Origin of the sequence: Paracoccus sp. (in: a-proteobacteria) (assembly GCF_047605025.1) — a bacterium.
Lineage (GTDB): Bacteria > Pseudomonadota > Alphaproteobacteria > Rhodobacterales > Rhodobacteraceae > Paracoccus.
Genome location: NZ_JASGGO010000012.1, coordinates 55,169 through 106,645, shown reverse-complemented (window position 1 = coordinate 106,645; position 51,477 = coordinate 55,169). Strand labels below are relative to the sequence as shown.

Annotated in this window: 47 protein-coding genes, 1 tRNA gene and 5 pseudogenes (1 of these 53 running past the window's edge); 16 read left to right on the top strand and 37 right to left on the bottom strand. The window is 65.8% G+C overall.

Annotation, left to right across the window (positions count from 1 at the left end):
- Nucleotides 1-53 precede the first annotated feature (53 nt).
- Nucleotides 54-305, bottom strand: a pseudogene (locus tag QM682_RS09110) (IS66 family transposase); the annotation flags it as partial.
- A gap of 205 nt (nucleotides 306-510) precedes the next feature.
- Here QM682_RS09110 and QM682_RS09105 point away from each other — a divergent pair.
- Both QM682_RS09105 and QM682_RS09100 read left to right on the top strand, forming a co-directional pair.
- Nucleotides 511-942 (top strand): annotated as a pseudogene (locus QM682_RS09105) (hypothetical protein); the annotation flags it as partial.
- 19 nt (nucleotides 943-961) lie between these two features.
- Nucleotides 962-1,236 (top strand): annotated as a pseudogene (locus tag QM682_RS09100) (transposase); the annotation flags it as partial.
- A gap of 477 nt (nucleotides 1,237-1,713) precedes the next feature.
- On the opposite strand, the gene ispG reads toward QM682_RS09100, so the two are convergent.
- The 3 genes from ispG to hemA form a co-directional block, all read right to left on the bottom strand.
- Nucleotides 1,714-2,838, bottom strand: coding sequence for a flavodoxin-dependent (E)-4-hydroxy-3-methylbut-2-enyl-diphosphate synthase (gene ispG / locus QM682_RS09095; protein WP_415128934.1), 1,125 nt, complete (start codon nucleotides 2,836-2,838; stop codon nucleotides 1,714-1,716).
- A gap of 98 nt (nucleotides 2,839-2,936) precedes the next feature.
- Nucleotides 2,937-4,169, bottom strand: coding sequence for a RodZ domain-containing protein (locus QM682_RS09090; protein ID WP_415128932.1), 1,233 nt, complete (start codon nucleotides 4,167-4,169; stop codon nucleotides 2,937-2,939).
- A 107-nt stretch (nucleotides 4,170-4,276) separates the two neighbouring features.
- Nucleotides 4,277-5,506, bottom strand: coding sequence for a 5-aminolevulinate synthase (hemA, locus tag QM682_RS09085; protein ID WP_415128942.1), 1,230 nt, complete (start codon nucleotides 5,504-5,506; stop codon nucleotides 4,277-4,279).
- 168 nt (nucleotides 5,507-5,674) lie between these two features.
- On the opposite strand from hemA, the gene QM682_RS09080 reads away from it, so the two are divergent.
- Nucleotides 5,675-7,060: a dipeptidase gene (locus QM682_RS09080; protein ID WP_415128931.1), complete on the top strand. Its 1,386-nt coding sequence runs from the start codon at nucleotides 5,675-5,677 to the stop codon at nucleotides 7,058-7,060.
- 65 nt (nucleotides 7,061-7,125) lie between these two features.
- Here the strand turns inward: QM682_RS09080 and QM682_RS09075 are convergent, their stop codons facing one another.
- The 22 genes and pseudogenes from QM682_RS09075 to gcvA form a co-directional block, all read right to left on the bottom strand.
- On the bottom strand, nucleotides 7,126-8,517 hold the full coding sequence (locus tag QM682_RS09075) for an FAD-binding oxidoreductase (protein WP_415128929.1): 1,392 nt from the start codon (nucleotides 8,515-8,517) through the stop codon (nucleotides 7,126-7,128).
- Between the two features lie 80 nt (nucleotides 8,518-8,597).
- Nucleotides 8,598-9,548: a glutathione synthase gene (gshB, locus tag QM682_RS09070; RefSeq protein ID WP_415128928.1), complete on the bottom strand. Its 951-nt coding sequence runs from the start codon at nucleotides 9,546-9,548 to the stop codon at nucleotides 8,598-8,600.
- Between the two features lie 492 nt (nucleotides 9,549-10,040).
- Nucleotides 10,041-11,273, bottom strand: a complete 1,233-nt coding sequence (trpB, locus tag QM682_RS09065) for a tryptophan synthase subunit beta (RefSeq protein ID WP_415128926.1) — start codon at nucleotides 11,271-11,273, stop codon at nucleotides 10,041-10,043.
- 162 nt (nucleotides 11,274-11,435) lie between these two features.
- A complete protein-coding gene (locus tag QM682_RS09060) occupies nucleotides 11,436-12,083 on the bottom strand; it encodes a phosphoribosylanthranilate isomerase (protein WP_415128924.1) in 648 nt (215 codons plus the stop codon).
- A gap of 3 nt (nucleotides 12,084-12,086) precedes the next feature.
- Nucleotides 12,087-12,476, bottom strand: coding sequence for a LapA family protein (locus QM682_RS09055; protein ID WP_415128922.1), 390 nt, complete (start codon nucleotides 12,474-12,476; stop codon nucleotides 12,087-12,089).
- Between the two features lie 33 nt (nucleotides 12,477-12,509).
- Nucleotides 12,510-12,797: an integration host factor subunit beta gene (ihfB, locus tag QM682_RS09050; RefSeq protein WP_415128920.1), complete on the bottom strand. Its 288-nt coding sequence runs from the start codon at nucleotides 12,795-12,797 to the stop codon at nucleotides 12,510-12,512.
- Nucleotides 12,798-13,012: 215 nt separating this feature from the next.
- Nucleotides 13,013-14,692 carry a 30S ribosomal protein S1 gene (gene rpsA / locus QM682_RS09045; protein ID WP_415128918.1) on the bottom strand — a complete coding sequence of 560 codons (1,680 nt, stop codon included), beginning with the start codon at nucleotides 14,690-14,692 and terminating at the stop codon, nucleotides 13,013-13,015.
- 206 nt (nucleotides 14,693-14,898) lie between these two features.
- The gene (locus QM682_RS09040; RefSeq protein ID WP_415128940.1) at nucleotides 14,899-15,915 is read right to left on the bottom strand and encodes a hypothetical protein; all 1,017 of its coding nucleotides are present in this window, start codon (nucleotides 15,913-15,915) and stop codon (nucleotides 14,899-14,901) included.
- An 82-nt stretch (nucleotides 15,916-15,997) separates the two neighbouring features.
- Nucleotides 15,998-17,041 carry an NAD(P)H-dependent flavin oxidoreductase gene (locus QM682_RS09035; RefSeq protein WP_415128916.1) on the bottom strand — a complete coding sequence of 348 codons (1,044 nt, stop codon included), beginning with the start codon at nucleotides 17,039-17,041 and terminating at the stop codon, nucleotides 15,998-16,000.
- Nucleotides 17,038-17,622 (bottom strand): (d)CMP kinase, encoded by a 585-nt coding sequence (locus QM682_RS09030; protein WP_415128914.1) that lies wholly within the window; start codon nucleotides 17,620-17,622, stop codon nucleotides 17,038-17,040. The genes QM682_RS09035 and QM682_RS09030 overlap by 4 nt, the downstream gene beginning before the upstream one ends.
- Nucleotides 17,623-17,767: 145 nt before the next feature.
- Nucleotides 17,768-18,679, bottom strand: coding sequence for a translation elongation factor Ts (tsf, locus tag QM682_RS09025; RefSeq protein WP_415128913.1), 912 nt, complete (start codon nucleotides 18,677-18,679; stop codon nucleotides 17,768-17,770).
- Nucleotides 18,680-18,782: 103 nt separating this feature from the next.
- Nucleotides 18,783-19,568 (bottom strand): 30S ribosomal protein S2, encoded by a 786-nt coding sequence (gene rpsB, locus QM682_RS09020; RefSeq protein ID WP_415128938.1) that lies wholly within the window; start codon nucleotides 19,566-19,568, stop codon nucleotides 18,783-18,785.
- A 276-nt stretch (nucleotides 19,569-19,844) separates the two neighbouring features.
- Nucleotides 19,845-19,982: pseudogene (locus tag QM682_RS09015) on the bottom strand (IS5/IS1182 family transposase); the annotation flags it as partial.
- Nucleotides 19,983-20,075: 93 nt separating this feature from the next.
- Nucleotides 20,076-21,809 (bottom strand): dihydroxyacetone kinase family protein, encoded by a 1,734-nt coding sequence (locus QM682_RS09010; RefSeq protein WP_415128911.1) that lies wholly within the window; start codon nucleotides 21,807-21,809, stop codon nucleotides 20,076-20,078.
- A 10-nt stretch (nucleotides 21,810-21,819) separates the two neighbouring features.
- The gene (locus QM682_RS09005; protein WP_415128909.1) at nucleotides 21,820-22,635 is read right to left on the bottom strand and encodes a sugar phosphate isomerase/epimerase family protein; all 816 of its coding nucleotides are present in this window, start codon (nucleotides 22,633-22,635) and stop codon (nucleotides 21,820-21,822) included.
- A 49-nt stretch (nucleotides 22,636-22,684) separates the two neighbouring features.
- Entirely contained in the window at nucleotides 22,685-23,443 is a 759-nt protein-coding gene (locus QM682_RS09000; RefSeq protein ID WP_415128907.1) for an SDR family NAD(P)-dependent oxidoreductase, read from the bottom strand.
- Nucleotides 23,444-23,479: 36 nt separating this feature from the next.
- On the bottom strand, nucleotides 23,480-24,526 hold the full coding sequence (locus QM682_RS08995) for a transketolase family protein (protein WP_415128905.1): 1,047 nt from the start codon (nucleotides 24,524-24,526) through the stop codon (nucleotides 23,480-23,482).
- Between the two features lie 10 nt (nucleotides 24,527-24,536).
- The gene (locus tag QM682_RS08990; RefSeq protein ID WP_415128903.1) at nucleotides 24,537-25,382 is read right to left on the bottom strand and encodes a transketolase; all 846 of its coding nucleotides are present in this window, start codon (nucleotides 25,380-25,382) and stop codon (nucleotides 24,537-24,539) included.
- A gap of 96 nt (nucleotides 25,383-25,478) precedes the next feature.
- Entirely contained in the window at nucleotides 25,479-26,738 is a 1,260-nt protein-coding gene (locus tag QM682_RS08985) for a TRAP transporter large permease (protein WP_415128901.1), read from the bottom strand.
- Entirely contained in the window at nucleotides 26,735-27,328 is a 594-nt protein-coding gene (locus QM682_RS08980) for a TRAP transporter small permease (RefSeq protein WP_415128899.1), read from the bottom strand. Before QM682_RS08980 ends, QM682_RS08985 begins: the two co-directional genes overlap by 4 nt.
- Before the next feature lie 3 nt (nucleotides 27,329-27,331).
- Complete coding sequence (locus QM682_RS08975; RefSeq protein WP_415128897.1) at nucleotides 27,332-28,339, bottom strand: TRAP transporter substrate-binding protein; 1,008 nt, start codon at nucleotides 28,337-28,339, stop codon at nucleotides 27,332-27,334.
- A 338-nt stretch (nucleotides 28,340-28,677) separates the two neighbouring features.
- Nucleotides 28,678-29,610: a transcriptional regulator GcvA gene (gene gcvA, locus QM682_RS08970; RefSeq protein WP_415128895.1), complete on the bottom strand. Its 933-nt coding sequence runs from the start codon at nucleotides 29,608-29,610 to the stop codon at nucleotides 28,678-28,680.
- A gap of 88 nt (nucleotides 29,611-29,698) precedes the next feature.
- Here gcvA and QM682_RS08965 point away from each other — a divergent pair, with 88 nt between their 5' ends.
- The 5 genes and pseudogenes from QM682_RS08965 to QM682_RS08945 form a co-directional block, all read left to right on the top strand.
- On the top strand, nucleotides 29,699-30,625 hold the full coding sequence (locus QM682_RS08965; RefSeq protein WP_415128893.1) for an NAD(P)-dependent oxidoreductase: 927 nt from the start codon (nucleotides 29,699-29,701) through the stop codon (nucleotides 30,623-30,625).
- A 93-nt stretch (nucleotides 30,626-30,718) separates the two neighbouring features.
- Nucleotides 30,719-31,420 (top strand): 7-cyano-7-deazaguanine synthase QueC, encoded by a 702-nt coding sequence (gene queC / locus QM682_RS08960; RefSeq protein ID WP_415128891.1) that lies wholly within the window; start codon nucleotides 30,719-30,721, stop codon nucleotides 31,418-31,420.
- The gene (queD, locus tag QM682_RS08955; RefSeq protein WP_415128889.1) at nucleotides 31,420-31,773 is read left to right on the top strand and encodes a 6-carboxytetrahydropterin synthase QueD; all 354 of its coding nucleotides are present in this window, start codon (nucleotides 31,420-31,422) and stop codon (nucleotides 31,771-31,773) included. Before queC ends, queD begins: the two co-directional genes overlap by 1 nt.
- Nucleotides 31,770-32,474 (top strand): 7-carboxy-7-deazaguanine synthase QueE, encoded by a 705-nt coding sequence (gene queE / locus QM682_RS08950; protein ID WP_415128887.1) that lies wholly within the window; start codon nucleotides 31,770-31,772, stop codon nucleotides 32,472-32,474. The genes queD and queE overlap by 4 nt, the downstream gene beginning before the upstream one ends.
- Nucleotides 32,475-32,673: 199 nt before the next feature.
- A pseudogene (locus QM682_RS08945) lies at nucleotides 32,674-32,787 on the top strand (transposase); the annotation flags it as partial.
- A gap of 81 nt (nucleotides 32,788-32,868) precedes the next feature.
- Here QM682_RS08945 and QM682_RS08940 read toward each other — a convergent pair.
- Complete coding sequence (locus QM682_RS08940) at nucleotides 32,869-33,138, bottom strand: ABC transporter permease subunit (RefSeq protein ID WP_415128885.1); 270 nt, start codon at nucleotides 33,136-33,138, stop codon at nucleotides 32,869-32,871.
- A gap of 416 nt (nucleotides 33,139-33,554) precedes the next feature.
- On the opposite strand from QM682_RS08940, the gene QM682_RS08935 reads away from it, so the two are divergent.
- The 6 genes from QM682_RS08935 to QM682_RS08910 all read left to right on the top strand — a co-directional run bounded on the left by QM682_RS08935 (nucleotide 33,555) and on the right by QM682_RS08910 (nucleotide 38,596).
- Entirely contained in the window at nucleotides 33,555-34,355 is an 801-nt protein-coding gene (locus QM682_RS08935) for a dimethylarginine dimethylaminohydrolase family protein (protein ID WP_415128883.1), read from the top strand.
- A gap of 31 nt (nucleotides 34,356-34,386) precedes the next feature.
- Nucleotides 34,387-35,181, top strand: a complete 795-nt coding sequence (locus QM682_RS08930) for a transporter substrate-binding domain-containing protein (RefSeq protein WP_415128881.1) — start codon at nucleotides 34,387-34,389, stop codon at nucleotides 35,179-35,181.
- A gap of 63 nt (nucleotides 35,182-35,244) precedes the next feature.
- On the top strand, nucleotides 35,245-35,955 hold the full coding sequence (locus QM682_RS08925; RefSeq protein WP_415128879.1) for an ABC transporter permease: 711 nt from the start codon (nucleotides 35,245-35,247) through the stop codon (nucleotides 35,953-35,955).
- Nucleotides 35,952-36,650, top strand: a complete 699-nt coding sequence (locus QM682_RS08920; protein ID WP_415128877.1) for an ABC transporter permease — start codon at nucleotides 35,952-35,954, stop codon at nucleotides 36,648-36,650. Before QM682_RS08925 ends, QM682_RS08920 begins: the two co-directional genes overlap by 4 nt.
- A gap of 27 nt (nucleotides 36,651-36,677) precedes the next feature.
- On the top strand, nucleotides 36,678-37,448 hold the full coding sequence (locus QM682_RS08915; RefSeq protein WP_415128875.1) for an ABC transporter ATP-binding protein: 771 nt from the start codon (nucleotides 36,678-36,680) through the stop codon (nucleotides 37,446-37,448).
- Complete coding sequence (locus tag QM682_RS08910) at nucleotides 37,448-38,596, top strand: M20 aminoacylase family protein (RefSeq protein WP_415128873.1); 1,149 nt, start codon at nucleotides 37,448-37,450, stop codon at nucleotides 38,594-38,596. The genes QM682_RS08915 and QM682_RS08910 overlap by 1 nt, the downstream gene beginning before the upstream one ends.
- 297 nt (nucleotides 38,597-38,893) lie before the next feature.
- On the opposite strand, the gene QM682_RS08905 is transcribed toward QM682_RS08910, so the two are convergent.
- From QM682_RS08905 to QM682_RS08890, 4 genes are all read right to left on the bottom strand, one after another.
- Entirely contained in the window at nucleotides 38,894-39,772 is an 879-nt protein-coding gene (locus tag QM682_RS08905) for a bestrophin family protein (RefSeq protein ID WP_415128871.1), read from the bottom strand.
- A 75-nt stretch (nucleotides 39,773-39,847) separates the two neighbouring features.
- A tRNA-Val gene (locus QM682_RS08900) sits at nucleotides 39,848-39,923 on the bottom strand.
- A 151-nt stretch (nucleotides 39,924-40,074) separates the two neighbouring features.
- Nucleotides 40,075-40,200 carry a hypothetical protein gene (locus QM682_RS08895; protein WP_415128869.1) on the bottom strand — a complete coding sequence of 42 codons (126 nt, stop codon included), beginning with the start codon at nucleotides 40,198-40,200 and terminating at the stop codon, nucleotides 40,075-40,077.
- The gene (locus QM682_RS08890) at nucleotides 40,197-41,063 is read right to left on the bottom strand and encodes an NAD(P)-dependent oxidoreductase (protein ID WP_415128868.1); all 867 of its coding nucleotides are present in this window, start codon (nucleotides 41,061-41,063) and stop codon (nucleotides 40,197-40,199) included. The genes QM682_RS08895 and QM682_RS08890 overlap by 4 nt, the downstream gene beginning before the upstream one ends.
- Before the next feature lie 124 nt (nucleotides 41,064-41,187).
- On the opposite strand from QM682_RS08890, the gene QM682_RS08885 reads away from it, so the two are divergent.
- Nucleotides 41,188-43,638, top strand: coding sequence for a penicillin acylase family protein (locus tag QM682_RS08885; protein WP_415128866.1), 2,451 nt, complete (start codon nucleotides 41,188-41,190; stop codon nucleotides 43,636-43,638).
- 61 nt (nucleotides 43,639-43,699) lie between these two features.
- Entirely contained in the window at nucleotides 43,700-44,641 is a 942-nt protein-coding gene (locus QM682_RS08880) for a nucleoside hydrolase (RefSeq protein WP_415128864.1), read from the top strand.
- A gap of 33 nt (nucleotides 44,642-44,674) precedes the next feature.
- On the opposite strand, the gene QM682_RS08875 is transcribed toward QM682_RS08880, so the two are convergent.
- The 6 genes from QM682_RS08875 to uppS all read right to left on the bottom strand — a co-directional run.
- The gene (locus QM682_RS08875; RefSeq protein ID WP_415128862.1) at nucleotides 44,675-45,289 is read right to left on the bottom strand and encodes an OmpH family outer membrane protein; all 615 of its coding nucleotides are present in this window, start codon (nucleotides 45,287-45,289) and stop codon (nucleotides 44,675-44,677) included.
- On the bottom strand, nucleotides 45,289-47,622 hold the full coding sequence (bamA, locus tag QM682_RS08870; protein ID WP_415128860.1) for an outer membrane protein assembly factor BamA: 2,334 nt from the start codon (nucleotides 47,620-47,622) through the stop codon (nucleotides 45,289-45,291). Before bamA ends, QM682_RS08875 begins: the two co-directional genes overlap by 1 nt.
- 101 nt (nucleotides 47,623-47,723) lie before the next feature.
- Nucleotides 47,724-49,049 carry an RIP metalloprotease RseP gene (rseP, locus tag QM682_RS08865; protein ID WP_415128936.1) on the bottom strand — a complete coding sequence of 442 codons (1,326 nt, stop codon included), beginning with the start codon at nucleotides 49,047-49,049 and terminating at the stop codon, nucleotides 47,724-47,726.
- Complete coding sequence (gene dxr, locus QM682_RS08860; protein ID WP_415128858.1) at nucleotides 49,049-50,221, bottom strand: 1-deoxy-D-xylulose-5-phosphate reductoisomerase; 1,173 nt, start codon at nucleotides 50,219-50,221, stop codon at nucleotides 49,049-49,051. Before dxr ends, rseP begins: the two co-directional genes overlap by 1 nt.
- A gap of 1 nt (nucleotide 50,222) precedes the next feature.
- Nucleotides 50,223-51,071, bottom strand: a complete 849-nt coding sequence (locus QM682_RS08855) for a phosphatidate cytidylyltransferase (protein ID WP_415128856.1) — start codon at nucleotides 51,069-51,071, stop codon at nucleotides 50,223-50,225.
- A protein-coding gene (gene uppS, locus QM682_RS08850) for a polyprenyl diphosphate synthase (RefSeq protein WP_415128854.1) crosses the window boundary here: on the bottom strand, nucleotides 51,068-51,477 show its 3' portion. It continues 325 nt past the right edge of the window; the window shows 410 of its 735 coding nt (coding positions 326-735); its start codon lies off the right edge, out of view; the stop codon is at nucleotides 51,068-51,070. The genes QM682_RS08855 and uppS overlap by 4 nt, the downstream gene beginning before the upstream one ends.

Genomic DNA, 51,477 nt, shown 5'->3' with positions numbered 1-51,477 from the left:
ACGGCGCAGAAATGACACCACGTCCTCGGACGCTAACCTGGGCCTCGGGGCGGCCGTGCCAGGCGGTTGTAGCCGGGATAGCCATCCAGCCGCAGAATGCCGTCAAAGCCCTGCAGGATACGCTCGGCATTCTCGCCCGCGCGGTCGGGGGCGTAGGCGAGGACCACGCCGGGTGGATCTGCCCCGCCCCATGACCGGTCATCGCGCGCCAGGGCCCGAAGGTAGCCCGTCTTGGTCCATCCCCCGCCAGGATCGAGCACGGGTGCGGTGGTCTCGTCCATGAACAGCTTGTCCGAACGCGTCAGGTGTGACCGAAAACGCCACGTTGTGGCAGGGTCACACCTTGCGGCGGGAAGCCCGGATCAGCCAGCCGACGCAAGCGGTTAGCTGAAATCCCGACACGCCAGAACAGCTCACGCAGTCGAAATGGGAAATCGCTTTCCACTTTGTCCTGAGCGCTTTCCGGGGACTGCGTGGATTTCGTCCTGACGGAAAGCGGGAGTAACCAAGATGGCCCGACCGCAGACTGCTGCTGCCCCGAAAAACCCGCCCGCGCCCTTGGCGCGTGACGATGACCCCCTTGCCGATGTCGTGACCTGGGACGAGGAATTGCCCGCCCTCGGCCTGCGCAACCGCTTCGGCAGGGAAAGCTGGATCGTCCAGGCCCGGATCGGCGGGCGCAGCACCCGGCGCACGCTCGGCGCGGCCTCGTCCCTGACGCGGAAGGCTGCCCGCCAGGCAGCGGCGGCCGTCCTCGATGGGCTGCGCGCTGAACCAGCCGGGGTTGCGGTCAGTTCCGAGACGACCGTGGTCGAATTCGCGGAACGGTGGCTGGCGGATTGTGCGGACCAATGGAAGCCCGCAACCTTGGTCGGGCATCGCCACGGCGTGACGGGCTACGTCCTGCCCTCTCTCGGTGAAAAGCCCATCGCGGCGTTGACAGCCGAAGATGTCGCGGGTTCCCGAGGCGATCACCGCCGCCTTCCCGACACCACGGTCCAGACCTGCATCGTTCACTTGATCCGGCATTTCATGAGTTTCTGCCGCTGGAAGGACCCCAAGGCGGTGGCCGCCCACCTGCGCCCTGTCGACCAGGCCCCGACCGCCGAGGAGGCCGCCACCAGGCTGATCTTCCTGGCTATCCGCAGTTTCGAGAAAGGCGGACGCGCCGTCCGGGAATGGGTTGTCGCCCGCAATCAGCTGGCCATAAGATTCGCCGCGCGCTTTGACGCCTGACCGTATCTGAACGCCGCATGGGCCCGGTCAGATACATAGCGTTTCAGACACTTCCCTTCTGAACCTCGGCAAGCTGCGGGCAAAGGGTGCCGATCTAGCGCATCTGGATATATGCGAACCTGATCGCCGCCTTCCTGATTGACGACATGGCCCGGCTCGCGCCGGACCGCTCCCCCTGAGGCGGTCATGACTGAAAGACGTGCCGCCGCCAGCCTGCGGCAACGCCTCTCGTCACTTTGACGCATCCACAAGAGGTTCGTCCACATATTGCGGGATGCGATCATCGGCGCCCTTCCAATCCATGGCTGCTGGGCAGGCTGCAATCTGCGGTCCATCGTCTTGATGAGCCCGCGAGGCAGAAAGTTCCGCAATGGCTCGGGGCTTGGGTGAGCAGATATGGGGATGGTCCCCTGTGGCGGTCTTGGCGGGGTATTTGGAAAACGAAGAGAGGCAAGGGGGTGTCCTGCCTCCGGCGGGTTACTCGGCGGCCTGGGCTTCGGCCGCCTGGAGATCGGCGGCGCGTTTCTCGACCAGTTCCACGATATGGTCGATCATCTGGTCGTTCGACATCTTGTGATCCTGCTTTCCGGCCATGTAGACCATGCCCGCGCCCGCGCCGCCGCCGGTGAAGCCGATATCGGTCATCAGCGCCTCGCCCGGACCGTTCACCACGCAGCCGATGATCGAGAGGCTCATCGGGGTCTTGATATGTTCGAGGCGTTTTTCCAGCGCCTCGACCGTCCTGATCACGTCGAAGCCCTGGCGGGCGCAGCTTGGGCAGGAGATGATCTGCACGCCTCGGGTGCGCAACCCCAGGGATTTCAGGATCTCGAACCCGACCTTGACCTCTTCGACCGGATCGGCCGACAGGCTGACGCGGATCGTGTCGCCGATGCCCATCCAAAGCAGATTGCCGAGGCCGATGGCGGATTTCACCGTGCCCGCGATCATCCCGCCCGCCTCGGTGATGCCAAGATGGATCGGCGCGTCGGTCGCATCGGCCAATTGCTGATAGGCGGCGGCGGCCAGGAACACGTCGCTGGCCTTCACGCTGATCTTGAACTCGTGGAAGTCGTTGTCTTGCAGGATCTTGATATGGTCGAGGCCGGATTCCACCATCGCGTCCGGGCAGGGCTCGCCGTATTTTTCCAGCAGGTGCTTTTCCAGGCTGCCGGCGTTCACACCGATGCGGATCGAGCAGCCATGGTCGCGCGCGGCCTTGATCACCTCGCGCACCCGGCTGGCATCGCCGATATTGCCGGGGTTGATGCGCAGGCAGGCGGCGCCGGCCTCGGCGGCCTCGATGGCGCGCTTGTAGTGGAAATGGATGTCGGCGACGATCGGCACCGGGCTTTCGCGGCAGATCTCGCGCAGGGCCCTGGTCGAGGCCTGGTCGGGGGTCGAGACGCGCACGATGTCGGCGCCCACGTCGGCCGCGCGGATCACCTGGTCCAGTGTCGCCCGCACATCCGAGGTGTCGGTATTCGTCATCGTCTGCACGCTGATCGGCGCGTCGCCCCCGACCGGGACCGCGCCGACCATGATCTGACGGGATTTGCGCCGGTCGATATTGCGCCAGGGACGGATCGGATTATGCGACATGGCACCTGCCTTTGCAGTGCGGAGAGGGTTGCGCCACAAATAGGCCCAAGCGCGCCCGTGGGCAAGCCATGGGCGCGGCGCGGGGCATGAAGCGTGATCTATTCCTGCGCCGGCTCGGCCCCCGGCATCGGGCCGGCCGAGGCCACCGCGATCATCCGCGCCAGTTCGGGATCCTTGGCCGGATCGGCATAGGAGTATTTGGCGGTCAACGCGTCGGGCGACAGTTCGACATTCTTGACCACCTTGGCCCCCGGCGCCGCGGGACCGTAGGCGCGGCCATCCACCGCGAAATAGACCGCGCCGGAATTGCCGGTACGCAGGATCGGCGGCGCTTCGAGCTTGGGCAGCGCGAAGCGTTCACCCGCATCCATGGTCTTTTCCAACAGCACGGTGCCATCGGCCGAGGTCACGCGCACCCAGGCCGGGCGAGCGGCCATGATCTCGACCTCGGGCGCGTCGGGGGCGACGGTGCGGACCGCGACCGACTGGGCCGGAAGCGCCGGCCCGGCCATCTCGGCGGCAATGCGCTGCGCCTGAAGCAGGACGACGGCCTGGGCCACGGCGGATTCGGGCTGCGCGGGAGCCGGGGCCAGGCCCGGATCGATGGCGGCGATGGGGCCGTCGCGGGCGGTCAGCACCGGCACCTCAAGCGCCTGAGGGCGATAGGTGCGGTCGATCCCCTCGGGCCGGGGCAGATTGACCTGCGCCGTCTCGACCGTCTCGGGCTCGGCCGCCTCTTGCACCGGGTCCAGCGCGACGACCATACCCGGCGCCTGATCGCCCGGCATCAGATTGACCTTCTGCACCTCTTGCAGGACCGACCAGCCGCCATAGCCCAGCCCGCAGGCCAGAAGCCCCATGACCAGGACCGCGCCGATGGCCCTGGGCTCCACCGAAGACCAGATGCTTTCGGGCTTGGGCAGGAAGATCGGATGCGGATTGGCCAACGCCTCGGCCGGGTCCGAGGGGCGGCGCTGGGGCTTCGGCCCCGCCGCCCCCGGCGCCATGCCATGGGCGGGCTGAAAGCCCGATTCCCGGCAGAAGCGGCGGAAGGTCCATTCCGGGTCCAGCCCCAGATAGCGCGCGTAAGAACGCACATAACCCGCGATGAAGCTGGGCGCGTCGAAGGCCGAGATGTCGCAATTCTCGATCGCGGCGACGTAGGAGGCGCGGATGCGCAATTCCCGCTGCACATCCAGAAGCGACTTGCCCAGCGTCGCCCGTTCGCCCCGCATCAGATCGCCCAGCCGGATATCCGGGTCGTCGAAGCCCGACGGCGCTGCCGTCTGCCCGTCATGCTGCGATGGGGGATTCCCCCTCAGCCCGATCATTGCGCCTGCCTCGTTTTCATGCTGCTTACCTCCGCGAATCGGAAGGGTCTCACAGATTCATTAAACCAAGGTTATCACGCGTGCGAGAGCTTATCACCCCCTGTCGACTAGGCGACATTCGCCGATCGGTTGAGCTTGCACATTGACCACAGCGCATCCATCGCCTTGACCAAAGCGTCTATTTCCCGCGGCTCGTGCACGGGCGAGGGCGTGAAACGCAGCCGTTCGGTTCCGCGCGGGACTGTGGGGAAATTGATCGGCTGCACATAGATGCCGAAATCGGCCAGCAGCATGTCGGAGAGCGCCTTGCAATGCTGGGGATTGCCGACATGGACCGGGACGATATGGCTGCCATGGTCCATGATCGGCATGCCCAGGCTGCGCAGCCGCAGCTTCAGGATGCGGGCATTCGACTGCTGCCGGTCGCGCAGCGCCTGCCCTTCGGCGGTCTTGAGGAACGAAATCGACGCCGCAGCCCCCGCCGCAACCGCAGGTGGCAGCGAGGTGGTGAAGATGAAGCCAGGCGCATAAGATCGGATCGCGTCCACCATCCGCGCCGAAGCGGCGATATAGCCGCCGAAAACGCCGAATGCCTTGCCCAGCGTGCCGTTGAAGATGTCGATGCGATGCATCAACCCGTCACGCTCGGCCACGCCGCCGCCGCGCGGGCCATACATGCCGACCGCATGCACCTCGTCGAGATAGGTCAGGGCGTTGAATTCACTGGCCAGATCGCAGATCTCCGCGATGGGTCCGAAATCGCCGTCCATGGAATAGATCGACTCGAAGGCGATCAGTTTGGGCACGGCGGGATCGTCGGCGGCCAGCAATTCGCGCAGATGCGCCACGTCGTTGTGGCGAAAGACGCGCTTCGGCCCAGCCTCGCGCCGGATCCCCTCGATCATCGAGGCGTGGTTCAGCGCGTCCGAATAGATGATCAGGCCGGGAAACAGTTTGCGCAGCGTCGAAAGCGTCGCGTCATTGGCGACATAGGCGCTGGAAAAGACCAGCGCGGCTTCCTTGCCATGCAGGTCGGCGATCCCGGCCTCCAGCTTCTTGTGATAGACGGTCGTGCCCGAGATGTTGCGCGTGCCGCCCGAGCCGGCGCCGGTGGCGTCCAACGCCTGATGCATGGCGCCAAGCACCGCCGGATTCTGACCCATGCCCAGATAGTCGTTGCCGCACCAGACGGTGATCTCGGCCTCGGAGCCGTCGGGGCGGGTCCAGACCGCCTTGGGATAAGCCCCCTTGCGCCGTTCGATGTCGATGAAGGTGCGATAGCGGCCTTCGTCATGCAGCTTTGCGATGGCCTGATCCAGGGTGGCGTCATAATCCATCATGATCCCTTGCCTTGCTTGAACTTGTTCGCTTGGGGGATCATGGTCCGATCCCGGAGTCATGCTTCAATAAGTGCAATCATGCGTGAAATACAGGACAAAATTGTCGCATAGCGGGCATGGAATCGCAATGCCGGGCACCGGAAACGCAATCAGGAAAGGCTGGAAATGGCGGATAACGCAAAAATCGAAGAGATAGTTTCAACGCTGGATCGCGACCTGCCCCAGGCGCTGGAACGGCTGATGGAATTCCTGCGCATCCCCTCGGTCTCGACCGACCCGGCGCATAAGGGCGACGTGCGCCGCGCCGCCGAATGGCTGGCCGAAGAGTTGCGCGGGCTGGGCTTCGACGCCTCGGTGCGCGACACGCCGGGCCATCCGATGGTGGTGGCGCATTCGCCGAAAGGCGACCGGCGCAAGCTGCTATTTTACGGACATTACGACGTGCAGCCCGTCGATCCGCTGGACCTGTGGGACCGCCCCCCCTTCGATCCCCTGATCGAGGACACGCCCGAAGGCCGCGTCATCCGTGCGCGCGGCTCTTCCGACGACAAGGGCCAGCTCATGACCTTTGTCGAGGCGTTCCGCGCCTGGAAATCCGTTCATGGCAGCCTGCCCAGCGATCTCGTGCTGCTTTTCGAGGGCGAGGAGGAGTCCGGCTCGCCCAGCCTGCAACCCTTCCTGCGCGCCAATGCGGACGAATTGCGCGCCGATCTGGCGATGATCTGCGACACGGGCCTGTATTCCGATGGTCGCCCCGCCATCACCACGCAGTTGCGCGGCCTTTACGGCGAAGAGATCACCGTCCGCGCCGCCGACCGCGATCTGCATTCGGGCAGTTTCGGCGGGCTTGCCGCGAACCCGATCCAGGTGCTGGTCAATGCGCTGGCGACGGTCAAGGACGACAGCGGCCGCATCACCCTGCCGGGCTTTTACGAGGGGGTCGAGGAACTCTCGAACGAGTTGCGCGCCGATTGGGAGGATCTGACCTTCGACACCGGCGATTTCCTGGCCCGCGTCGGGCTGAAGCATCCCATTGGCGAAAAGGGCCGCACGGGCCTGGAAATGGTCTGGAACCGCCCCACATTCGAGATCAACGGCATCAGCGGCGGCTATACCGGCGAGGGGTTCAAGACCGTCCTGCCCGCCGAGGCCCGCGCCAAGGTCAGCTTCCGCCTGACCGGCAAGCAGGATCCCGGCGCGATCCGCGAGGCGTTCCGCGCCCATGTCCGCGCCGTCATCCCCCAGGATTGCCAGGTCGAGTTTCATCCCCATGGCGCCAGCCGCGCCAGCCGGATGGACATCTCGGACCCGGCCTTCGCGCTCGCGAAACAGGCGCTGACGCAGGAATGGGGCCGCGAGGCCGCCTATATCGGCGCCGGCGGCTCGATCCCCATCGCCGGCGATTTCAAGGAAATCCTCGACATGGATTCGATGCTGATCGGCTTTGGCCGCGATGACGACCGCATCCATTCCCCGAACGAGAAATACGACCTGGAAAGCTTCACCAAGGGCGCGCGAAGCTGGGCGCGCATCCTGGCGGCGCTTGGCTGACGCCAGGCACGGGCGCGGCGGCCCCTGGGTTGCCGCCGACCCTGGCGATCCAGGTTCCTGCCTGGTCAGGGCCCCTTCGGTGGAAGGGTCTTGCCAGGGTTCAGGATTCCCGCCGGATCCAGCACGGCCTTGATCGCGCGCATCACGTCCAGCGCCACCGGATCCTTATGCCGCGCCATCGGCGCAAGCTTCGACAGCCCCACCCCATGCTCGGCCGAGAAGGTGCCCTTCATCTCGACCGCCAGGGCGTCGATCTCGGCACGCAGCGCCGCCATCAGCCCGGCATCGCCGGACGAGGGCCAGCATGTGTAATGGATATTGCCGTCGCCCAGATGCGCGACGGACAGCACCTCGCAGCCGGGGTCCAGCGCCCGCAGCCGAGGCTCGATCTGGCGCAGGTAATCCGCCACGCGCCCCAGCGGGACCGCGATATCGGTGTCAAGCACCGGCGCGCGGCGAAAGGCGATCTCGGCGGCGGCCTCGCGCCTGGCCCAGATCTCGTCGCGCTGCGTCTCGTTCCGGGCGATGACGGCATCGGCGACCTCGCCCGTCCCCAGCCGCTCGGCCAGGGCCTGTTCCAGCACATCGGCCAGCGCATCCGCGCGGGAGGCGGCAAGCTCGATCAGCAGGTTCACCGGATAGGGCGCGTCGAAGGGCTCGCGCGCCTTGGGATCTATCTTGAGATGCCCCTCGATATGGGCGCGGGGCATGAATTCGAAGGCCAGGACCGCGCCACCCGTGGCGTCCTGCAAGGCATTGAGCAGGCCCATCGCAGGCTCAAGCGCAGGCATGGCGACCATGGCCGTCACCCGCGCGGCGGGGCGGGGATGCAGCTTCATGATGGCGGCGGTGATGATGCCCAGCTGTCCCTCGGCACCGATCATCAGATCGCGCAGGTCGAAGCCGGAATTGTTCTTGTGCAGCGCCTGCATCAGGTCCAGCACCCGGCCGTCGGCCAGCACCACCTCCAGCCCCAGGCACAGATCGCGCGCATTGCCATAGCGCAGCACGTTCGCGCCCCCGGCATTGGTCGAAAGCACGCCGCCGATCATGGCCGAACCGCTGGCGCCGAAGGCCAGCGGAAAGGTCAGCCCATGCGCCTCGGCGGCGGCATCCAGGGCGGCGACGATCACCCCCGCCTCGACCACGGCGATGCGGGTATCGGGGCGGATCTCGCGGATGCGGTTCAGCCGGTCCAGGGACAGCATGATGGCCCCCTGCCCCAGCGCGCCGCCATTCAGCCCGGTATTGCCCGAAACCGGGACCACCGGCACCCCGCGCGCCGAGGCCAGGCGCAGCACCGCCGCAACCTGATCGCGATCGGCGGGACGCACCACGGCCAGCGGCGAACCGCGATATTGCGCGGTCCAGTCCTGGTCCCATTTCGCCGTATCCGCGCCGGTCAGCACCCGGTCCGACCCAAGAATCCCACCCAGTTCCGTGATCAGGTCGGCCATGCTTGTCCTTTCCGCTTTTCCGTTCGGCGGAAACCGCGCGAAGGCAAGCGCGGCGATGACGGCCGGGCCCGCCCGCGCCCTTAACCCCGCGCGGCCAGGCGCCGCTCAACCGCGTCCCAGATCAGGGCGGCGGCGTTGATGCCGTCGAAACGCTCAAGCTCCTGGATGCCGGTGGGCGAGGTCACGTTGATCTCGGTCAACCAGCCGTCGATCACGTCGATGCCGGTGAAGACCAGCCCCCGCTCGCGCAGGATAGGACCGATGATGGCGCAGATCTCGTGCTCGCGCTCGGTCAGGCCGATCTGCTCGGGGCGGCCGCCGACATGCATGTTCGAGCGCGCCTCGCCCTCGGCGGGGACGCGATTGATCGCGCCGACCGGCTCGCCATCGACCAGGATGATGCGCTTGTCGCCCTTGACCACGGCGGGCAGGTATTTCTGCGCGATGACCGGCTCGCGGCTGGCCGAGGAAAAGGTTTCCAGAAGCGAGGACAGGTTCGGGTCGTTCGGCCGCAGGTGAAAGATCCCCGCCCCGCCATTGCCGTAAAGCGGCTTCACGATGATGTCGCCATGCCGCTCGCGGAACTCGCGGATGCGGGCCAGGTCGCGGGTGATCAGCGTGGGCGGGGTCAGGTCCGGGAAATCCAGAACCAGCAGCTTCTCGGGGCAGTTGCGCACCCAGAAGGGATCGTTCACGACATAGGTGCGGGGATGCACGCGGTCCAGAAGATGGGTGTTGGTGATATAGCCCATGTCGAAGGGCGGGTCCTGGCGCAGCCAGACCACATCGAATTCCTCAAGATCGGCATCGACCCAATCGCCGAACCCGACATGATTGCCCTTTTCCCGCCGCAGCGTGATCGGGCGCCCGCGCGCCACCACGCGCCCCTCGACATAGCTGAGCCGGTCGGCGGTATACTGGAACAGCCGGTGTCCGCGCGCCTGTGCTTCAAGGCCCAGCCGGAACGTGCTGTCGCCATCGATCGAGACATGTTCGATCGGGTCCATCTGGAGGGCAACGTAAAGACTCATCTCTCAACTCCGGCCTTGCTTCGGCGCGAGTTGTCGGCCATCGCGCCAGGCAATGCAAGCATTGGGCTGGGGGACAAGGGCATTGCGCAGGCAATCAACAGGCGGTGCCCCCGATCATTCGGCAATCCACCAGAATCTTCATGTCGCGCGGTTATCGCAGCAGGTCGCGGGTCTTTGCCGAGACGCGATGGGGCTGGCCCGGCGGTGGACGGGCGCGCAATGGGCGCGCAATGGGCGCGCCGATCACCTGCGGAACCAGCCATGGGCCGGCGGTCCCACGCCCGGCCGAGATAGCGGCATTCCCGCGCCCGATTCGCCCGCCCCGAGCATGTTGCGCGCGATTATCGCGCGACAAGGAACCCTGGCGCTGGTCGGCAGAGCCTGGCCGCGGCACGCCCGAGTTCATCGCGGGCGCGCGGGCGGCTTGCGGAACCGGCTGAACTGGCCGATGCCGCCCAAGGCGGGAAACAGGGCGCCAGGCGCCCCTGCCGTTCAGATCTTCATGTCGAAGCCCAGATGCTTCGCCACCGTAAAGATGTCCTTGTCGCCACGGCCGGACAGGTTCACGACGATGATGTGATCCTTGGGCAGGTCGGGGGCGAGCTTCGGAAGATAGGCCAGCGCATGGCTGCATTCCAGCGCCGGGATGATGCCCTCCAGCCGGCAAAGCTGCTGGAACGCCTCCAGCGCCTCGGTATCGGTCACGCTGACATATTCGGCGCGGCCCAATTCCTTCAACCAGGCATGTTCCGGGCCGATGCCCGGATAGTCCAGCCCGGCGCTGATCGAATGGCCTTCCAGGATCTGGCCCTGGGCGTCTTGCAGCAGATAGGTGCGGTTGCCGTGCAGGACGCCCGGACGGCCGCCGGTCAGGCTGGCGCAATGCTCCATCCGCTCGTCCACGCCCTTGCCGCCCGCCTCGACGCCGATGATGCGGACCGAGGGGTCGTCCAGGAAGGGATGAAACAGGCCCATCGCGTTCGAGCCGCCGCCGATCGCGGCAAGGAGCGTATCGGGCAGGCGCCCCTTGCCCTCTTGCTCCTCAAGCTGCCAGCGGGTTTCCCGGCCGATGATCGACTGGAAATCCCGCACCATGGCCGGATAGGGATGCGGCCCCGCCACCGTGCCGATGCAATAGAAGGTGTCGCGCACATTCGTCACCCAGTCGCGCAGCGCGTCGTTCATCGCATCCTTCAAGGTGCCCCGTCCAGAAGTGACCGGCACCACCTCGGCGCCCAGAAGGCGCATGCGGAAGACGTTCGGCGCCTGGCGCTCGACATCGGTGGCGCCCATGTAGACGATGCATTTCAACCCGAAGCGGGCGCAGACCGTCGCCGTCGCCACGCCGTGCTGCCCCGCCCCCGTCTCGGCGATGATGCGGGTCTTGCCCATGCGCCGCGCCAGCAGGATCTGGCCCAGCACGTTGTTGATCTTGTGGCTGCCGGTATGGTTCAGCTCTTCGCGCTTGAGATAGATCTTGGCGCCGCCCAGTTCCTCGGTCAGGCGGGGCGCGAAGTAAAGCGGGCTGGGCCGACCGACGTAATGCGCCCAGAGATCGTTCATCTCGGCCCAGAAATCGGGATCCTCCTTGGCGCGGCCATATTCGGCCTCAAGATCCAGGATCAGCGGCATCAGCGTCTCGCTGACGAAGCGGCCGCCGAAGATGCCGAAGCGGCCCTGTTCGTCCGGCCCGGTCATGAAGCTGTTGACAAGATCTTCGGGCATGGCGGTTCCTTCCGGGCCTGGGGTCTGTCGGGCCCAAAGGGGCCTGTCAGAGAGATTTCTTATATCCGATATGCGAGAGGGTAAAGCCGAGCCGGTCATGGAAGCGCCCCGCCCGGCATGCCCTTGCGCAAGAACGCCGCATCGCGCCTGGCGGGGCGCAGATCACAGGATCGGGGCGGTGGCGCGGGCGATGAAATCGCGGATGCGGGCCGGATCCTTGACCCCCGGCGCGCTTTCCACGCCCGAGGACACATCGACGCCCTGCGCACGGGTCAGCCGCAGGGCCTGACCGACATTTTCCGGTGTCAGCCCCCCGGCCAGCAGCCAGGGCTTCAGGATCTGTCGGCCGGCCAGCAGGCGCCAGTCGAAGGCCAGCCCGTTGCCCCCCGGCAGCGCCGCGTCCTTCGGTGCCTTGGCATCGATCAGCAGCATGTCGGCGACCAGGCCGTAATCCCAAAGCGCGTCCAGATCGCGCGGCTCGGCCAGGCCGACCGCCTTCATCACCGGCAGGCCAGTCAGGGCCTTGACCTGGCGAACCCGCTCGGGCGTTTCATGGCCGTGAAGCTGGATCACGTCCAGAGGCGCGGTGGCAAGCGTCGCCTCAAGAAGCCGGTCGTCGGGATCGACGAACAGGCCGACCCGCGCCACGCCCATCGGCACCCGCGCGGCCAGGGCGGCGGCCTGCCCCGCCGTCACATGGCGCGGAGATTTCGGAAAGAACACGAAGCCCAGATAGCGGGCGCCGGCATCCACCGCCGCCGCAACGGATTCGGGCGAGTTGAGCCCGCAGATCTTGACCGAGACGGGCATCGTCTAGCGCGAGGGCAGGCCGGGACGGGCCGGCGTCTTGCGCGCGGCGGATTCGTCCAGGATGGCCAGCACATCGTCGCCGGGCGCGGCATGGGTCTGGCGCAGGCCGCCGACCTCGCGCTCCAGCCGGGCAAGCTCACGCGCGCGGTTGTTGGATTCGGCGCGCTGGCCTGCCTCGCGCAGCCATTCCCAGACAAGGCCCGCGACCAGGCCGAACGCCATGGCCAGGAACAGCGCCAGGAAGGCCGGCAGCGTGATCGAGATCTGGCCGCCCGCGAATTCGGCCAGCGCATCGGGCATCAGGTTGAGGCTGATCGGCCCCCTGTTCGCGGTCGCGACCAGAATCAGGACGACGGCAAGAATAGCGATGAGAAGATACCGGATCGCGCGCATGGGAACCCCTTAGAACCTGGGCGACAATCTGGACTATTCGTCTTCGCCGTTCAACCGCTCGCGCAGCAATTTGCCGGTCTTGAAGAACGGGACATGCTTTTCGTCAACGCTGACGGATTCGCCCGTGCGCGGGTTGCGGCCCTGACGGGCATCGCGCTTCTTGACCGAGAAAGCCCCGAAGCCGCGCAGCTCGACCCGGTCGCCCCGCGCCATGGCGTCGATGACCTCTTCGAACACGGTGTTCACGATCCGCTCGACATCGCGTTGAAAGAGGTGCGGGTTTTCTTCTGAGATCTTTTGGATGAGTTCGGATCGGATCATGTCGATTCCCGGATTTGGCACGTTCCATCTTGCACATGCTTGGCTGATCTTAATTCAGACCGGGCATGTTTCAATGCAAGAACGCGTTTGTAGCTGAATTAGTTGCCATATTTTTAAGAAAGCGGCCCGGATCGGCATGTTTCCGCAGGCAGCGGTGCCGAAAATGGAAACGCCCCCGGCCAAAAGGCCGGAGGCGCGGAGATTGTGGGCCGGGATCAGACCTTGCTTTTCAGCGCGGCGCCCAGGATGTCGCCCAGCGAGGCGCCCGAGTCGGACGAACCGAACTGCTCGACGGCTTCACGCTCTTCGGCGATCTCGCGCGCCTTGATCGACAGGCCCAGACGGCGGGTCTTGGTGTCGATATTGGTCACGCGCACATCGACATTGTCGCCGACCTGGAAGCGCTCGGGGCGCTGGTCCTGACGGTCGCGGGCCAGGTCGGAACGGCGGATGAAGGATTTCATGCCGTTGTATTCGACCTCGATGCCGCCATCCTCGATCGCGGTGACCGCGACGGTGATGACGGAACCGCGCTTCACGCCTTCGACGGCTTCCGCCATCGCGTCGTTTTCCAGCGCCTTGATCGACAGCGAGATACGCTCTTTATCCACGTCGACCTCTTGGACCACGGCTTTCACCATGTCGCCCTTGCGGAAGTCCTGGATCGCATCCTCGCCACGGGCATCCCACGAGATGTCCGACAGATGGACCATGCCATCGATATCGCCTTCCAGGCCGACGAACAGACCGAATTCGGTGATGTTCTTGACCTCGCCCTCGATGACGGTGCCGACCGGATGGGTCTCGGCGAAGACTTCCCACGGGTTGCGCATGGTCTGCTTCAGACCCAGCGACACGCGGCGCTTGGCTTCGTCGATCTCCAGCACCATCACGTCGACTTCCTGCGAGGTCGAGACGATCTTGCCGGGGTGGACGTTCTTCTTGGTCCAGCTCATTTCCGAGACGTGGACCAGACCCTCGACGCCGGCTTCCAGCTCCACGAAGGCGCCGTAATCGGTGATGTTGGTCACGCGGCCGGCATGGACCGAGCCGATCGGGAACTTCGAGGCCACCGTATCCCACGGATCGGCCTGAAGCTGCTTCATGCCCAGGCTGATGCGATGGGTGTCCTTGTTGATCTTGACGACCTGGACCTTGACGCTCTCGCCGATCGACAGGATCTCGGACGGGTGGTTGACGCGGCGCCAGGCCATGTCGGTGACGTGCAGCAGGCCGTCAACACCGCCCAGATCGACGAAGGCGCCGTATTCGGTGATGTTCTTGACCACACCCTCGACGGCCTGGCCTTCGGTCAGGTTGGCGATGACCTCGGCGCGCTGTTCGGCGCGGGACTCTTCCAGGATGGCGCGGCGCGACACGACGATATTGCCGCGGCGGCGGTCCATCTTCAGGATCTGGAACGGCTGTTTCAGACCCATCAGCGGGCCGGCATCGCGCACGGGGCGCACGTCGACCTGGCTGCCGGGCAGGAAGGCCACGGCACCGCCCAGATCGACGGTGAAGCCGCCCTTGACGCGACCAAAGATGGCGCCTTCGACGCGCTCTTCGGCGGCATAGGCTTTCTCAAGGCGGTCCCAGGCTTCCTCGCGGCGGGCTTTCTCGCGCGAGATGCTGGCTTCGCCACGGGCGTTCTCGACGCGGTCCAGATAGACCTCGACCTCATCGCCGACGGCGATATTCGGGGCCTCGCCAGGATTTGCGAATTCTTTCAGATCGACGCGGCCTTCCATCTTGTAGCCGACATCGATGATGGCCTGGCCCGCCTCGATGGCGATGACCTTGCCCTTGACGACCGAACCTTCGTCCGGGGTGTCGATTTCGAGGCTTTCGTTCAGGAGGGCCTCGAACTCCTCCATGGTCGCTTTAGCGCACATATATATACAGTTTCCTTTGCACGGTTTTCTGGCCTTGCGGTTGGCTCCGCCGGTCTTTTTGTAGTCACCCGGAATAAGCGCAAAGGGTCGCGGCTTGCGCCCGACCCTGTTCGTCAAGCGGCCTGTTCTGGCCCCATCGTTCATTCCGTCGCCGGCGATATAGCGGCGAATGGCCGTCCTGGCAAGGGTTTCAAGCCCGCCTGGCCTTAGCCATCCGGTCCTGCCAAGCCAAGGCGGGCCGCATCGAAGCCCATAGCGGCAAAGATGCCCAGTATCCGGTCGGCAAAGCCCGGCGCGTCGATGTTCACGCAGTTCATGTTGAAATACCAGTGCAGGAACTGGGCATAGCCGGACCGCCTGGTCAGCGCGCGGGCCAGGACTTGCGGGAACTCCGCCGGGTCGGCCACGGGATCGGACCAGTGATGGAAATCCGACGACCCGAACAGGATGGCGGGCTTGCGATGCAGAAACCCCTCTAGAGCGACGGCCGAGTTAAAGGAAACCGTCGCCACGCAACGCGCCAGAATATCGTGGATATTGGCATTCGTAGGGATCAGCGCACAGCCTTCCTCCTGCGCGGTCAGGATGTCTCTCACGTCGCTGCGTCGCGCTTCGGGATGTGGATGGGGCTTGACCAATACTGGCCGCCCCCCCGCGCCACGGGCGACGGCCCTCAGCATCTCGACCGTCGAGCAAATCGCAGCGCCGCGCCGATGCGGAAATGTCCCCTGAAGAAACACGGCAATCGCATCCGACGGGATATCCTCGACCTCGGGCGACTGACCATAACGAGAGCGGCGCGGCACCACCAGCCGGGCATTCATCTGACGAAAGAATGTCATCGCCCCGGCGATGGCGATCCTTCGTTGATCAAAGTCGCGCGCGCCGATGCTGCTATTAGCAAGAACCCCCTGCGGATCGACATGCCAATAAGGCGCGATATAGGCTAGGGTCGCATTCAGCACCCCCGGCCCGCAGGAAAAGCCATTCTCGACGAGGTGCAGATCATGGTCCGGTGGAATCGGCTGATCGTGCCTGTGCGGGACGACCCGGACCCTGCCGCCACGCGCGGCAAGCACATCCTCAAGCCGCGTGTATAAGGCCAAGTGTTTTTGTCCACGATAGTGGGCCACCCATTTGGGTGGAAGATGGAACACTACAGCAGCAGGCAAGGCATTCCCCGAAAGCCCACATGGAAAAAAATGCCTAGCAGGCCGATCCATGGCAAGCAAGGATGCGATCACCCAACGGATACGATCCCGGCGGATGGGCCACCGGCAGCCTGACCAGAATCCAGCCTTGATTTCAGGCCGTTTTCCTGGCCATGGCTATTTCACGACCCAGCGTGGCGACCAGATCGGCGGCCGGCATGGCGCGGGCACGGGCGGCATGCGCGCCAGCCCAATGCGCCGCGTAATCGGCGCCCCCGGCGGCGGCCAGCGCCTTTCCGGCGTCATAAGCGATCGGATAATCCGGCAGGCGTGGCGCATCCGCGCTGGCCCCTAATGCGGTCAGCCGGTTGGCAAAGCCTCGGGCTGGCCGGCCCGAGATCGCCCGCGTCATCACCGTCTTTTGCCTCACCTGCCCCAGCCGGGCGCGATAGGCGGCATCCGCCGCTGATTCCGGGCAGGCGACAAAGGCGGTGCCCATCTGCACCGCGACCGCGCCCGCATCCAGGAAGCGCGCCGCATCGCGCCCGTCCATGATACCGCCCGCCGCGATCAGCGGCAGGTCCAGTTGCTTCAGCGCCGCGAAAAGGTCCGCCGTCGAAAGCCGCTCATCCGGCCCGTCCGGCTCAAAGATGCCGCGATGGCCGCCGGCCTCATGGCCCTGCGCAATGATCGCGTCCAGCCCCGCCTCTCGGATGGCCCGCCCCTCGGCCGGCGAGGTGGCCGAGCAGGCAAGCAGTGCGCCCGTTTCGCGCAGCGCCGCGATCTGATCGCGCCTGGGCAGGCCGAAGTGAAAGCTGATCATGGCCGGGCGCGCGGCAAGCAGCGCGGCAAGCATCTCGTCGCCGGCAAGAAAGCTTGCGAAAATCTCGCGCAGCGCGGCGGGCGGGCTGGCCCCGGCACGGCGGAATTCAGGCGCGAGGTAATCCAGCCAGCCAGCCTCTCGGGCCGGATCGGGGGTCGCGGCGCGGTGGCAGAACAGGTTGACGTGAAAGCGGTTGCCGCCGATCCGCTGCTGCGCCTCGGCCATCATCGCCGCCGCCCGAACGGGCGGAACGGTGGCAAGACCCATGCCGCCAAGCGCGCCCGCCCGGCTGACCTCGGCCGCAAGCGCGGGGGTCGCGATACCGGCCATCGGCGCTTGCAGGACCGGGATGCGCAGATCCCGAAGCAGACTCACGCCCCGGCTCTTTTTGCCGCCTCAATGGCGCGGGCCACGGCCTCGCCGATATCCATGTCGCTGGTGTCAAGCCGCAGCGCGTCCTCGGCCGGACGCATCGGCGCCACGTCGCGGGCCGCGTCGCGGGCGTCGCGCTCGCGCAGTTCGGCCAGGATATGGGCCTCGTCCGCGCCCAGTTCCAGCGCCCTGCGGCGGGCGCGGACCTGATCGCTGGCGGTGACGTAAAGCTTCAGTTCGGCACCGGGGCAGATCACCGTGCCGATGTCGCGCCCGTCCAGAACGGCGCCCGGCTCGCGGCGCGCGAAACCGCGTTGAAACTCGACCAGCGCCGCGCGCACCTCGGGGATGGCGGCGACACGGCTGGCGGCCTGCCCGGCTTCGGCGCTACGCAGCCCGTCGCGGGCAAGATCCTGGGCGGTCAACCCGCGCGCGGCGGTCACGGGATCGCCGCCCAACATACCCACGGCCCTATAAAGAAGCCCGGTATCCAGATGCGCGAAACCGAAATGCTGGGCCAGGGCGCGGGCGATGGTGCCCTTTCCGGCTGCGGCGGGGCCGTCGATGGCGATGGTGAAGGGCATGGATCATCCCGCTTGGAAAATTCGCCACATCAATGCCCGATCAGGAAAGCGGGGTCCAGCGCCCAAGATCCTGGAACGAAGACCCTGAAACGAAAGACGCCGGCCCCAAAGGCCGGCGTCCGCCGATGCAAGCAGTCGTCAGGAATCAGGCCTTGCCGAGGGTCTTGGCCACTTCGGCCGCGAAATCCTCTTCCTTTTTCTCGATACCTTCGCCGACCATCACGCGGGCATAGCCGGTGATTTCGACGCCGGCCGATTTCGCGGCCTCATCGACCGTCTGGTCGGGGTTGATCACGAAGGGCTGACCCAGCAGCGTGTTCTCGGCGACGAATTTCCTCATCCGGCCCGGAATGATGTTGTTCTGGATCACGGCCTCGGGCTTGGGTTTCGTCGAAGCGGCGTTCTCTTCCAGGGCCTTGGCGGTCTGGACTTCCAGCTCGCGCGCAAGCAGCGCCGGGTCCAGCGTCGCTTCCGAGAGCGAGACCGGATTGGTCGCGGCGATATGCATCGCGAATTGCTTGCCGATTTCCTGCGCCTTGGCGGCATCGCCCTTCAGCGCGACCAGCACGCCGATCTTGCCCATGCCTTCGGTCGCGGCGTTATGGACATAAGAGACCACATTGTCGCCTTCCAGAACGTGCAGGCGGCGCAGGGTCAGGTTCTCGCCGATGCGGGCGATGGCGTCGGTGACGACTTCCGAGACGGGCTTGCCGTTCAGATGCGTGGCGCGCAGCACCTCGACATCCTGCGCGGTTTCCAGCGCGACATTGGTGATCTCACGCACCAGAGCCTGGAAGTCGGCGTTCTTGGCGACGAAATCGGTTTCCGAATTGATCTCGACGGCGACACCGCGGCCATCGACCACCTGCACGCCGATCAGACCCTCGGCGGCAACGCGGTCGGCCTTCTTGGCGGCTTTCGCCAGGCCCTTGGTGCGCAGCCAGTCGATGGCGGCTTCCATGTCGCCCTCGGTCTCGGTCAGCGCCTTCTTGGCGTCCATCATGCCCGCGCCGGTCGTCTCGCGCAGTTCCTTCACCATCGCAGCGGTGATAGCCATCCGATGTCTCCTTGCTTTTCAATGCGTCAGGCGGGGCTGATCCCCGCCTGATGAAATATTGCCTGGCAATGCCCAAGCCGCGCCCGCAATCGGGCGCGGGCGATCAGGCTTCCGCGGGCTCTTCTGCGGTCTCGCCGGCCAGCTCTTCATGAACCGAGGCTTCCAGCGCACCCAGATCCACGCCGGCGGCGCCCATCTGCGCGGTCATCCCGTCCAGAGCGGCGCGCGAAGCCAGGTCGCAATACAGCGCGATGGCGCGGGCGGCGTCGTCATTGCCCGGAATGATATAGTCCACGCCCTTGGGCGAGCAGTTGGTATCGACCACGGCAACGACCGGGATGCCCAGTTTCTTGGCTTCCAGGATAGCCAGGTCTTCCTTGTTCACGTCGATGACGAACAGCAGATCCGGCAGGCCGCCCATCTCGCGGATACCGCCCAGCGAGGCTTGCAGCTTGGCCTGCTCGCGCTCCATCTGAAGACGCTCTTTCTTGGTCAGGCCCTCGGCGCCGCCCGCCATGGTCTCGTCGATGGCTTTCAGGCGCTGGATCGACTGCGAGACGGTCTTCCAGTTGGTCAGCGTGCCGCCCAGCCAACGGTGGTTCATATAGTATTGGGCCGATTTCTCGGCGGCTTCGGCGACGGCCTTCTGGGCCTGGCGCTTGGTGCCGACGAACAGGACGCGACCGCCCCTGGCAACGGTGTCGCGGATGACCTGAAGCGCCGCGTCCAGCATCGGGACGGTCTGGGTCAGGTCCAGAATGTGGATGCCGTTGCGTTCACCATAGATGAACTCGGCCATGCGGGGGTTCCAGCGTTGCGTCTGGTGACCATAGTGAACGCCAGCTTCAAGAAGCTGACGCATCGAAAATTCGGGAAGCGCCATATCCATGTCCTTTCCGGTTTGCGCCTTGGCGGGGGTTTCAGGGCCAAAGCCCCAACCGGTGGACCGTCGGAGGATGTCTCCCTCCGAAGGCCCGCCCCCGCCTGTGAAGTCCGCGCGACATAGGCCCAATCGCAGCGGATTGCAAGAGCCCGCCGCAGGCTCCGCGCCGGTATGGGATGAGGGATGAAGCACGGGCTGGTGCGGACGGACCGGGAACTCGACAGGATCGCGAGGATCGCGGATCCGGTCCGACGCTGCGTCCCACGCTTGCGCGAGAGCCATTCCCCAGCGGCCGGCCTTTGGAGCCAACCACGCCATCTCCTTGTCCAGCCAGATCAATAGAGATCCCCGCCGCTTCACCCCATCGTTGTAGGATTTCCAGTTCTCCCTGCGGTAACGCGCTGGTGCGGGATTCGGCATGGCACCCTGTTAACCACATGGAATCATATTGGAAATCCCCTTGCGCCAAAGGTTTCGCAACAACGCCCATTGATGCCGAAGCTACTGGGCCATTTACCCTGCCGGCTGCCGTTTCCATGCTAGATGCCCGGCAGCCACGCGCGCGCAAAGCGCCAGTGAGATGGCGCCGGCATCCGGATGGCCGATGCTTTGCTCTGCCAGCGGACGTGCGCGGCCGAGACGAGGCGTAAGGCTGGCAGTGGCGACAGCCGCGGCGTCGGCTGCTTGTGCAGCCGATGCCCAGGCAGCAGCCAGTTCCAGACCGGCAGCGACCCCGTTCTCCAAAGCTTCGACGAAGGGAACAAGGGCATCGACCAGTGTCTTGTCGCCGACTTTGGCGCCGCCCATGCCAGTTATCGCATCAAGCGCCGCTCGTGCTCCGCGCGCAACCCTGTCGGACGACAATGCCTCGGTATCGGTCAACACCTTGCCCCATGCGCGTAGCGCGGCCCCCCACAGCGCGCCCGAGGTTCCACCAGCGCGGTCGACCCAGGCATCGCCCGCCATCGCAAGCAGCGTGGCGGCACCCGCCCCGGCGTCCGATGTCATGGCAGCAACATCAGCCGCCGCGCGAGAGCCGCGCGCCATGCCCTGCCCGTGATCGCCGTCGCCCGCACGGGCGTCGATGGCCCCCAGTTCCTCTTCCGCCTCGGCCAGTGCCGCCGCAAGCCCCTCCAGCAACCCGGCAATACATTCTCCTGCTCGCCGCGAAGCGTCGCTGCCCTGCGGAATCGCGGCCGAAACCGTGGCCGAAACCGGACGACCGACGGCATACCCGCCTTCAGGATGGGTGACATCGCCGCGCCGAAAGGCCGGCGCATCGGCGGCAGCGCACCACAACCGCTCCAGATCCTCATCCAGCCACATCAGCGACAGCGAGCATCCCGCCATGTCCAGACTGGTGACGAACTCACCGACCTCGGGCGCGACCGGGACCAGCCCCTCGGCATCGAACAGCGCCGTCAGATGGTGCCACAGCACGAACAGCTCTTCGTATTTCGTCGTGCCCAGCCCGTTCAGCAGCACCGCCACGCGACCGGAATGGCCTGCCGGACACTCCGCCAGCAGCGGCTGCAACAGCAGACCCGCAAGATCGGCGGCAGAGATCATCTCGCGGGTGCTGATACCCGGCTCGCCGTGGATGCCAAGGCCAAGCGCCATCTTACCCCTGTCAACCGAAAACAGCGGCTCGGACTTGCCGGGCAAGGTGCAGCCCTGGAAGGCCACGCCGAAAGAGACCGTAACCGCATTCGCGCGCAAGGCCAGCTCATGGACCGCATCGAGGTCCAACCCCTCCTCGGCTGCCGCGCCCGCCACCTTGAAGACCGGCACGTCACCCGCCACGCCGCGCCGCTTGTGACGCTCGGCCAGGCTTGCGCTTGCCACGTCGTCGGTCACCGCCAGAAGCCGGGCGTCGATCCCTTCGTCCCGCAGCCGCTGTGCCGCCGCAGTGAAGTTCAGCACATCGCCAGCATAGTTTCCGAAACCGAGGATCACCCCTGCCCCGGAATGAGCTTGCCGCGCCACCGCCGCAACCGCATTGGTCGAGGGCGAGGCAAAGACATCGCCCGCCACCGCCGCATCAGCCAAGCCGTAGCCGACATAGCCCAGAAAAGCCGGATAGTGGCCCGAGCCGCCGCCGACAACCAGCGCGACCTTGGCCTTCGGCGGGCTCACGGTGCGGATTGCTCCGTTCGCAACGGGCATTACATGGCGGGGATAGGCGGCACAAAAGCCGGCCAGTGCCTGCCGGGCAAAGGTTTCAGGCGCGTCATGGATCTTGGTCATCGTTTCCTCCTCAGCCCTGCGGCACCAGCCGTCTTGCGGCTGCTACGGTGCGGTCCAGCCAGACATGCTCTTGGGCACGCGTCGCCTCCATATCCTCGGAATGAGGCAACCAGTGCTCCAGAATGACGCTCATCTCAGGCGGGCAATGGGACAGGCAGTCCAGAACCTCGGCCAGTTCGGCCCGCCCCTCGCCCAACGGCGTTCCATGGATGCGGAAGCCCACGCCATAAGGATCGGGCGTGATCTGGTAATCCTTGAAATGCAGGTTGATCGTGTAGGGCGCCAGCATCCTGACCGTGGCCATCGGCCATTCCCCCGCGCAGATCGAGTTCGCGACATCCAGACAGACGCCCAGCGAATCATCAGCCACCGCGTCCAGCAATTCCACCATGCGGGGCGAAGGATAATTGAAGTGGTTCTCGATGGCGAAACGCAACCCGGCACGCTTGCCGTCGGGCAGAAGCCCGCGCAACTGCGCGGCCAGTTCCGGCACCGGGATCAGCGCGTCGTCCGCATCCAGCGCAACGCGCAGGATGTTCGATCCAATGCGTTCACCGATGGGGATATAGCGGGCCAGTTCCTCGGCATTGAAACCCTGCGTGCCAAGCTCCAGCGCCATACCGTAATCGTCGGCACGCGCTTTCAGCGCCAGGTGTTCGTCAACCGTCAATCGGTCCAGCGGCAAATTATCGGCATATTGCACCACCGACAGGCCGTGGTCGTGAGCGATGTCCAGCACCTCAATCGCCGTCATCGGGCGGGAAGGCTGTTTGTCCTTGATCCCGATGGACCAGCGAAAGGCATAGCTGCCAAGGCCGAGCTTCATGTCGTTCCCTCCCGGAAAAAGCGGCGCCGCGCGGGCGCCGCCGGACAGGTCAGTGGATCAGCGAGCCGCCGTTCACGTCGACCTCAGACCCAGTAACATAGGACGAGAGGTCAGACGCCAGGAACAGCGCGCAGCCCGCAACCTCTTCGGCTGTGCCGGGGCGACCCATCGGAATACCGGCATTGATGCTGGCACGCATATCGTCGGTCAGCTTGCCCGCAGTGATGTCGGTGGCGATGAAGCCGGGGCAGATCGCGTTGACGCGCACGTTGTCGGGGGCCAGTTCGCGGGCCATCGCCTTGGTCAGCCCCAGGACACCGGCCTTGGCCGCCGAATAATGCGGGCCGCCGAAAATGCCGCCGCCGCGCTGCGCGGATACGGACGACATGTTGACGATCTTGCCCGATTTGTTTCCACGCATATGCGGGATCACCGCCTGGCTACAATACAGCGTGCCGCGAAGGTTCACATCCAGCACATCCTCATAGTTCTTCGGGCCAATCTCCATGATCTTCAGCGGCTGCGTGATGCCGGCATTGTTCACCAGAACGTCGATGCGGCCCCATGTCGCGATCAGCGCGTCAAAGGCGGCCTTGACGCTGCCTTGATCGGTGACGTTACAGGCCAGCCCGACATGGGGTTCACCCAGTTCGGCAGCGGCCTCCTGCGCGGCGGTCAGGTCCAGATCGAGGATGGCTATGGTCGCGCCGTGCTGCGCGAACAGGCGCGCGGTCGCAAGGCCAAGGCCCCGCTTCGACGCAGCCCCGGTGATGACGGCGAGTTTGCCCTCAAGAAGTGCGGTTCCCATGATGGTTCTCCTGTGGGAAATGGATAAGCGAAGCAATCACAGCCAGCCGCGGATCTGGCGGGCTATGGCCGCCGTCGAGATGCCGTAACGGTCGTGCAAGGTAGGCAGCGCGCCAGCGTCAAGAAACTGGTCCGGCAGGCCGATCATGCGGAAGGCGGGCGCGACGCCATTAGTCAGCAGGGCACCGGCGACGGACTCGCCCAGGCCGCCGATAACGGTGTGGTTCTCGGCCGTTACGACCAGCCGGCCGGGCTTGGCCGCCTCGGCCAGGATGGTTTGCACATCCAGCGGCTTGATCGTCGGGCAATGCAGCACCGCGACCGAGATGCCGTCACGCTCCATCTCGACCGCCGCATCAAGCGCCCGCATGGTCATGAACCCCGACGAGATGACCAGCACATCGGTCCCGTCGCGCAGCAGTTTGACCTTGCCCAGTTCAAATTTGTAGTCCGGGCAATGCTTGCGGATGACGAACGGCACCTGCCCCCGCAGCAGGCGCATATAGACCGGCCCTTCATGCGCGGCGATAGCTGGCACAGCCTCGGCCACGTCGATGGCATCGCAAGGGTCGATGATCGTCATGTTAGGCAGCCCCCGGAAAATTGCCAGATCCTCGGTCGCCTGATGGCTGGGACCATATCCGGTGGTCAGCCCCGGCAGGGCGCAGACGATCTTGACCGGCAAGTATTCCTCGGCAATGGCCATGGCGATGAAGTCATAGGCGCGGCGGCTGGCAAAGACGGCATAGGTGGTGGCGAAGGGCATGAAGCCTTCGCGCGCCATGCCGGCGGCAGCGGAAATCATCACCTGTTCAGCCATGCCCATCTGGAAGAAGCGGTCGGGAAACGCCTTCGCGAAAACGTGCAGATCGGTGTATTTTGACAGGTCGGCGGTCAGCCCGACGATACGGTCGTCCTGCTTCGCCGCGGCGACAAGGGCGTGACCGAAGGGGGCGGAAACGGTGTCATATCCATCGGCCGCAAGCGAGGCGATCATGGCCGAGGTGCGTCCCCCCTCACCCGGTTCCGGCGGGGTGCGGGGTTCCCATTTGCGATGCGGGTCATAGCGATGTGCGGTGGTCATGCCCGTTCCCTCACTCCGGCTTTGTTTCATCAAGAACGGCCAGCGCCTTCTGCCATTCGTCCGCTTCGACGCGGACGAAATGCGTAATCTCACGGCTTTCGAGGAACGGCACGCCCTTGCACATCACGGTGTCGCAGATGACGATACGGGGCTTCGCCTCGGCCAGGTTGCGCGCGGCATCGAAGGCAGCAACCAGCGCACCGATATCGTTGCCGTCCACGCGCTGAACATGCCAGCCGAAGGCCGCCCATTTGTCGGCCAGCGGCTCTGCCGACAGGGTCTCGGTCGATTTGCCGTCGGCCTGCTGGTCGTTGAAATCGACGATGCAGATCAGGTTCGACAGCCGGTGGTGGGCGGCTGACATTGCCGCCTCCCATGTGGACCCCTCGCCCAGTTCTCCGTCCGACATCAGGTTGTAGACGAAGGCCGGATTGCCCTTGGCGCGCAGGCCAAGCGCCATGCCGACACCGATGCCAAGCCCCTGGCCCAGCGAACCCCCAGTGATTTCCATCCCCGGCGTATAAGCGGCCATGCCTGACATTGGCAGGCGTGAATCGTCGGTACCATAGGTTTCCAGTTCGGCCTCGGGCAAGATCCCGGCCTCGATCAGCGCGGCGTAAAGGGCGATGGCATAGTGACCGATAGACAGCAGAAAGCGGTCGCGGCCTTCCCATTCGGGATCGTCGGGCCGGTGGTTCAGCGCATGGAAATAGGACACGGCCAGCACATCGGCGATGCCCAGCGCCTGCCCGACATAGCCCTGGCCCTGCACCTCTCCCATTCGGACGGCCTTGCGGCGAATCTCCCACGCGCGCCGGGCCAGGCTTGTGTTAAGAAGCGCGGTTGTCCCGCTCATGATCGCAGTCTCCTTCTGGACGGTCCCGCCATGACGGGGACACGGATACCGAAAGTTCGTGTGGAATAGAGGACGCGGCCCCACCGGGTCCGGCCGTCAGTAGATGGTGATCGCGGGCACATAGCTGACCAGCGCCAGCACGATCATCGAGACCAGAAAGAACGGCCACAGTTCCTTTGTCGTCGCCCCAAGCGTGGTCTTGGCGATGGAGGCCGAGATGAACAGCGTCGTCCCGATGGGAGGCGTATAAAGCCCGATCCCAAGGTTCAGCACCATCATCAGGCCCAGCTGCACTGGGTCCATGCCGATGCTGGCCGCCAGCGGCACGAAGATCGGGCCAAGCAGCAGAATCGCGGGCGGCAGGTCCAGCGGCATCCCGATGATCAGCAGCAGGATGTTCATCGACAGGATGATCAGGATCGGGTTCTGCACCGTTGCCGTGATCCACATGCCGAACTTCTCGGGCACCTGATCGAAGGTCAGGATCCAGCCGACCGCCGCACTGCCCATGATGACCAGCATGACGACGCCGGTGGCCACGCCCGCCTCGATCAGGTTGTCCTGAAAACGCGCCCAGGTGATGTCACGATAGAAGAACACGCTCATCGCCAGGGCATAGACCACGGCCAGCACCGCGATTTCGGTGGGCGTTGCGATACCGAAGCGCAGGCCCAGCAGGATCAGCACCGGCAGCAGCAGCGCCGGGCTGGACAGTAACGCCAGCCGGCCCAGTTCACGCATGGTCGCGGATCTGTCGGTGGCGGTGAAGCCGCGCCTGCGGGCGACCCAATTACAGGCGATGACCAGACCCACGGCAAGGATCACCCCCGGCAACAGGCCCGCCGTGAACAGATCCGCGATCGAAGTGCCCGAGATCAGCGAATAGAGGATCAGCGGGATCGACGGCGGGATCAGGATGTCGATGACAGCCGAGGTCGAGTTGTTGGCCGCGCACAAGGCCGACGGATATCCCTGCCGCTTCTGCCACGGGATCAGCACCGATCCAAGCGCGCTGGCATTGGCCACCGCCGAGCCCGATACGCCGCCGAACACGACCGAGGCCACCACCGTCGTCGCCAGCGGCCCGCCCTTCCATCGCTGCATCACCTTGGATGCAAAGGCCAGAAGCTCGTTACCCAGCGTGCCGCCCAGCATCAGCGTGCCCGCCAGCATGAAGAACGGCAGCGCCAGCATCGGGAAGGATTGGGTCTGCTGGTAGAGTTGCTGCACCACGATGGACAAGGGCAGCCCACCGTAGAAATAGATCGCGAAGGCAGAGGACAGGACCAGCGCGTGTCCGACCGGAACGGCCATCAGCATCAGCAGCGTGAAGCTGAGAATAAGGGCAAGGGTCATTGGCCCGTCTCCTCGGGGTTGGGGGCCGGCAGGGCCTCGGGGCCGATGACGATCAGGCGGATGATGATGGCAACCGTGACCACGATCACCGCCGCGCTGCCTGCGGCCAGCGCGAAATAACTGTAGCTGGCGGGCAGGCCCAGAACCGGGCTGAGGTCGATTGCCGAGATATTGGCGACCTTCACGGCCACGACGACGACGACGGCGTTGCTGACAATGACGCAAAGCTGCGCCAGCACATGCATCGCCTGCTTGCCACGGCGGTTGAACAGTTCCGGGATCGCCTCGACCGCCATATGCGCGCCGCGCTGCGCGCCAAGGGCGATGCCCGCGACGATGAACAGCGGGAACAGCCGCTCGGGCAATTCCTGCGCAAAGGACAGGCCGCTGCCCACCGCATAGCGGGCAACGACATTTGCAAACAGCAACAGCAGCAGGGCAAGGCCGGTAATCATCATGATCGTCCGCGTGAGGATAGAGATGATCCGGTCCATGCCGTCCGCCAGCCGCAGCAGAAATGTGGGTGGATGGGGAACATCCTTGGCCACCTCGCGCTGCGGGTCTTCCTGATGATCGTTCGGCCTTGTCATGGGTCAGGCCCGCGCCGCGTCGATCAACTGACCGACGAAATCGCCGAAGGGCTTGGCTTTCCAAAGATCGGCCACGGGCGCGGCGGCGGCGCGGAAGGCGTCCTTCTCCACCTCGTTGATCTTCAGCTTGTCGTCGGCGCTGAACTGCTCGAACAGCTTGGCTTCGCTTTCCACGATCAACCCGCGCTGCATCGTGGTCGCGGCGTCGGCAGCCGCCTGGATCTGGCCCTTCTGGTCATCGCTGAGCTGCTGCCAGCGGATCTGCGAGATCAGGAGGGGCGACACTTCCCATTTATGGCCAGACAAGCTGATGAAGGGATTTACCTCATACAGCTTCGACGAGGCGATGTTGGTCAGCGGGTTTTCCTGCCCGTCCACCACGCCCTGTTGCAGGGCGATATACAGTTCGCCAAAGCTGATCTGCTCGGTGCTGGCGCCCAGCGTGTTGAAGATGTCGATGGTCATCGGATCGGGCGGCGTGCGGATGGTCAGGCCCTTCAAGTCGGCGGGAGCGATGATCGGCTTTCTAGAGTTGGTGATGTGGCGGATACCGTTATCCCACCAGCCCAGCGGCACCATCTGCACAGATGCGAAACGTTCGGCCAGCGCCGCGCCGACAGAGCCCGCCAGCACCCGGAACGCATCCTCCGAGGCGTCGAACAGGAAGGGCAGACCCAGCGCCGCGATTTCAGGCACCAGAGCCGAGCACGAACCCTGGCTGTTGACGGTCATGTCCACCGCGCCGGTGCGCAGGCTGGTCAGCAGCGACTGTTCATTGCCCAGTTGCTCGGCGCCGGCCACGCGGACGCCAAACTCTCCTCCGGTATTTTCTGCCACCAGGCGCGCGAACTCATCGCAGGCGATGCCGCGCGGGTTGCCAGGGGCGGCGTTGTGGCCCAGCGTCATCGTGGTCGCCGCCTGAGCGCCGCGTGGCAGCGACAGGATCGCGGGCGCGGCCAACAGCACCGCGGCGCCACGCAACAGGATGCGGCGGTTGATCATGGTTGTCATGTGAATCTCCTCCCCAGGATGTTGATTTCAGACATCGAAAGCTGCGGCGCGCCTCGGCACGGCAGGCCGTTGATCAGACCGGGCCGGCCCCCCGTCCGTCGGTCAAGGTCGCAGGCGGGATGCCCAATGCCGCGCCCGTTTGGAGTATGGGCACGGGCAGCGGGCACCACGGACGACAGCGTTCGCGCTGGTCGAAAACGTCGGATTCCTCCTCTTCGGTCATGGGCGGACGGAACTTGTCCCCCGGCCCAAGGCGAAGCCCGTATTTCCTCGGATACGGGCCTTGCAGGGGAAGTGTGGCGGCAACGGCCTCTTTCGGTCAAACGCGAAATCGACGCTTATTGATGAATGAAATTCATCCTGCTCACAACGCGCTCGACACTGCACAGACTGAGTTCATCCAGCAGCCATTTCTGGAACGCCTTGATCTTGGGGACATTCTGCTTGGCCTTCAGGATTGAGACGGTATGGCAGGCAATCTGGCTGCGGGACTTGCCGAAAAGCTCGATCAGACGGCCCGTGCCCAGTTCGCGCTCAACGAGGATGTGGCTTTCCAGGCAGATCCCCTGCCCGTCCACCGCCGCGCTGATCGACATGAACGAGCGGTCGAACCGCGGCCCCCGCTCAAGTTGCAGGGTGATTCCCTGCTGCCGCGCCCAATCGCTCCATCTCAGCAGGTTCACCTCGGAATGGATCAGAGTGTGGTGTTTCAGATCGGCGGGCGCGCGGATCGGCGGATCGGCCCCGCGCAGGAAATCGGGCGAACAGAGGACGATGACTGCCTCGTCCGGCAACGGCGCGGTAATGACCCCGCGCGTGGGCAGCAGGCTGCCATAGCGGATATCGACATCGACCAACCCCGCCTCCAGTTCCACCGGGTCAGCCGAGGCATAGAGCCGCACGTCGATGTCACTGTGTTGTGCACTGAACCGCGACAGGCGCGGCATCAGCCATTGCGCGGCAAAGCTGGGCACGGAATGCACGGTCAGGATATCGGCCTTGCCGTGGCGCTCGATTTCGCGGGTCGCTGCCTCCATCGCCGAAAAAGCATCCGAGACCTGCCGGAAATATCGCTCTCCGGCGTCGGTCAGGACAATGGTGCGAGTATCGCGATGAAACAGACTCAGCCCGATTTCCTTTTCCAGAAAGCGGATCTGGTGGCTGATCGCGGATGCCGTGACATGCAGTTCATTCGCGGCGGCGGTGAATGATCCGCGCCGGGCTGCCGCCTCGAATGCCTGAAGGGATTTGAGCGAGGGGATGCGCCGCACGAGCTGATGCCCTTGTATTGAACCATGGCCCAGTATTGCGGCATTTTTCGTGAAGCCAATTCAAAAATGTGGCAGCATAATTCGTTTGATGCGTGAAGCGGGCTTTCCTACCTTGCCGGCAGGGAGAAACATCATGCGGCTTTCATTCATCGGCCTTGGCGCCATGGGCACCCATATGGCGCGCAATCTGATCCGCGCGGGATTTTCGGTGCACGGCTATGATGCCTGGCCTGAGGCGCTCGGCCGCTTCCGCGACAATGCCGGGCAGGCGGCGCTCTCCGCGGCGGATGCAGCGCGCGATGCCGATGCGCTGATCCTGATGGTGGTGAATGCCGCGCAGGCCGATGAAGTCCTGTTCGCGAACGGTGCGCTGGATGCGTTGGCTCCCGGTGCGGCGGTGATCCTGATGGCGACCTGTCCGCCGGGATCGGTCCGCGATCTGGCGAAACGGGTGCAGGCAACGGGCCGTGCATTCGTCGATGCGCCAGTCTCCGGTGGAACAGCGGGGGCAGATGCCGCCACGCTGACGATCATGGTGGGCGCGGATGCGGCAACGTTTAACCGTGTCCGACCGCTGCTGCGGGCGATGGGCGACAAGATTTTTCACGTCGGCACCGAAGCTGGTCAGGGCGCGACCGTCAAGGTCGTGAACCAGTTGCTCTGTGGGGTCCACATCGCCGTTGCGGCCGAGGGGCTGGCCTTCGCCGCCAGGGTCGGAGTCGATCCGCAGGTGGTGCTGGACATTCTGGGCGGGTCGTCGGCGTCAAGCTGGATGCTGAAGGATCGCGGCCCCCGCATGATCCAGTCGGATCCCGGGGTTTCCAGCGCGATTGACATCTTCGTCAAGGATCTGGGTATCGTGCTGGATGCGGGGCGCGAGGTGAAAACCGCCCTGCCACTGTCGGCAGCTGCCTATCAGATGTTTCTGGCGGCCAGCGGTCGCGGCGACGGGGACGCGGACGACAGTCAGGTGATCCGATCCTATGGACTGCTGAACCAAGGGCAATCCGGCTAGCCGCTGCCGCCGCGGCTTGTGCCTTCGATCCCCTGTCGTTATGAACCGCCTACCGGTCGCAGCCTACCCGGTCATCAAAACAAGGGTTCCAACATGAAGATTGCAGTAGTCTGCTCTGGCGGACTGGATTCCGTTTCGCTAGCCCATATCGTCGCGGGCGGGGGGCAACTGGCACGCATCATCTCCTTTGACTATGGCCAGCGCCATCGAAAGGAGATCCACTTTGCCGAACGCGCCGCCGAACGGCTCAAGGTTCCGTTTCACCTGATCGACCTGCGCGGCATCGGCTCGGCGCTGAGTGGCTCGGCCCTGACCGATGATCTCGATGTGCCCGACGGGCATTACGCCGAGGAAACCATGCGTGTCACGATTGTCCCGAACCGCAATGCCATCATGCTGGCGATTGCCTTCGGCATTGCGGCGGCCAGGGGCGATCAGGCCGTCGCCGCGGCGGTTCATGGCGGCGATCATTTCATCTATCCCGATTGCCGCCCGGCCTTCACGGATGCCTTTGCAAGGATGCAGCGTGCCGCGCTGGACGGTTACGCGGATGTCGCGCTGCATGTGCCCTTCGTGCACAAGACCAAAGCCGACATCGTGGCCGAGGGCGCGCTTTACGGCACCCCCTTTGCCGAAACATGGTCCTGCTACAAGGGTGGAGAGGAGCATTGCGGGCGCTGCGGCACCTGCGTCGAGCGGCGCGAGGCATTCGATCTTGCAGGCATTGCCGACCCCACGACTTATACCGACCCCGATTTCTGGCGCACCGCCATAGCCGCGAGGGCGCAAGCCTGATGTATAGGATCAGCAAGGAATTCCACTTTTCAGCCTCGCATCAGCTCGCGCATTTGCCCGGCGATCATCAATGCGCGCGGCTGCATGGGCACAATTATGTCGTGATCGTCGAACTGGCTGCCAGAGAGTTGAATGCCGACGGCTTCGTGCGCGACTATCACGAACTGGCGGCGCTCAAGGCACATATCGATGATGACTTTGACCACCGGCACTTGAATGACGTGCTGAACCTGCCATCGACCGCCGAGAACCTTGCTCGTCACTTCTTTGACTGGAGCAAAGCGCGCTGGCCCGAAGTCAGCGCGGTGCGTGTTTCGGAAACGCCGAAAACCTGGGCGGAGTATCGTCCATGACTCTGCGGATTGCCGAGATATTCGGCCCGACCATCCAGGGCGAGGGCGCGCTGATCGGCCAGCCCACCGTGTTCATCCGGGCTGGCGGCTGCGACTATCGCTGCAACTGGTGCGACAGCCTGCATGCGGTCGACAGCCGCCATCGCCATGAATGGCAGGCCATGGCGCCCGAGGCCGTCATGGCCGAAGTCGGGCGGCTGTCCGGGGGGCAGCCGCTGACTGTCTCGATCTCCGGCGGAAATCCCGCGATCCAGGACTTTGCTCCGGTCATCGCGCTTGGCCACGGCCTTGGCTACCGTTTTGCCTGCGAAACGCAGGGTTCCATAGCACGAGGCTGGTTCGCGGACCTTTCGCTGCTGGTCCTCTCGCCCAAACCGCCATCGAGCGGGCAGGAAATCGACTGGTCCGCCTTTGATGCCTGTCTTGCGGCCGCCGAAAAAGCCGATACCGTGATGAAGATCGTGATCTTCGACCATGCCGACCTTTCCTGGGCGCGCGAGGCGGCCGCGCGCTATCCCGAACTTCCCCTCTACCTTCAGCCGGGCAATCCCGAGACCGACCCTGCCCGGCCCGTCGATCCCAGGCGGCTTGCCGACCGACTGCTTTGGTTGGTCGAGGAAACCGTCGGAAAGGGCTGGCTATCCCCGATAATCCTGCCACAGCTTCATGTGCTGATCTGGGGCAATCGGCGCGGCGTGTAAAAGGAGCAAAAGGCGCCAGACACGATCTACAGCGACCTGAAGTAACTCGGCGGCGACACTTTTCCTGCCACAAGGTCCCGACCGGGCCGAACTGGAACGCGTGCGCAATCCGCAGGCGGATGTCAGCTAAAACATGCGCTTCTGAGCTGCTGCCGGTTTTGAGGACAGGCAGATAAGATCGTGACCCAGGAACTGGAGAGTGGATACGGCGAGACGGCAGTTCAGCCGTGAGTTCCAGATCGAGGCCGTCAGGCTGGTGACGGATCGGGGTGTCGCTGTGGCGCAGGCTGCGCGTGACCTTGATGTGGCGGAGAGGCGCCGACGCTGACCGTCGCGGACATGACCCGCGAGATAGATACCGACGATGTGACGATCAGTGCCGCAGCCAGGCTGATCACGCCCGTGATCCTCCTCTCCGGCGGTGCCGGGGGCATCGTGCGGACTGGCCATGGGCGCGAAGCCTCGGGTTGATGGCGATACAGACCAGATCAGCCAGGGCATTGGCGACGATCACCATCACCAGTTTCAGCAGGAACATGCCCGGCAGAGGATAGTCGCACCGCGCCACCGCCTGCACCTTCAGCACGCCCAGATCCGGCCAGCCAAGGACCGATTCGGCCGGCGCCGTGCCCGAAAGCATCGGCCCGGCCTGAAGGCCAAGCACCGTAACACCAAGGCGGGACGGGCTGCCGGGCGCTCGGGGCCATCCAGGTCGATTCGCGCCCCGGCCAGGCAGAGATAACAGAGCAATACGATACCCAAATCGCCCCAAGCACAGGCAAAATGCCATTTCAGCGCCAAAAACATAGGCTTTTCCTGGCAAGCTCAACTCCGGCCAGTGCCGGACCACCCGGCGGCGATCAGGACGGCAATCTCAGCGTTGCCGAAGAAATCCTGACGACGGGCCGACAAAAGGTGGAAATTCCACGCATGATCACGGGCTTCATCTTTTCAGATCGCCCCAGTAACCTCATTGACGCAACTCCCGCATGTCCGCAGATATGGCGCGCGGTCCCGACCGCCGCGAAACCGTCACCCGATGCCCGCCGCCAACCCGGCTCGAACGATCTGGAATATCCAATGCCGCAAGTTCCCGTCTATCGCTTCAACTCGATCATCGTGCGAGAGCCCGCCCGGTCGGTCGTCAACGGCCTGCGCGCCGTGGATACGGGAGATCCCAGCCTTGCGGGCGTCCTGGCCGAGCATGCAGCCTATGTCCAGGCGCTGCGCGACGCTGGCTGCGAGGTGACGGTCCTGCCCCCGCTGGAGGAGTTTCCCGATTCCGTCTTCGTCGAGGATCCGGCCCTGGTCTTTACCGAAGGCGCCATCCTGCTGCGCCCCGGCACCCAGACCCGCCTGCGCGAAACCGCCCATATCGCCCCCGTGCTGGAAAGCATGTTCGACACGGTCCTGACCCTGCCGGAAGGCGGCTATGCCGATGGCGGCGACATCCTGACCACGCCGGACAAGGTGATGATCGGGCTGTCTGCCCGGACCGACCGCGCGGGCGCCGAGGGGCTGCGGGACTGCCTGACCCGGCTGGGCCGCCCGTCCGAGATCGTCGCCACGCCCGAAGGCGTGCTGCATTTCAAGACCGACTGCTCGTTGCTGGGCGACGACATCGTGCTGGCGACGGGCCGGCTGGCCGCCTCGGGCGCGTTCGACGGATTGTCCGTCCTGACCACGCCCGAGGGCGAAGAGGCCGGCGCCAATGCGCTGCGCGTCAACGACGTGGTGCTGGTCGGCAGGCAGTTCCCCCGCACCATCGACCTGCTGACCGGCAAGGGCTTCGACGTGGTGGCGCTGGACACCGCCGAGATCGGCAAGGTGGATGCGGGCCTGTCCTGCATGTCGCTGCGCTGGTTCGACGCCCGTAAATAACAACCACAACCAAACGGAACAGGGAAAGACGATGAAGACAAGCTTGCTTCTTGCCGGCGTCTGGGCGGCGATGCTCGGCTCGGCCGCGCTGGCCGAAGGTCCGCTGCGCCTGGGCATGACCCCCGAGCCCTATATGCCGGCGACCATGATCGATTCCTCGGGCAAGTGGATCGGCTGGGAAGCCGATATCAGCACCGCCATCTGCGAATCTCTGGAAGAGGGCTGCGACATCCGGCAGATGGCCTGGGACGCGCTGATCCCCTCGCTGGTCGAAGGCAAGGTCGACTTCGCCGTCGGCGCCTTCTCGGTCACGGCGGAACGCCTCAAGATCGTCGATTTCTCGCTGCCCTATGAAAAGCAGATCACCCATGTCGTCGGCGCCAAGGCGGACGACACCCCCGTGACCACCACCCCCGCCGCCGATGGCAGCGGCGATGTGCTGGCGGCCGAGGGGTTGGAAAGCAAGATCTTCGGCGTGCAGAACGCCAGCATCCAGGCGAATTACATGGCGACCTTCGTGCCCTCGCTGGAGCTGAAAAGCTATGACACCGCCGACAATGCGGTGGCCGACCTGCGGGCCGGCCGCATCGACTATGTGGTCATGGGCGACGGCTTCATCGAGCAGTTCCTGACCACCGAGGCGGGCGCGGATTACGAGATCAAGCTGACCATGCCCGAGAACATCGTGCTGGGCCAGGGCATCGCCTATGCCGTGCGCAAGGGCGATACCGAGACGCTGGACAAGATCAACGCTCCGCTTGCCAAGATGACCGAGGACGGCCGGATCGCCGAATTCCTGAAGAAATGGTCCGACTGGAAGGAATGACGGCCCTGGCGGCGGCGCCCCTGGCCGCCGCCTTCCTGCAATCCATTCGAAAGATCCAGGCTGATGGACCAATTGAAACTGCTGGCTTGGGGAGATACCGGCTGGGGTGACGAACTGGCGCGGGGCTTCCTGATGACCCTGGTGGTCTCGGCGGTGGCCTATCTGATGTCGATGGGCTTCGGCCTGCTGGGCGCCTCGGGCAAGCTGTCGCGCAACCGCTACCTGCGCCTTGCCGCCGACATCTACACCACCGTCGTGCGCTCGCTGCCCGAATTGCTGATGATCCTGCTGGTCTATTTCTCGGTCGCGGGCGTGGCCGAGCGGGGGCTGAAGGCTTTGGGCCTGGTGGGCCGCGATTTCGAGTTCTCGGCCTTCTGGGCGGCGGTCTTTGCCCTGGCCTTCGTCAGCGGCGCCTTCATGACCGAGGTGCTGCGCGCCGCCATCCAGGCCGTGCCGAAAGGCCAGGTCGAGGCCGCCACCGCCATCGGCATGCCGCAAAGGCGCATCTTCTGCCGCATCGTCTTTCCGCAGATGATCCGCCATGCCGTGCCGGGCCTGGGCAACCTGTGGCTGGGCATGACCAAGGAAAGCTCGTTGGTCGCGGTCCTGGGCACCTTCAGCGAACTGCTTTACACCGGCTATCGCGCAGCCGGGGCGACCAAGCAATACGGGTTCTTCTATATGGTCATCGCGCTTTTCTTCCTTTTCATCTCGCTGGTGTCGATGCTGGCCATCTCGCGTATCGAAAAGCGCGTCGAGCGGGGTTACCGATGATCGAGTTGCTGGAGCGCATCACAGGCTTCCTGCCCGCGCTGGTCCGTGCCCTGCCGCTGACGCTGCTGCTGACCGTGGTGGCCGGCACGGCGGGGCTGTTTCTCGGCGCGCTGATGGCCCTTGCCCGAACCTCGGGAAAGCGGCTGCTGGCCTGGCCCTGCCTGACGATCAGTTTCCTGGTGCGGGGCACGCCGCTGCTGGTCCAACTGTATCTGGTCTATTACGGGCTGGGCGAATTGCTGCCCGGCACATGGGTGCGGCAATCCTTCCTGTGGCCCTATCTGCGGGATGGGCTGTGGTATGCCATCATCGTGCTGACGATCAGCCAGGCGACCTATAACGCCGAAGTGCTGCGCGGCGCCATTCGCTCGGTGCCTCGCGGCCAGATCGAGGCCGCCCGCGCCATGGGGATGCCGTCCGGCCGGATCATCCGGCGCATCGTGCTGCCGCAGGCGTTCCATTCGGCCATTCCGGTGCTGGCCAGCGATGTCATCATCCTGCTGAAATCGACCTCGCTGGCCTCGACCATCACCGTCCTTGAGGTGCTGGGAACGGCGCGGATGCTGCAACGCCAGTCGCTGATGATCTTTGAACCGCTGATCGCCGCGGCGCTGATCTATTTCGCCGTCGTCCTGATCTTGTCCCGTATCACCGCCACGCTGGAACGCCGGCTGACCGGCTATCGGACCAGGTGATCCCATGCGAACACAGGAAATAGCCCCATGACCGAATTCGCCCTGTCCGTCAGGGACATCCGCAAAAGCTTCGGCTCGCTGAACGTGCTGAAGGGCATCAGCTTCGATGCCCGCAAGGGGGATGTGATTTCCCTGATCGGCCAGTCCGGCTCGGGCAAAAGCACCCTGCTGCGCTGCATCAACTACCTTGAGCCCCCCGATGGCGGCGAGATCGTCGTAGGCGGCGAGGTGGTGCGCGCCCGCGCCGACCGGCACGGCAATTTCAACCGTGCCGACCGCAAGCAGTTGGAACTGGTGCGGCGCCGGCTGGGGATGGTGTTCCAGAACTTCAACCTCTGGGCGCATATGACCATCCTGGAAAACGTCATCGAGGGGCCGCGCCACATCCTGGGCCTGTCGCGGGACGAGGCCATCTCCGAGGCCGAGACCCTGCTGGCCAAGGTCGGCATCGCCGAGAAAAAGGACAGCTATCCCGCGCAGCTTTCCGGTGGCCAGCAGCAGCGCGCGGCCATCGCCCGCGCGCTGGCGATGCGCCCCGAGGTGATGCTGTTCGACGAACCGACCTCGGCGCTGGATCCCGAACTGGTGCAAGAGGTGCTTCAGGTCATCAAGGCGCTGGCCCGCGAGGGGCGCACCATGGTGCTGGTCACCCATGAGATGGCGCTGGCCCGCGACATCTCGACCGAGGTGATCTTCCTGCATCAGGGGCTGGTCGAGGAACGCGGCGCCCCCGCCAGGATCATGGCCGACCCCGCCTCGCCGCGCCTGCGCCAGTTCCTGCGCATGGAAACATCGTAATGAAGGATTTCGCCGAATTCCTGCCCGAACTTGTGGCGATCCGCCGCGACATCCACGCCCATCCCGAACTGGGGCTGGAAGAGCACCGCACCTCGGCCCTGGTGGCGCGCAAGCTTGAGGATCTGGGCTTCGAGGTCGCGCGCGGCATCGGCCGGACCGGCCTGGTCGGCACGCTGCGCCGCCCCGGCAGCAACCGCACCGTGGGGCTGCGGGCCGACATGGACGCGCTGCCGATGACCGAGCAAACCGGCCTGCCCCATGCCAGCACCCAGCCCGGCAGGATGCATGCCTGCGGTCATGACGGCCATACCGCGATGCTTCTGGGCGCGGCCTGGCGGCTGGCCAACGACCCCGACTTCAAGGGCACCGCGCATCTGATCTTTCAGCCCGCCGAAGAGAACGAGGGCGGCGGCGAGATGATGGTCAAGGACGGCTTGTTCCAGCGTTTTCCCTGCGACCGCATCTATGCCATGCACAACCGCCCCGGCGCCCCCGTGGGACATGTCCAGTTGCGTGCCGGCGCCACCAGCGCCGCCATCGACGCGGTGACGGTCACGGTGCGCGGGCGCGGCGGCCATGGCGCGCGTCCCGAGGAAACCATCGACCCCATCGTCGCCGGCGCCGCCATCGTCATGGCCCTGCAAAGCATCGTCGGCCGCAACGTCTCGCCCCATGCCCCGGCGGTGGTCACCGTGGGCGCCTTCCAGTCCGGCACCGTCTGCAACATCATCCCCGACACGGCCCGGCTTGAGATCAGCATGCGCTCGACCGATCCGACGTTGCGCGCCGAACTGCGCGAAAGGGTCCAGCGCATCTGCCGCAGCCAGGCCGAAAGCTTTGGCGCCAGCGTGCAGTTTCAGTGGCTGACCGGCTATCCCGCCACCATCAACGATCCCGAGGCGACCCAGGACGCCGCCCGCGCCGCCCGCGACCTGTTCGGCCCCGAGGCTGTCAGCGAGATGGCGCATCCGATGATGGGCAGCGAGGATTTCTCGTTCCTGCTGGAACAGGTGCCCGGCGCCTATGTCAACATCGGCAATGGCGACAGTTCCGGCCTGCACACCACGACTTACGATTTCAACGATGCGCTGCTGACACCCGGCTCGGCCTATTTCCATCGCCTGGTTCGGCAGTTCTGCGATAGTTGACAGTATCGGGCAGCCGCCAAAGCCCATGCCCGAAACGGCTGAAGGCGGGATCCGAGCGCGACTGCCCTATGCTCGCCTCATTGCCCGTCAAAGCCGTAAGGAAAGCTTCGGGCATCGGTCATAGCGGGTTGCCACGCCGACGGTGCCGGTTTCGCCGCCGCTCCTGACGGTCCCCCGGCCTGCTGCTTCGGCGCGGGTGGCGGTGATGGCCGCGCAAGGAAACTCAAACCCCAGCCCGGTTCCGGTATCGCACCTTCCCGCGCGGGACGAGGCCCGGCTTCGCAAGCCCTTGACGCCTCAGGCCAGGACATAGCCCTGTGGTTCGGGCATGGGGGGCAGGTCGGTATCCCCCAGCGCCTGTTTCAGCGTGATCTCGATCATCGTGGCATAGGCCGCGATGGGCAGGTCGTTGGGCATCGTGCCGAACGGTTCCTCAAGCTCTTCGCCCAGGGCGTCGAGGCCGAAGAAGGTATAGGCCACGACGGCGGTGCCAAGGGGGGTGAACCAACCCAGGCTGTCGGCGAAGCCGAAGGGCAGCAGGAAACAGAACACATAGGCCGTGCGCTGCAAAAGCAGCGTATAGGCGAAAGGCAAGGGCGTGTTGGCCAGCCTCTCGCAGCCGACAAGGGCCTGGCTTAACCGGGTAACGCCTTCGTTCAGCCCATGCGCCTCGACCGCCAGCAGGTCGCCCGCACGCAATGCCTCGGCGATGCGCAGGGTGATCTCGGTCAGGATCTCGTCCGGGGCGCGGCTGCGGGCGCCAAACTGGCCGCGCGCCTGTTCCAGCGTGATCCGGCGCAGGCGCAGGACGGCGGCCTGGGCGAAATCGACCACCCCCTCAAGGATGGCGCGCCGCGCGGCCGGGGGCAGAACCGCCGTCTGCCGGGCGATGTCGCGGGCGGTCTGGATGATCTGGCCCCAAAGCCTGCGCCCCTCCCACCAGCGATCATAGCAGGCATTGTTGCGAAAGCTCAGGAACACGGAAAGCGCGATCCCCAGCAGCGCGAAGGGTTGCGATCCCATCGCCGGCACCAGTTGCGGCTGACCGCGACGCATCGCGACGACCAGCGCCGAAAGCACCGCCACGCCCAGCAGCGCCCGCCAGATCCGGGGCACGATCGAGCCGCGCCAAAGAAAGAACAGCCGAAGGGCCGAGGGACGTTCGCGGATGATCATCGGGGCACCGGGATGGAACTGTCGGTCAGGCAGCGGCCACGCAATACCCGGCCCAGGCATGGCGCCGGGATGGCATGGTGGGCGGTGAGGGGCTCGAACCCCCGACATTTTCGGTGTAAACGAAACGCTCTACCAACTGAGCTAACCGCCCCCAGGACGCGCAGATAGCGCGAAGCACGGGGGATTGGCAAGCACCCATGGCCGGGTTCACCGCACAAAGCCCGCGCCAGAGCCAGAGCCAGGCACCGGATCGGCACCCGGACGCGGGATGCCGGTAGCCGGGATCAGCCCCCCGCCCCGGATCAGGCCAGCCCCGGATAGGCGCCGACGACCGGGAAGTCGGGACTGGCCTTGATGCGGCAATGGGCGCGGTCGGCGGGGATCACCGCCACGTCGCCCGCCCGCGGCTCATGGACCGGCCGCGTCATTTTCGCAGCCGCGCGATCAGGGACGAGGTGTCCCAGCGCCCGCCGCCCATGTTCTGCACCTCTTTGTAGAACTGATCGACCAGGGCGGTCACGGGCAGGACGGAGCCGTTCTCCTCGGCCGTATCCAGGCAGATGCCCAGATCCTTGCGCATCCAGTCCACGGCGAAGCCGAAGTCGAAGCGGTTCTCGGCCATGGTCCGGTGGCGGTTCTGCATCTGCCAGCTACCGGCGGCGCCCTGGCTGATCACCTCAACCACATCGGGGATGGAAAGCCCGGCCTTCTCGGCGAAATGCAGCGATTCCGAGAGCCCCTGCACCAGCCCGGCAATGGCGATCTGGTTGCACATCTTGGTCAGTTGGCCCGCGCCGGAAGGCCCCATCAGGCGGCAGATCTTGGCATAGGCGTCGATCACCGGCCGGGCCTTGTCATAGGCCGCCTGGTCCCCCCCGCACATCACGGAAAGTTGGCCATTCTCGGCCCCCGCCTGCCCGCCCGAGACCGGGGCGTCAACGAAATCCAGGCCCAGCAGCCCGGCGGCCCCGGCCAATTCCCGCGTCACCGCAGCCGAAACCGTGGTGTGATCGACAAAGATCGCACCCCGCCCCATACCCGCGAAGGCGCCGTCCTGGCCCAGGCAGACCTGGCGCAGGTCGTCGTCATTGCCGACGCAGGCCATCACGAATTCGGCGCCCTCGGCCGCCGCGCGCGCCGATGCGGCCGCCTGGCCGCCATGCGCCTGGACCCAGGCGCCGGCCTTGGCGGCGGTGCGGTTCCAGACCGTCACCTGATGCCCCTTCGCCGCCAGATGGCCCGCCATCGGGAATCCCATCACGCCCAGTCCCAGAAATGCCACGTGCGCCATCACATTCTCCCCATGCTTGTGAAAGGCGCGTTGAACCCATGCGCGCCCTGCCCTATTCACCGATGAATTTCATCACCTGCCGCGGGGGTCAACACCCGCGCCGAACTCGGGCACGTCGTTCCTCATGGTCACAGTTTTCCGCTGGCTCGTGCGCCTGACGGTGGCATTGATCCTTGCCAGCCTGGGCCTTGCGGCGCTGGCCTGGTATTTCGCGGTCCGGTCCCTGCCCGATTACGACGCGAGCTATGCGGTCCAGGGCATCTCGGCCCCGGTCGAGATCGTGCGCTCGACCGAGGATGTGCCGCATATCTTCGGCGCGAATGACGCGGATGTGTTCTTCGCCCTGGGCCTTGCCCATGCGCAGGACCGGCTGTTTCAGATGACCGTGCTGCGCCGTGCCGCCCAGGGCCGGCTGGCCGAAATCTATGGGCCGGGCGCGCTGGCCGCCGACGACCTGGCCCGGCGGCTGGGACTGTCGCGCAACGCCCGCGCCGCCGTCGAGGCGCAGGACGCCGCCACCGCGCAGGCGCTGAAAGCCTATGCCGCCGGCGTGAATGCCTGGATCCGCCAGGTCAACCTGCAAGCAAGGGGACGCGGCGCGCCCGAGTTCTTCCTGTTTCCCGACGACATCGCCTATTGGGAGCCTGCGGATTCACTGGCCATCCTGAAGCTGCTGGCGGCCAGTTCGACGGTCCAGGCCCAGCGCGAGGTCATTCGCGCGCGCCTGTCCCTGGCCGCGCCCGAGCGGGGCGCCCAGATCATGGCCGGCCCGGACGAGCCGCCGATGCCCGCCTATGCCGCGCTGTTTCCCGGCGCCCGCTTCTCGGGGGCCGAGCGGCGGGGCACGCCCCCCGACTGGGCCGGCCAGTTGGCGGGCTATCTCGCGCCCGCGCTTGGCGCCTCGGCCAATGGCTGGGCGGCGGCGGCCGAGCGCACGGCCGCCGGCGGCGCGCTGCTGGCCAACGATCCGCAATTCGCGTTGACCGCGCCGGGACTGTGGTATCTGGCGCGGCTGGAACTGTCCTCGGGCGGGGTGATCGGCGGCACGATCCCCGGCATCCCCGCGATCCTTTCGGGGCGGAACAAGGATCTGGCCTGGGGCATCACCCCCGCGCAGATCGACGATCAGGACATCTTCATCGAGGAGGTCCAGCCCGGAGAGCCGAACCGCTATCGCGGTGCCGAAGGCTGGACCGATTTCGTCACCCGGCGCGAGACGATCCGCGTCAAGGGCGAACCCGCGCGTCAGATCACGCTGCGCGAGACCGAGAACGGCCCGGTCATTCCCGGCAGCCAGATGGGGCTGGACGCGATCCTGCCCGCCGGCCATGTCGCCGCGCTGGCCTGGACGGGCTTGCAGCCGGACGACCGCTCGATGAGCGCGCTGCTGGGGCTGATGCGGACGCGGGACCGCCAGGCGGCGGCGCTGGCGCTGGCGCCGATGGTGGCCCCCGCGCTTAGCGTGACGCTGGCCGATGCGCGGGGCGTGGGCCAGGTCATGGCCGGGGCGCTGCCGGTGCGCCTGCCGACGGCGCAGACCCAGGGGCGGATGCCGCAACCGGGCTGGAGCCCCGCCGACCGCTGGCAGGGGGTGTCGCCCGCGCCCTCGGCCCTGGTCCGGCTCTCGCCCGCCGATGGCACCGTCGCCACCACCGGCGCGGCGCTTCGCGACGAGCCGCTGCTGGGCTATGACCGGGGTGATCCCTTCCGCCAGACCCGGCTGCGCCACCTGATCGACTCGCGAGAGGTGCATTCCCGCGACAGTTTCATCGCCGCGCAGAACGACATCGTAAGCCCCCTCGCCCGCGCGCTGCTGCCCCTGATCGGCGCGGATCTGTGGTTCACCGGAGAGCCGGCCGCCAAGGGCACGCCCGAACGCCAGATCCAGGATGCGCTGGGGCTGCTTGCCAATTGGGACGGCGCCATGAACGAACACCTGCCCGAGCCGCTGATCTATTCCGCCTGGATGCGCGCGCTGCAAGACCGCATCCTGCGCGACGAACTCGGTCCCCTGGCCGACGACCTGACCGAGTTGCAGCCGCTGTTCCTGCAACGCGTCTTCCGCGATACCGAGGGTGCCGGAGTCTGGTGCGACATCCGCCAGTCCGGCCCGGTCGAGACCTGCACCCAGATCGCCCGCCAGGCATTGGCCGCCGCGCTTCTGGACCTGACCGCGCGTTTCGGCCCGGATCTGGCAAGCTGGCGCTGGGGCGATCTGCACCAGGCCCGGCATGTCCATCCGGCGCTGGGGGACATGCGCGGGCTGTCCTATCTGGTGAACCTGATCCAGCCGACCTCGGGCGGGGTTTCGACGGTGGCTCAGGCGGGGGTGCTGGGCCGGGGCCCGAACCCCTGGCTGAACGTGACCGGCGCCGCCTATCGCGGGGTCTACGACCTGGCCGATCCCGACAGTTCGGTCTTCATCATCTCGACCGGGCAATCGGGGCATCCGCTCTCGCGCCATTACGACGACCTGGCCGAGTTGTGGCGGCGCGGCGAATATATCCGCATGTCGCTGGACCCGGATCTGGCGCGCGCCGCCGGCTCTGGCGTCACGCATCTGACACCGCAATAGCCCTTGCATCCGGCATTGCGCCAGCCATTCTGGCGCCCACTACCGCAGGCAGGAGAAAACCATGGCGCGCAAGATCATCATCGACACCGATCCGGGCCAGGACGACGCCGTCGCCATCCTGCTGGCGCTGGCCAGCCCCGAGCTTCGTGTCCTGGCGCTGACCACGGTTGCCGGAAACGTGCCGCTGGCGCGGACCAGCACCAATGCCCGCATCGTGCTGGAAATCGCGGGCCGGGGCGATATTGCGGTCCATGCCGGTTGCGACCGCCCCCTTTCGCGCCCGCTGGTCACCGCCGAGCATGTCCATGGCGCGACCGGCCTGGACGGGATCGAACTGTTCGAGCCGAAGGTGCCCCTGGCCGAAGAGCATGCCGTCGACGCGATCATCCGCATCCTGCGCGAGGAACCTGCGGGCAGCGTCACCCTGGTGCCCATCGGGCCGCTGACGAATATCGCCACCGCCTTCCAGCGCGCCCCGGACATCGTTCCCCGCCTTGCCGAGGTCGTCATGATGGGCGGCGCCTATTTCGAGGTCGGCAACATCACCCCGGCGGCCGAATTCAACATCTCCGTCGATCCCGAGGCGGCGAAGCTGGTCCTTGCCAGCGGCGTCAGGCTGACCATGCTGCCGCTGGACGTGACCCATCAGGCCCTGACCAGCCGCGAATGGATCGAGGAAATGCGTGCCTCGGGGCCGGTCGGCCGGGCCATCGCCGGCTGGACCGACTTCTTCGAACGCTACGACTGCGAGAAATACGGCACCGACGGCACACCGCTGCATGATCCCTGCACCATCGCCTGGCTGATCCGGCCCGACCTGTTCCAGGGCCGCGAAATCAATGTCGAGATCGAGACCAAGGGCGAATTCACCACCGGCATGACCGTCGCCGACTGGTGGCGCGTCTCGGGGCGCAAGCCGAACGCGCTGTTCCTGCGCGACGTGGATCGGGATGGGTTGTTCCGGCTGTTCGCCGAGCGGATCACCGGCCTGGACCGGCACTGACGGCGCGGGCGCGTCTCAGGGGTTTGCGGGATCTCAGGGAGTTTCCGGGGCCCGCTGCGCTTCGGGCGTGGCGGGGGCCTCGGGCGCCGGGCCGGCACCGATATTCTTGTCCAGCCGCGCGATCAACTCATCCGTCACGTCGATGGATTGCGCGGCCACGAAGATCGCGCTTTGGTCCAGCACCACCTGCGCGCCCCGGTCGCGCATAAGCTGCGCCAGAACCGGCAGGGCGGCACGGAAGAATGCGCCGCGCTCGGCATCCATCCGGGCCTGAAACACGCGCTCGATCTGGTCGCGCTCGCGCCGGACGGCAACCACGCGCTTGTCGAATTCGTCGGCGCGCTTGCGGAATTCGTCCGGCGGCAGGGCACCGCGCAGATTGGTCAGATCCTGCTCTTCGGTGGCGAACTGGCTGGCGAGGCGGTCGTTCTCGGCGGCGATCTCTTTGCTTTCACGCTCAAGATCCGCGTGGACGCGCCGGCCCCAGGCCGAACTCGCGAAAACCACATCCTGGTTGATGGTGATGATCGGCGCGCCGACCGCTTGCGCCGGTTCATCGGCCAGGGGCGCGACTGGCCGGTCCTGCGCCAGCGCGGGCACGGCCAGCGCCAGCACCAGCGCCAGGCCCCGGAACGCGCCCCCCCGCATCAGAACTGCGTCGAGATGGTCAGGTCGAAGTTCTGCTCAAGGTCGTAATCCTCTTTCTTGACCGCCTTCGAGAAGTTGAAGCGCAGGGGACCGATGGGCGTGGTCCAGAAGACCGAGGCGCCAATGGCCGCACGCACATGCATGCCGTCATCGACCTCGCCCAGATAGCCGGCCGTATCGTCCAGCCCCCAGACCGAGCCGATATCGGCGAAAAGCCCGCCCTTGATGCCGTATTCCTCGGGCAGACCCAGGGGGAACTGCACCTCGTTGCGCAAGGCCCAGTAATAGTTGCCACCGATGGCATCTTCGTTCGGCGCGTTCTGGTCGCGCGGGCCGAAGCCGTTCGGCTCGAAGCCGCGCACCTTGCTATTGCCGGTATAACGATCCAGGAAACGGCTGTTGCCATCGTCCAGCATATGCACCGCGCCCGCCTCGAACTCGCTCAGCAGGGTGATGCTTTCGCGCCAGGCATTGCTTTCCACCCCGGCATAGACGCCGCTGGTCACGGATTTCACGTCGCCGCCCAGCCCGGCGAAATCCTGGCTGAAGCGCAGCCGGTAGCTGGTGCGCGGGTCCAGCCCGGCCTTGCGGCTGTCATAGCTATAGGTATAGCCCACCGCCGAGGTGAAGAAACCGCCCTGCTCGCGCACCAGGATCGGGGACGATCCCTCAAGCTCGCCGCTCTCGCTGTCCACCTCGATCGCCGACACGTCGAAAAGCGTATCCTTGCTAAGGCGATAGCGCAGTTCCAGCCGGCTGCTCTCCGAGATCGGAAACTCCAGCCCTGTCTGGATGCCGACATTGCGCGTGTTGTAATCCGCGTTCAACTGGTCGGTGGTGTTGTAATACAGCCGAACGCTGGCCTTCAGGTCGCGGCCCATGAAATACGGCTCAACGAAGGTCACCCCCGAGGACTGGCTGCCCGAGCCGGTCGAGAAGGACAGATTGACCTCTTGTCCCCGGCCCAGGAAGTTCTTTTCCGAAAGAGAAGCGTTGAAGCCCACGCCACTGGACACGCCATAGCTGACGCCGAAGTTCAGGCTGCCGGTGGGTTGCTCCTCGACGTTCACGTCGACGATGACCTGATCGGGATTGCTTCCCGGACGGCTTTCGGCCTGCACGTCCTTGAAATAGCCCAAGGCGCGCAGCCGCTCGGCCGAGTTCCTGATCTCGCGCGGGTTGAAGGGATCACCCTCGACCGTGGCGAACTGGCGGCGGATCACCTCGTCAAGCGTGGTGGTGTTGCCCTCGATGTCGATGCGCTCGACGAAGACGCGCTGGCCACGGGTCAGGGCAAAGGTCAGATCCAGGGTCTGGCCGCGTTCGTTGCGGGTGATGCGCGGCTCGATATTGACGAAGTTCAGGCCCTTGCGCAGCGCCAGCGCCTCCATCCGGCGGATGGTGATGTCGATGCTGGTCGGGTTATAGACCTCGCCCTGCTTCACCCGGTTCTGGGCGGCGAATTCGGCCGCGTCGACGCCGGGAACCTCGCTGATCGTATTGACCTTGCCGAAAGTATAGCGCGGGCCTTCCTGGATCTGGAAGGTGATATAGAAGGCGTCGCGTTCGCGCGCGACCTCGGGGGTCACGGCCTGGACCTTGAAATCGGCATAACCGCGCGAGCGGTAGAAATCCGTCAGCAGCTTCTCATCGACCTGAAGCCGGTCAGGCGCGAAGGTATCGCGCTTGATGAAGGTGCGCAGGATGCCGGCCTGCTTGGTCTGCAAGACGTTGCGCAGGCGCTGGTCGGAAAAGGCGCGGTTGCCGACAAAGCCGATGCGCTCGATCTCGGTCACGTCGCCCTCGCGGATCTCGAAGACCAGATCGACGCGGTTGCCGTTGCGCTTGATGATCTTGGGATCGACCCGCGCGGCCAGGCGTCCCTCCGAGGCATAGACCTTGCTGATCTCGGCCGCGTCCGCCTCGGCCTGGGCGGGCGAATAGATCCGGCGCGACTGCGACTTGACGATCTGGGCCAGGTTCTCGTCCTTGAGGCGCTTGTTCCCCTCGAAGGCGATGGTGTTGATGGTCGGGTATTCGGCGACCTTCACGACCAGCGTGCCGCCCGAAGGGGTCAGGTCCACCGTTTCGAACAGGCCGGAATTCTGCAACCGTTGCAGCGCGGCGTTCAAATCGCCCGCGCTGACATTCTGGCCGCGCGGCAGGTCCAGATAGGACAGGATCGTCGCCGGCTCGATGCGCTGGTTGCCCTCGATGCGGACATTGCCGAAGACATAAGCCGCCGCCGGGCCGGGCATGAACGCAACCGGGGCCGTCACCGCCAGCGCCGAAATCAGCGCCAGCGCGCCCTTGCCGAATTTCCTGTGCGTCATCGCCGCCCTCGTGCCTCTGTCATTGGCCGGCGGGTTTGTCCCGCCCGAATTGCTGTCGTGGATACAGCGAAGCGGGCGGGACTGTCAAAAGGCAACGCCCCCTAGGGGCAGAAAAGATCGTTGGTGAGGCCGAATACCATCAGCGACAGCACCGCCGCCATGCCAAGCGCGGACAGCACGTCAAGCACCCGGTCCGAGGGCCGCCGCCCCGCGACGGCCTCATAGGCGTAAAACATCAGGTGCCCGCCATCCAGAACCGGCACCGGCAGAAGGTTCAGAAAACCGATCGCCGCCGAAAGGACCGCGATCCACCAGATGAAATCGCTTCCGCCGGCCGAGGCCGCCTGCCCCGTGCTTTCCGCGATGCTGATCGCACCCCCCAGGTTGCAGCTTCCGATCTGGCCCGTGGCCATGGCCCAAAGCCCGCCGACGGACGAGGCGATGATGTCCCAGGTCCGCGCGACGCCCAGCCCCAGCGCCTCGGCCGGGCCGGTCGGCCGCGTCGCGGGCTGGAACCAGGTGCCGCCGCCGGTGACGCCGATCATCCAGCGTTTCTCGAAGCCATCGGCGGTGGGCAGATCCTGCTCGCGCGCGGAAAGGGTATAGTCAGCCTCGCCCTGCCCCTCGCGCCAGACCCGCAGCAGGACCGGACGGCCTTGGGCCTGGGCCACCAGCGTGCGCAGTTCATCGAAGCGCGAGACGGGCGCGCCGTCCACCGCCAGGATCACGTCCCCGCCCATCAGCCCGGCCGAGGCGGCAGGGCTGCGCGGCGCGACACCCGCGACCAGCGCGGGCATGGGATCGGGGCCGGGAACCACGCGCTGCGCGCCCTGGCGCTCGACCGTCCAGTCATGGACCGGGCGCGGCACCAGCCTGCCCGCCAGTTCGGCCAGATCGCGCCAGGTCTCGACCGGCTGGCCGTCCACGGCCAGGATACGATCCCCCGGCTCCAGCCCGATCCGCACCCCCGGCGGCGCGGGACTGATCCGGCCGACCTGCGGCGTATCGGTGGGAATGCCCTGCCAGATCGCCACGCCCGCGAAGACCAGGATCGACAGGATGAAGTTGAACACCGGCCCCGCCGCGACGGTGGCGAAACGCGCCCAAAGCGGCGCGCCGGTCAGACTTTGGCGCGCGCGCGCGGGATCGACAGGAATCGAGCCGGCGCTGGCCGCATTGGCATCGCCCAGGAAGCGGACATAGCCGCCCAGCGGGATCGCCGCCACCTGCCACAGCGTCCCGTGCCGGTCGCGGCGCGAAATCAGGCGCGGCCCGAAACCCAGCGAGAACACCTCGGCCTTGATGCCCGAAAGGCGGCCGATGATGTAATGGCCGTATTCATGCACGGTAACGATGATCGAAAGCGCCAGCACAAAGGCACCCACGGTCCAGGCCAGCCCGCCCAGTTGCGCGGCGATCCCACCCATCATGCCGCCCCTTCGACACAGGCGGCATGGCGGCGGCCCAGGCGATCCCAGGCCAGCACGCCGTCCAAATCGGCGGGGCTGGCGCCGAAACCAGCCTCGCGCGAGGCAAGATCCAACGCCCGCTCGACCGCGACGGCCATGTCGGTAAAGCGGCACCGCCCGGCGATGAAGTCGTCCAGCGCCTGCTCCTTGGCGGCGTTCAGCACGGCGCCCGCCGCGCCGCCGGCCTGAATCACCTCGCGCGCAAGGCGCAGCGCGGGCCAGCGCGCCTCGTCCGGGGCGCGGAAGGTCAGCCGGCCCAAGGCCGCCAGGTCCAGCCGCGCCACCGGCAGGTCGGCGCGCTTCGGCCAGTGCAGCGCATAGCCGATGGCGTGGCGCATGTCCGGCGCGCCCAGATGCGCGATCGAGCCGCCGTCCCGGTGGCTGACCATGGCGTGAATGATCGATTCGGGATGCACCAAAACCTTGATCCGTTCGATATTCAGTCCAAAAAACTCATGTGCTTCAATAACTTCCAACGCCTTATTGAACATACTGGCGCTGTCGATGGTGATGCGCTGACCCATCGCCCAATTGGGATGTGATGAAGCTTGCGCGACCGTCGCCTCGGCCAGCCGCTCAAGCGGCCAATCGCGGAAGGCGCCGCCCGAGGCGGTGATGGTCACAGCCTCGACGCTATCCAGGTTCTCACCTTGAAGGGATTGAAATATCGCGGAATGTTCGGAATCGACCGGCAGGATTCGGGCCTGGCCGCGCGCGGCCTCGGCCATCAGCAGCCGCCCCGCCGCGACCAGGCTTTCCTTATTCGCCAGGGCCAGCACGCCGCCCCGCCGCGCCACTTCCAGCCCCGGCGGCAGGCCGGCCGCGCCGATAATGCCCGAAAGCGTCCAATCCGCCGGGCGCGCCGCAGCCTCGGCGATGGCGGCAGGCCCCGCCGCCGCCTCGATCCCGCTGCCCGCCAGCGCCGCGCGCAGCTCGTTCAGCCGTTCGGGCTGGGCGGTCACGGCGATCTCGGCGCGAAGCGCGCGGGCCATCTGCGCCAGCCTGGCGATATTTCCCGCCCCGGTCAGCGCCACGGTGCGATAGGCCGCCGGCCCACCCGCCCCCATCAGCAGATCGAATGCGCTTTCGCCGATGGAGCCGGTGGCCCCCAGCACAGTCACGCTGCGCATGTCAGCCTCCGATTACCGGCAAAAGATGAAGCAGCATCAGCAGCAGAGCCAGCAAAAGCGCCCCGACCATGGCGTCGAACCGATCCAGCGCACCGCCATGGCCGGGGATCAACTGCGAACTGTCCTTGACGCCGACGCGGCGCTTGAGCCAGCTTTCCGCCAGATCGCCGGCCTGCCCCGACAGCGCCAGAAGCGGACCGATCAGCAGGACCGGCCAGCCGGCCTGTCCGCAAATCACCAGCCCAACCGCCAACAGCCAGGCACCGATCCAGCCGGCCAGCGTGCCGCTCCAGGTCTTTTTCGGGCTGATCGAGGGCCAGAACTTGCGCCCCCCGACCTTGCGCCCGACGAAATAGCCCAGCACATCGGATTGCACGACCGTCAGCACCACCCAGAAGACCGTGGCCAGCCCCATCACCTCGCGCATGACGACAAGGCCATAGCCCGCGCCCAGAATCGCGACGGTCATCAGCACATAGGCCGGGCGCTCATGGCTATGGGTGCCGGGCAGGCCGACCAGGACAGGCACCAGCACCAGAAGCAGCGGCAGATCGCCCGGCAGGATCAGTGTTGTGAACAGCACCAGCCCCGAAAGAATGCCGATCAGGACCGGGTGACGGGGGCTGTGAAACTCGGGGTGGCGCCAGCCGGTCAGCCGCGCCAGTTCCCACATCATCACCCCCACCACGGCCGAGACACCCAGCCGCAGCCACAGCCCCGAGGACAAAAGCAGCACCACCCCCACGGCCAGCAGCGCCGCGCCCCAGCCGAAACGCTTGCGCAGATCGCCCCATTTGCCAGGCTTCAGCTTGTCACGCAGCCGCTCGCGGGGGGCGTTGCCCTGGGTCATGCGCCGCCGAAGCGCCGGTCGCGCAGACTGTAGCGGTCCAGGATCGCGGCCAGATGCTCGGGCGTGAAATCGGGCCAGAGCGTCGGGGTGAACTCATATTCAGAGTAGGCCGCCTGGAAGGGCAGGAAATTCGATGTCCGCGTCTCGCCCGAAGTGCGGATGACCAGATCGGGATCGGGCTGTCCGGCGGTGTCGAGGCAGGCGACGAAATCCGCCTCGGTCGGGTTCTGGACCTCGCCCCTCGCCACACGCTCGGACAGGCGGCGGGCGGCCCGCGCGATCTCGTCCCGGCCGCCGTAATTGATCGCGACGGTCAGGTTCAGCCTGGTGTTGCAGGCGGTCCGCGCCTCGATCCCCGCCATCAGGCGTTGCAGCCGGGTATCCAGCCGCTCGCGCGCGCCGATGA

Excerpts from the sequence above, each read along its gene's own strand:
- hemA (WP_415128942.1), bottom strand. The coding sequence starts at position 5,506 with ATGGATTATGACGCCACCCTGGATCAGGCCATCGCAAAGCTGCATGAC.
- QM682_RS08995 (WP_415128905.1), bottom strand. The coding sequence starts at position 24,526 with ATGACCACCGCACATCGCTATGACCCGCATCGCAAATGGGAACCCCGC.
- QM682_RS08935 (WP_415128883.1), top strand. The coding sequence starts at position 33,555 with ATGCCGCAAGTTCCCGTCTATCGCTTCAACTCGATCATCGTGCGAGAG.
- QM682_RS08890 (WP_415128868.1), bottom strand. The coding sequence starts at position 41,063 with ATGGCGCACGTGGCATTTCTGGGACTGGGCGTGATGGGATTCCCGATG.
- ihfB (WP_415128920.1), bottom strand. The coding sequence starts at position 12,797 with ATGATCCGATCCGAACTCATCCAAAAGATCTCAGAAGAAAACCCGCAC.
- QM682_RS08920 (WP_415128877.1), top strand. The coding sequence starts at position 35,952 with ATGATCGAGTTGCTGGAGCGCATCACAGGCTTCCTGCCCGCGCTGGTC.
- queD (WP_415128889.1), top strand. The coding sequence starts at position 31,420 with ATGTATAGGATCAGCAAGGAATTCCACTTTTCAGCCTCGCATCAGCTC.
- QM682_RS09005 (WP_415128909.1), bottom strand. The coding sequence starts at position 22,635 with ATGAAGCTCGGCCTTGGCAGCTATGCCTTTCGCTGGTCCATCGGGATC.
- QM682_RS08880 (WP_415128864.1), top strand. The coding sequence starts at position 43,700 with ATGGCGCGCAAGATCATCATCGACACCGATCCGGGCCAGGACGACGCC.
- rpsA (WP_415128918.1), bottom strand. The coding sequence starts at position 14,692 with ATGTGCGCTAAAGCGACCATGGAGGAGTTCGAGGCCCTCCTGAACGAA.
- QM682_RS09090 (WP_415128932.1), bottom strand. The coding sequence starts at position 4,169 with ATGATCGGGCTGAGGGGGAATCCCCCATCGCAGCATGACGGGCAGACG.
- QM682_RS09000 (WP_415128907.1), bottom strand. The coding sequence starts at position 23,443 with ATGGGAACCGCACTTCTTGAGGGCAAACTCGCCGTCATCACCGGGGCT.
- QM682_RS08925 (WP_415128879.1), top strand. The coding sequence starts at position 35,245 with ATGGACCAATTGAAACTGCTGGCTTGGGGAGATACCGGCTGGGGTGAC.
- dxr (WP_415128858.1), bottom strand. The coding sequence starts at position 50,221 with ATGCGCAGCGTGACTGTGCTGGGGGCCACCGGCTCCATCGGCGAAAGC.
- QM682_RS08895 (WP_415128869.1), bottom strand. The coding sequence starts at position 40,200 with ATGACGCGGCCGGTCCATGAGCCGCGGGCGGGCGACGTGGCGGTGATC.
- QM682_RS09080 (WP_415128931.1), top strand. The coding sequence starts at position 5,675 with ATGGCGGATAACGCAAAAATCGAAGAGATAGTTTCAACGCTGGATCGC.
- trpB (WP_415128926.1), bottom strand. The coding sequence starts at position 11,273 with ATGCCCGAAGATCTTGTCAACAGCTTCATGACCGGGCCGGACGAACAG.
- QM682_RS08915 (WP_415128875.1), top strand. The coding sequence starts at position 36,678 with ATGACCGAATTCGCCCTGTCCGTCAGGGACATCCGCAAAAGCTTCGGC.
- rseP (WP_415128936.1), bottom strand. The coding sequence starts at position 49,049 with ATGGGTGGGATCGCCGCGCAACTGGGCGGGCTGGCCTGGACCGTGGGT.
- queE (WP_415128887.1), top strand. The coding sequence starts at position 31,770 with ATGACTCTGCGGATTGCCGAGATATTCGGCCCGACCATCCAGGGCGAG.
- QM682_RS08855 (WP_415128856.1), bottom strand. The coding sequence starts at position 51,071 with ATGACCCAGGGCAACGCCCCCCGCGAGCGGCTGCGTGACAAGCTGAAG.
- QM682_RS08980 (WP_415128899.1), bottom strand. The coding sequence starts at position 27,328 with ATGACAAGGCCGAACGATCATCAGGAAGACCCGCAGCGCGAGGTGGCC.
- QM682_RS09040 (WP_415128940.1), bottom strand. The coding sequence starts at position 15,915 with ATGGATCGGCCTGCTAGGCATTTTTTTCCATGTGGGCTTTCGGGGAAT.
- QM682_RS09055 (WP_415128922.1), bottom strand. The coding sequence starts at position 12,476 with ATGCGCGCGATCCGGTATCTTCTCATCGCTATTCTTGCCGTCGTCCTG.
- rpsB (WP_415128938.1), bottom strand. The coding sequence starts at position 19,568 with ATGGATATGGCGCTTCCCGAATTTTCGATGCGTCAGCTTCTTGAAGCT.
- gshB (WP_415128928.1), bottom strand. The coding sequence starts at position 9,548 with ATGAGTCTTTACGTTGCCCTCCAGATGGACCCGATCGAACATGTCTCG.
- tsf (WP_415128913.1), bottom strand. The coding sequence starts at position 18,679 with ATGGCTATCACCGCTGCGATGGTGAAGGAACTGCGCGAGACGACCGGC.
- QM682_RS08930 (WP_415128881.1), top strand. The coding sequence starts at position 34,387 with ATGAAGACAAGCTTGCTTCTTGCCGGCGTCTGGGCGGCGATGCTCGGC.
- QM682_RS08975 (WP_415128897.1), bottom strand. The coding sequence starts at position 28,339 with ATGACAACCATGATCAACCGCCGCATCCTGTTGCGTGGCGCCGCGGTG.
- ispG (WP_415128934.1), bottom strand. The coding sequence starts at position 2,838 with ATGTCGCATAATCCGATCCGTCCCTGGCGCAATATCGACCGGCGCAAA.
- QM682_RS08985 (WP_415128901.1), bottom strand. The coding sequence starts at position 26,738 with ATGACCCTTGCCCTTATTCTCAGCTTCACGCTGCTGATGCTGATGGCC.
- queC (WP_415128891.1), top strand. The coding sequence starts at position 30,719 with ATGAAGATTGCAGTAGTCTGCTCTGGCGGACTGGATTCCGTTTCGCTA.
- bamA (WP_415128860.1), bottom strand. The coding sequence starts at position 47,622 with ATGACGCACAGGAAATTCGGCAAGGGCGCGCTGGCGCTGATTTCGGCG.
- QM682_RS08965 (WP_415128893.1), top strand. The coding sequence starts at position 29,699 with ATGCGTGAAGCGGGCTTTCCTACCTTGCCGGCAGGGAGAAACATCATG.
- QM682_RS08990 (WP_415128903.1), bottom strand. The coding sequence starts at position 25,382 with ATGAGCGGGACAACCGCGCTTCTTAACACAAGCCTGGCCCGGCGCGCG.
- QM682_RS08885 (WP_415128866.1), top strand. The coding sequence starts at position 41,188 with ATGGTCACAGTTTTCCGCTGGCTCGTGCGCCTGACGGTGGCATTGATC.
- QM682_RS09010 (WP_415128911.1), bottom strand. The coding sequence starts at position 21,809 with ATGACCAAGATCCATGACGCGCCTGAAACCTTTGCCCGGCAGGCACTG.
- QM682_RS08910 (WP_415128873.1), top strand. The coding sequence starts at position 37,448 with ATGAAGGATTTCGCCGAATTCCTGCCCGAACTTGTGGCGATCCGCCGC.
- QM682_RS09060 (WP_415128924.1), bottom strand. The coding sequence starts at position 12,083 with ATGCCCGTCTCGGTCAAGATCTGCGGGCTCAACTCGCCCGAATCCGTT.
- QM682_RS08905 (WP_415128871.1), bottom strand. The coding sequence starts at position 39,772 with ATGATCATCCGCGAACGTCCCTCGGCCCTTCGGCTGTTCTTTCTTTGG.
- QM682_RS09030 (WP_415128914.1), bottom strand. The coding sequence starts at position 17,622 with ATGCCCTTCACCATCGCCATCGACGGCCCCGCCGCAGCCGGAAAGGGC.
- QM682_RS08875 (WP_415128862.1), bottom strand. The coding sequence starts at position 45,289 with ATGCGGGGGGGCGCGTTCCGGGGCCTGGCGCTGGTGCTGGCGCTGGCC.
- QM682_RS09075 (WP_415128929.1), bottom strand. The coding sequence starts at position 8,517 with ATGGCCGACCTGATCACGGAACTGGGTGGGATTCTTGGGTCGGACCGG.